Raw genomic sequence first — 40,781 nt, 5'->3', positions numbered from 1 at the left:
CCCCGGACCTCCCTCACCGGGGGCGGCCCCCCACCGCCCCGCACCCCGCCGCGCGGGGCCCACAACCGGGTGGAGCCGGGGTGGAGCAGGTCAGGCCGGGAAGGACTCCCCGTTGGCGACCAGCTTGCGCAGGTACTCCGTCGGGCGGAACCGCTCGCCGTACGCCTCGGCCAGCTCGTCGGCCCGCGCCACGAAGGCACCGAGGCCGAGCGCGCCGTCACGACCCTCGAAGCCGGTCATGTACTGCGCGGCGCCACCCGTGTACGGCGGGAAGCCGATGCCCATGATCGAGCCGATGTTGGCCGCCGCGGCGGACGTCACGACGCCCTCCTCGATGGTCTTCGCCGTCTCGAGCGCCTCCAGCACGAGCACGCGGTCCTGCACGTCCTCGAACGGGATCTGCTGCTCGGCCACGGGGAAGGCCTCGGCCAGCCCGGACCACAGGCCCTGCCGCTTGCCGGACTCGTCGTACTCGTAGAAGCCCGCGCCCTTGAGACGCGACGGGCGACCGAGCTCGATCATCTTGTCGACCACCGCGAGGCCCGGGTGGGGCTCGTAGTCGAGGCCGTCGCGCTCGGCGGCGTCGGCCGTCGCCTTGGCGATCTTCTTCATGAGCTCCATGTTGAGCTCGTCGGTGAGCTGCAGCGTGCCGACGGGGTAGCCCGCCTGCGTGACCGCGCGCTCGAGGGTCTGCGGGTGCACGCCCTCGGCGAGCAGCTGCAGGCCCTCGTTGACCATGAAGCCGATGACGCGCGAGGTGTAGAAGCCGCGGCTGTCGTTGACGACGATCGGGGTCTTCTTGATCTGCTGGACCAGGTCGTAGGCCTTCGCCAGCGCGGCGTCGGTCGTCTCCTTGCCGCGGATGATCTCGACGAGCGGCATCTTGTCGACCGGCGAGAAGAAGTGCAGGCCGATGAAGTCCGCCGGGCGGTCCACGCCCTCGGCGAGCTCGGTGATGGGCAGCGTCGAGGTGTTGGAGCAGAGCAGCGCGTCGGGGTTGACGTGCTCCGCGATCTCCGCGAACACCTTGGCCTTGAGGGCCGGGTCCTCGAAGACGGCCTCGACGACGACGTCGACACCGGCGAAGTCAGCCGGGTCGGCGGTGGCGTGGATGCGCTCGAGGAACGCCGCCTTGCCCTCCTCGGTCTCACGACCGCGGGAGACCGCCTTGTCGAGCAGCTTCTCCGAGTAGGCCTTGCCGCGCTCCGCCGCCTCGACGGAGACGTCCTTCAGCACGACCTGCGCACCGGACTTCGCGAAGACGTAGGCGATGCCCGCGCCCATCATGCCGGCGCCGAGGACGCCGACCTTCTGGCCCGCGAACTTGTCGTGGCCGTCGGGTCGCAGCGAGCCCGCGTTGATCGCCTGCAGGTCGAAGAAGAACGCCTGGATCATGTTCTTGCTCTGCTGGCCGACGATGAGGCCGGTCAGGTAGCGCGACTCGATGCGCGAGGCGGTGTCGAAGTCCACCTGCGCACCCTCGACCGCGGCCGACAGGATCGCACGCGGCGCCTCGTAGGGCGCGCCCTTGATCTGCTGGCGGAGCAGCGCCGGGAAGGCCGGCAGGAACTGCGCCAGCTTCGGGGTGGACGGAGTGCCGCCGGGCATCTTGTAGCCCGGGCGGTCCCACGGCTGCTGCGCCGCCGACGCGTCGTCGGCGACGGAGGCGATCCACGCGCGGGCCGCGGGGAGGAGCTGGTCCAGGTCGTCGACCAGCTCGTCGACCAGGCCCTTCTCCTTCGCCTGCGCCGGCTTCATCCGCGGGCCCTGCAGCAGGATGTCCATGAGCGCGGCCTGCAGGCCGAACATCCGCACGGTGCGGGTGACGCCGCCGCCGCCGGGGAGCAGGCCGAGGGAGACCTCGGGCAGGCCGATCTGCACCTTCGGGCTGTTCCACGCGACGCGGTGGTTGGCCGCGAGCGCGATCTCGAGGCCGCCGCCGAGGGCCGCGCCGTTGACCGCGGCGACGACGGGCGCCGGGTAGAGCTCCAGCTTGCGGAGCGGGGCCTTGACGTCCTCGACCATCGCGAAGATCTCGGCCGAGTCCTCCGGGCGGGCCTGGACCATGCCCTTGAGGTCGCCACCGGCGAAGAAGGTCTTCTTGCCGCTGGCGAGGATGACGCCCTTCACGGAGCCCTCGGGCTCGGCGTACAGCTGCTCCACCGCGGCCGTCATCGACGTGCGGTAGAGGTCGTTCATCGTGTTGGCGCTCTGGTTCGGGTCGTCGAGGGTAAGGGTGACGATCCCGTCGGCGTCCTTCTCGTAACGGACGGCGCTCTGCTCGGTCATCTGCTGTTCTCTCCTGGTCGTTCCGGCGCTCAGACGAGCTCGACGATGGTGGCGATGCCCATGCCGCCGCCGACGCAGAGCGTGGCGAGGCCGCGCTTCAGCTCGCGGCGCTCGAGCTCGTCGATGAGCGTGCCGAGGATCATGGCGCCGGTGGCGCCGAGCGGGTGGCCCATGGCGATGGCGCCGCCGTTGACGTTGGTGATGTCGTGGCTGATGCCCATGTCGCGCATGAAGCGCATCGCGACGGCGGCGAACGCCTCGTTGATCTCGAACAGGTCGATGTCGTCGACCGTCAGGTTCGCCTTGGCCAGCGCCTTGCGGGCGGCCGGGGCGGGGCCGGTGAGCATGATGACCGGGTCGGCGCCGGACACGGCCGCCGAGACGATGCGGGCGCGCGGCGTGAGGCCGGCGCGCTTGCCCGCCTCCTCCGAGCCGATCGCGACGAGCGCGGCACCGTCGACGATGCCCGAGCTGTTGCCGGCGTGGTGGACGTGGTCGATCTTCTCGAGCCAGTGGTACTTCTCGAGCGCCACGTCGTCGAAGCCCGCGCCCTTGCCGATGTCGGCGAAGGAGGGCTTGAGGGTCGACAGGCTCTCGACCGTCGTGCCGGGGCGGATGAACTCGTCGTGGTCGAGCACGACGAGGCCGTTGGCGTCGACCACCGGGATGACGGAGCCCTTGAAGTAGCCCGCCTCGCGCGCCTTGGCGGCGCGGGCGTTCGACTCCGCGGCGTACGCGTCGACGTCCTCGCGGCTCCAGCCCTCGATCGTGGCGATGAGGTCGGCACCGATGCCCTGCGGCACGAAGCTGGTCTGCAGCGCCGTGGCCGGGTCCATCGCCCAGGCACCGCCGTCGGAGGCCATGGGCACGCGGCTCATCGACTCCACGCCGCCGGCGAGGATCAGGTCCTCGAACCCGCCGCGGATCCGCGACGCGGCCTGGTTGACGGCCTCGAGCCCGGAGGCGCAGAAGCGGTTGAGCTGCACGCCGGCGACCGTGTCGGGCAGGCCCGCCTTGAGGGCGGCGGTCTTCGCGATGTCGGCGCCCTGGTCGCCGACCGGGCTCACGACGCCGAGCACGACGTCGTCGACGACCGCGGGGTCGAGGTCGGGGTTGCGCTTGCGGGTCTCGTCGATCAGGCCGACGACGAGGTCGATGGGCTTCACCTCGTGGAGGGAGCCGGTCTTCTTGCCCTTGCCACGCGGCGTACGAACGTGGTCGTACACGAATGCTTCTGCCATGTCGGTCCTTGCCTGCCTCGATGGTTGCAGTGGATCGGCGTCCGGGCAGACCCGTGCCGATCGGTGTCCGTCGCCGATTGTGACACCATTACTGTCAACGTGGAAGGACCGGGTCGCCTTTGGTGACCCGTGAGTAACAACACGGCCGTACGGCGCACCCCCGCGCCCCTCAGCACCGACGCCCTAGGGTTGGCGTGTGACGACGTCCTCCGCCAGCGAGAACCCGGACCAGCGAACCCGACCCCAGCCCGACCGGGCGGACGTGATCGACCGCGGTCTCGGCAAGCTCAACGTGTGGGGCATCCGGCTGATCGTCGGGGCGGTGTCGCTCTACATCCTGGGCTGGATCGTCGGGCACACCTGGGTCGTCTGGTTCCCCGTCGCGCTCGCCCTCGTGCTCGCGACGCTCCTCGCTCCCCCGACCACGTGGCTGCGGCGGCACGGCGTGCCGTCGACCCTCGCCGCGGCCGGCGTCATGATCGGCTTCCTCGGCAGCCTGTTCCTCGTCGGCTACATCCTGGCGCCGCAGGTCGCGGGCCAGTCCAACGACATCGCCGACAGCGCCGTGCGCGGCGTCGGCGAGGTGCGCGACTGGCTGCAGGACGGCCCGCTGCAGATCAGCGACGGCCAGATCACCCAGGCCTTCGAGACCGTGCAGGACTGGCTGACGGACCAGTCGTCCAACATCAGCGCCGGCGTGCTCACCGGCATCTCGGCGATCACGAACGTGCTCATCAACCTCGTGCTGATGCTCATCCTGACGTTCCTCTTCATCAAGGACGGCCACCGCTTCCTGCCGTGGGTCTCCGCGATCGGCGGCCGCCGCGTCGGGGGCCACTTCGTCGAGGTCATCAGCCGGGCGTGGAACACCCTGGGCGGCTTCATCCGCACCCAGGCGCTCGTGTCGTTCATCGACGCGCTCTTCATCGGGCTCGGCCTCGTGATCATCGGCGTCCCGCTCGCCATCCCCCTGGCGATCCTGACGTTCTTCGCCGGCTTCATCCCGATCGTCGGTGCCGTCACCGCCGGCGCGCTCGCCTGCCTCGTCACCCTCGTGACCAACGGACCCGGCGATGCACTCGTCGTGCTCATCATCATCATCGCCGTGCAGCAGCTCGAGGGGAACGTGCTCTCCCCCTGGCTGCAGGGCAAGACGATGAAGCTCCACGCCGGCATCGTGCTCATGTCCGTCACCGCCGGCTCGACCATCTTCGGCATCACGGGCGCGTTCCTCGCGGTGCCCGTCGCGGCGACGGTGGTCGAGGTGCTGCGCTACCTCAACGAGAGCATCGACGAGGCGGTGGCGGCGGACGCGCCGTACCAGGACGCCCACGGTGCCCGCGGGCCCGACGGCCCGGCCGGCGCCCACCCGTCGCTGCCCGAGGACGTGCCGCACACCGAGGACGGCCGCACCCCGGCCGAGCTGCGCGGCGAGCCCGATCCGAACGCGTGAGACGGGGCGCGGCGGGGAAGGGTGCCCCGCCGTGACCCTGGATGCCCCGCTCGTCCCCGCGACCGCGCCCTCCGGTGACGAGATGTGCTCCTACGCGCTCGACGTCTGGACCGACCACCCGACGGTGCTGACGGATGCCGCGACCATGGCGACCGTGCTCCGCGAGGCGGCCGCGGCCGGCGGGGCCGTCGTGCTCGGCGAGGCCGCGCACGTCTTCCCCAACGGCGCGGTGACGATGTCGCTCGTGCTCTCGCAGTCGCACCTCGCCGTGCACACGTGGCCCGAGCACGACCTGGCGAACGTCGACCTGCTCACCTGCGGCGTGCTCGAGGGCGAGGCCATCGTGGCCGCCGTGGCGCGGGGGCTCCACGCGCGGCGTACGCGGGTGACGCGGACGATGCGCCCCGTCACCCCGGGGCGACCGGACTGACCGACCGCTCCCGCCGGAGCGTCAGACGACGTCGACGAGCCGCGAGTGCACGGCGCGGCGGGCGGGCTCGAAGGCCTGCGCGACCTCGCCGAGCCCGACGACGACGCAGTCGCGGTCGTCGGGCCCGAGGAAGACCGACTCCCCGCGGCCCAGCCGCACCTGCTCGCCGGCGCCGTTGCGCACCTCGACCTCGCCGCCGGTGCAGATGAGCAGCGACTGCTTGGCGTTGACGACGGCGACGCCCTCGGGGTCGGCGTGCGACACCTGGGTGACGGCCAGCGCGAACTCGACGTCGGCCGGGCTGAAGACCTCCGTCTCGGCGAGCGCGAACTCCGGGTTCACGCGCGCGATCCGAGCCATGCCGGTGGTGCCGAGGCAGGTCACGAGGCCGGTCGGGTCGACGTGCTTCCTGGTCAGCCCGGCGCGCAGCACGTTGTCGGACGAGGCCATGACCTCGAGGCAGAGACCCTTGAGGTGGGCGTGGATGATGCCGGCGCCCAGGTAGGCCGCCTCGCCCGGCTGGAGCGTCATCCGGTTGAGCATGAGGGAGATGACGACGCCGACGTCGTCGGGGTAGTACTCGGCGATCTCGACCGCCGTCGAGTAGGCGCGCTTGATGTCCATGCCCATCTTGCCGAGCGCACGGCAGGCGCCGACCACCTCGCCGATCTGGGCGGGGCTGACCTCCGAGCTCAGGAGCCACTCGACCCGGCGCACGATGCCCGCGAAGCCGGGGTCGGCGCGCAGGTCCTCCGCCAGCTTCTGGGTCAGCGGCGTCTCCAGCGGGGCGAGCACCCGCAGGATCTCCACCGTCGGGCGGAAACCGATGAGGCTGTCGAAGGTGGTCAACGCGTAGACCATCTCCGGCTTGTGGTTGTCGTCCTTGTAGACCCGGTTCGGTGCGTCGAGCGGGATGCCCGCGCGCTCCTCCTCGGCGTACCCGTCCTCGGCCTGCGACTTGCTGGGGTGCACCTGCAGCGACAGCGGCTGGTCGGCGGCGAGCACCTTGAGCATGAACGGCAGGTCGCCGGTCAGGTCGGACAGCGGCTTGGCGTTGCCGCTCGCGTCGACCGCGGTCGACGGCTGGAGGGCGTGGGTGCCGATCCACACCTCGGCGACCGGCGTGCCGTCGGGGCGCTCGCCCAGGAAGCGTGGGATGGCCTCGGGCGACCCCCACGAGTAGTTCTGCACGCCGTTGCGGAGTCGGTACATGCGGGCCAGCCTAAGCAGCCGGGCGCGTCTGCGCGGCGTACCGGTGGGTCGCGGGGAGCCGCGTGGGTCACACGAAGGCGGACACCCCGGTCTCCGCGCGGCCGATGAGCAGCTTCTGGATCTGGCTGGTGCCCTCGTAGAGGGTCATCACGCGGGCGTCGCGCAGGTACTTCGCGACCGGGTAGTCGTCGACGTAGCCGTAGCCCCCGAACGCCTGGACCGCGTTGTTCGCGGCGCGCACCGCCGCCTCCGAGGCGAACAGCTTCGCCTTCGACGCGGCGAGCGAGAACGGCTCGCCCCGCATCGCGAGGTCGGCGGCCCGCCAGACCAGCAGCCGCGCGGCATCGGCGTCGACCGACATGTCGGCGATGAGGTCCTGCACGAGCTGGTGGGCCGCGATCGGCTTGCCGAACTGGTCGCGCTGGGTCGTGTACTCGACCGTCGCCGCCAGGCAGCCCGCGATGATCCCCGTGCAGCTCGCCGCGATGCCCACGCGGCCGGTGTCGAGCGTCGACATCGCGATCCGGAAGCCCTGGCCCTCCTCGCCGAGGAGCGCGTCCGCGGGCACCCGCACGCCGCTGAACGACAGGGCCGCGGTGGCCTGGCCGCGGAGCCCGAGCTTGCCCGTGACCTCCCGACGCTCGAAGCCGGGCGTGTCCGTCGGGACGATGAAGGCCGAGACCCCCTTCGGGCCCGGCCCGCCGGTGCGTGCGAAGACGAGGCAGGCGTCGGCCCACGTGCCGTTGGTGATGAAGATCTTCTCGCCGTCGATCACCCAGTCCTCGCCGTCGCGCACCGCCTTCGTGCGGAGGTTCGCGGCGTCGGAGCCGTGGCCGGGCTCGGTGAGGCCGAAGCACCCGAGCAGCTCGCCGGCGACGATCCCGGGGAGCCAGCGCTGCTTCTGCGCGTCGGTGCCGTGGGCCAGGATCGGCCCGGCGAAGAGGCCCGCGGACACGGACACGATCCCGCGGATGGCCGAGTCGGCGCGGCCGAGCTCCTCCATCGCCAGGCAGTAGGTGAGGAGGTCGAGGCCGAGGCCGCCGTACTCCTCCGGGATCTTCACGCCGAAGAACCCCTGCTCGCCGAGCTTGGGCACGATGGCGAGGTCGACGGACTCGGCGTGGTCCCACGCCGTGCGGTGCGGCACGACCTCCCGGTCACAGAACTCGCGGGCGGCGGCCCGGAAGGCCTCCTGGTCGGGCGTCAGGGTGAGGTCCACGTCACAGGTGTACCAGGGCGGCGGCCGTCCCGGGGGACCGACGCCACGCACGCGAGCGCCGCGACCGCGCCCGCCAGCACGAACGCCGCGCCCGAACCGACGCGCGCGGTGACATCCCCCGCCGTCGCGGACCCCAGGGCCTGACCGAGCACGAGGAGCACGAAGAAGCCGGCCGTCACCGCGGCGGGCGCCTGCGGGCGCAGCTCCGCCGCCCAGGCGATGAGCGCCGAGGTCGCCGCGACGAACCCCCAGCCGAAGAGCACGCACGCGAGCACGGCGAGCGCCGGGACGCGGCCCGCCCCGCCCACCAGCACGAGGGCGACGGCGACGGTCGCCACCGTCAGCGCCCAACCGACCCGTGGGGAGCGGGTGGCGAGGCGACGGGCGGTCAGGACCGTCGCCGAGGGCAGGGACCAGGAGCTGGTACGTCGCGGCGCGACCCGCGGCGTACCCGTGCGCCTCCCGGGTCGCCGGCCCGGAGGAGCCGCCCCGCGCGAGGAGCAGGACGAGGACGCCGCAGAGCAGGGTCGCGACGGCGCCGGCGGCGAACCCCGCGCGCCAGTCGGGCAGGAGCACGACGCACGCCGATCCCACGCCCCCGCTGGCCGCCGCGCTGGAGCGTGACACCGACGAGCTGCGCACCCGGCTGCGGGCACTGGCCGTGCCCGTCGTCGGCGAGGGCGGTCGTGGCCTCAGCGCGGCGGAAGACAGGGCGCTGAGGCCACGCCTCAGTGCGGGGCGCCCTCACCACCCACCGTGCGTGCCCTTGACAGAAAGACGTAGAAAAAGACTGTTTTCTACGTCTTTCTGCAGGAGGATGAGCGCATGGACAGCAACGTCTACCGACCCGGCGCGGGCAAGATCCCGCCGTTGCTCGTCGGTCGTGACCGGCTCGTGCGGGACTGGACCCTGCAGCTGCACGCGGTCGCGGGAGGCGGGGGTCGTGCAGCTGCCGAGGACCTGCTCCTCACCGGCCCACGTGGGGTCGGCAAGACCTGCACGCTCACCGTGCTGGCAGACCAGGCTCGCAGCCTCGGCTACGAGGTCGTCAATCTCCAAGCAGTACGCGACGAGCCGACGATGGTCGCGTCGCTGATCCGGCAGGCCGACGCCGCCATCGCGGCGGACAAGGGACCGTGGAAGCGCGCGAAGCAGGCGCTCGAGCGATTCGCTGGCCTGCAGCTGGGAGCCGGGGGCTTCTCGGCCGGCGTGAGCCTCCACCCGCCGGCGGGCGGGTCGACCGGAGCCGCGCGCGATCCCGAGTCCCTCGCGGGCGCCCTGGCGGCCCTCTCCGGGGCCGTGCGGGACGAGACGGGCGGTCGCCAGACGGCCGGGACCAGGGGTGGGGTCATGCTGACCATCGACGAGATCCAGGTCGGCGACGCCCGCGAGGTCGCCCTCATCGCCGCCGTCCTCCAGCGCCTCAACGTCGACCACCCCGACGCGGCCGTCGTCTTCGCAGGCACGGGACTGCCCCACACCATGGCCCGGCTGACCGAGGCCGGCGTCACTCACCCCGATCGTCTCTTCGTGGAGACCCGGATCCCGCTGCAGCTCGAGGAGCCCGACGCCCGCCTCGCGCTCCTCGAGCCTGCCCGTGTTGCTGGGGGCGGGTGGGAGCCTGCCGCCGTCGACGCCGTGCTCGAGGCCTCCAACCGCTATCCGGCACACCTGCAGTACTTCGCGCAGGCCGTGTGGCGCCACGCGCCCGGCCCCGTCGTCGACGTCGCCTCCGCCGCAGCCGCGATCCCTCCGGCCGCTGAGACCCTGACCATGCGCTCCCTCGAGCCGCGCTGGGACGCGCTCTCCGAGCGGGAGGCAGAGCTCGTCACAGCGATCGCCGCGAACGGTGGCCGCGCCACGGCCCAAGAGCTCGCCGTCATCCTCGGCCGGGATCAGCGCTCCTGGTCACGCGTTCGACAGAACCTCATCGAGAGCGGAGACATCTATGCCCCCCGCCGGGGGGTCCTCGAGATCACGATGCCGGCACTCGCTCGCTACGCACTGCACGAGTACCCCGACCTCCAGAGCCGGTCCGGTGAGCGCCTCGCCTCCCTGGACGACATGCACCAGCGCAGCTCGGGAACCCTCCCGCCACCGATGGCAGGCGGCTGACGCTCTGGTCCACCGCCCGCGACATCGCCACGACGCGGACCGGGGGCCGGGCTCAGGTCCCGACGAGCGCCGCCGTACCGGCCATCACGGCGGTCGCGACCACCACGAGCACCGGCGTGACGAGCAGGCCGACCGCGTGGAAGCGCCGGCCCACGTCCGCCGGGTGCTCGAGCGCGGGGTTGCGGAGCCAGAGGAGGTTGGCCAGGGAGCCGGCGTACGTCGCGCTCGCCCCTACCCCGACCCCGATCAGCACCGCGAGCACGGCCTCGGGCCCGACGGGTGCCGCCAGCGGCACGAGCAGGAGCGTGGCCGGGAGGTTGTTGAGCAGGTTGGCGGCCAGCATCGCCACGAGCGCCACCACCACGAGACTGCCGACCCCGGTGCCGCCGGGGAGCAGCCGCTCGAGGAGGTCGGCACCCCCGCGGTCGGCCAGCGCCGTCACGGCGACCGCCCAGCAGAGCACGAAGACGGCGAACGGCACCTGCCCGGCGGCCAGGAGCCGCGTCGGCGCGAGCCGCAGCCCGGGGCGGCGGGTGAGCGCCGCGCGCACCCCAAGCACCACGGCCGCGACCAGCGCCGGCCACACGGGCTCCAGGTGGAGCTGGCCGCCGACCACGATGACCACCAGCGTCACGCCGAGCACGACGAGGGTCGGCCGGTCGGGCCGCGGGACCGTCACCGGGGCCTCCGTCGCTACGGGCGTGACGTCGGCGGGGCGCTGCGCGCGGCGTACGACGACGTGCTCGGCCGCGACGACCACGAGCCACGCCGGCGCCATGAGCAGCGTGAAGTGGAGGAACGTCAGCCCCGACGCGTCGAACGCGACGAGGTTGGTGAGGTTGGAGACCGGCAGCAGGATCGACGCCGTGTTGGCCAGCCGCACGGACGCGAGGTCGAGCGGCCACGGATCGCGACCGAGACCCCGGGCCGCGAGCACGAGCACGGGCGCCAGCAGCACGACCGTCGCGTCGAGGGTGAGCAACGCCGTGACCACCGCCGCCGCGAGCACGGCGAGGAGCACGAGCCGCCGCCCGGGGTCGGCCGCGCGGCGCGCTCCGGCCGCGACGACGCCGCCGAGCCACGCGAAGACGCCGCCCCGCTCGACGAGGGTGGCGAGCACGAGGATCGCCACGAGGTAGCCCACCACGGGCAGCAGGTCGAGCACCGCCCGCTCGGCGTGGCCGGGGCTCACCGCCCCGACCCCCAGCACCAGGCCGGCCGCGAGCACGCCGACGCCGAGCTGACGGACGCCGTCGAGCACGAGCGCCGCCACCAGGCAGGCCGCGGCGGCGACCACGGCGGCGGCGAGGAGCATCACCGGGCAAGCGTGCCAGGGCTGAGCCGACGCCGCGGTCCGGGCCCGGTCCCAGGCCCGGTCCCAGGCCCGGTCCCAGGCCCGGTCCCAGGCCCGGTCCCAGGCCCGGTCTCAGGCCTGGACGAACGCCCCCGACGCGATCAGTCCGTCGACGTCCGCCACGCCCCAGGCCTCGAGCGCCTCGCGGGTGTAGCTGCCCGCCCGGTGCGGGCTCAGCGTCAGCGTCGGCTCCGTGCGCGAGAAGCGGGGCGCCGGCGCCGGCTGCACGACGCCGTCGCGCTCGACGAAGATCTCGCGGGCGGCGACGTGCGGGTGCTCCGGCGCCTCGCTCATGCGGAGGATCGGGGCGACGCACGCGTCGGTGCCGTCGAACACCTCGGTCCACTCGGCGCGGGTGCGCGACCGGATGGTGTCGGCGATGAGGGTGCGGAGCTCGTCGTACCGCCCGAGCTCGGCCTGCCCGGGCGCCTGCTCCTTGATGCCGAGGCGGGTCACGAGCTCGTCGAAGAACTGCGGCTCGAGGGCCCCGACCGCGAGGTGCTCGCCGTCGGCGGTCTCGTAGATGTCGTAGTAGGGGATCCCACCGTCGAGCAGGTTGGCCGCGCGCTCCTCCGTGAAGCCGCCGCCGGCCAGCATGGCCGAGGCCATGGCGTTGAGGTGGGCGGTGCCGTCCACGATCGCCGCGTCGACCACCTGCCCCTTGCCGCTGATGCCGCGCTCGACGAGGGCCGCGAGGATGCCGATGACGAGGTAGGTCGAGCCGCCGCCGAAGTCGCCGACGAGGTTGCTGGGGAAGTGCGGGCGCGCCTTGTCCTGGCCGAGCCCGTGGAGGGCGCCCGTGATGGCGATGTAGTCCATGTCGTGCCCGGCCGTGTGGGCGAGCGGGCCCGTCTGGCCCCAGCCCGTCATGCGGCCGTAGACCAGCCGCGGGTTGCGCGCGAGGCAGTCGTCGGGGCCGAGCCCGAGCCGCTCGGTCACGCCGGGACGCAGGCCCTCGACGAGCACGTCCGCCTCCGCGACGAGGTCGAGCACCGTGTCGCGGGCGACGGGGTCCTTGAGGTTGGCGGCCACGCTCGGGCGGCCGCGGGTGAGCAGGTCGTGGCGCGGGTCGGCGACCACCGACAGCGCGCCCCCGCCCGGACGGTCGATGCGGATCACGTCCGCGCCGAGGTCCGCGAGGATCATGCACGCGTGCGGGCCCGGCCCGATCCCCGCGAGCTCGACGACCTTCAGGCCGGCGAGCGGCCCCGTTCCCTGTCCCAGCGTGAGCGCCATGCACGGATCATGACAGATCCACTGTCACAGTGGCGAGGGCATCCTCGGGGGACGCGCCGCGGGGCTCAGTGGGCGAGCTTGAGGCCGATGACGCAGGCGACGATGCCGAGCAGCAGGAGCGCCCGCACGGCGGAGAAGGCCTCGGCGCCGGTGGCCATGGCGTACGACGCGGTGAGCGCCGCGCCGATCCCGACCCACACCGCGTAGGACGTGCCGACGGGCAGCGTCCGCATCGCCCAGGCGAGCCCGATCATGCTGGCGACCACGGAGACGCCGAACACGGCGGTGGGCACCAGACGGGTCAGGCCCTCCGAGCGCGAGAGGGCGGTCGCCCACACCGCTTCGAGGCACCCCGACAGGACGAGCACGATCCAAGCCATGGCGTCATCGTGGCGGACCCGTGTTGCGCGGAGGTGACGCCCGCGCGCGACCGGTCAGCGGGGCACGGTGCCTCCGGCGGTCGTGGTGCCAGACCGCCGGAAAGTGACGGGCTCGCACCACGACCCGGGGGAGGAGGGTCGTGCAACTAGTTGCAGTGCAACGAGTTGCATGGCACCCTCTCCGCCATGGCCCTCGAACACGTGCTCCTCGTGGCGCTGCGCGAGCGCGGCGGCTCCGGCCTCGAGCTCACCCAGCGCTTCGAGCGCACCCTCGGCAACTTCTGGCAGGCCAGCCACCAGCAGATCTACCGGACGCTCGGCCGCATGGCCGACGACGGCTGGGTCGACGTCGAGACGGTCGCCCAGACCGGCCGGCCCGACAAGAAGGTGTACGCCGTGTCCCCCGTCGGCGAGAAGGTGCTCGCCGACTGGCTGGCGACGCCGTCCGACCCCGAGCCGTTGCGCACCGAGGTGGCGGTGAAGATGCGGGGCGCGTCGTACGGCGACCGCGCAGCGGTGCTCGCCCACCTCGCCGTGCGGCGGGAGGAGCACCGGGCGCGGCTCCGGGCCTACGAGGAGATGGCGGCCACGCAGTTCCCCGACCCCGGCGCCCTCGCCGGGTCGACCCTCGACCGCTGGCTCGTGCTGCGCGGCGGGCTGCTCATGGAGCAGTTCTGGATCGCCTGGCTCGACGAGTACCTGACGGCGCACGGAGCGCCGAGCACCCACCCCGCGACCGACCACCCCACCGACCCCGAGGAGTCCCGATGACCGCGCCCACGGCGTACCCCACCTTCCTCAGCCCGCTCACCATCCCCACGGCGCACGGGCGGGGCAGCGTCACCCTGCGCAACCGCAGCGTCATGGGCTCCATGCACACCGGCCTCGAGGACGGGTTCTGGAACATCGGCAAGCTGGCGGCCTACTTCGCCGAGCGCGCCGCCGGTGGCGTGGGGCTGATCGTGACGGGCGGCTACGCGCCCAACAAGCGGGGCTGGCTCAAGCCGCTGGGCTCGGAGATGACGAACCGGCTGCAGGCCGCGCGCCACGTGCAGGTGACCGACGCGGTGCACGAGCACGACGCGAAGATCGTGCTGCAGCTGGTGCACGCGGGGCGCTACGGCTACCACCCGCTCAACGTCGGCGCGTCGCGCCGGAAGAGCCCCATCACGCCGTTCCGACCGACCGCGCTCAGCACGGGGGCCGTCGACCGCACGGCGACCGACTTCGCGCGGGCGGCCCGGCTGGCGCAGCGGGCGGGCTACGACGGGGTCGAGATCATGGGCTCGGAGGGCTACCTCATCAACCAGTTCCTCGCCGCGCGCACCAACGACCGCACGGACCGCTGGGGCGGGTCGGCGACCAAGCGGATGCGGTTCGCGATCGAGGTCGTGCGCCGCACGCGGGAGCTCGTCGGCGACGACTTCCTCCTCGACTACCGCATCTCGCTGCTCGACCTCGTCGAGGACGGACAGACGTGGGAGGAGACCGTCGAGCTCGCGCAGGCGCTCGTCGAGGCCGGCGTCGACGTCTTCAACACGGGCATCGGCTGGCACGAGGCCCGCGTGCCGACGATCATCACGCAGGTGCCGCGCGCCGCGTGGCGCGACTCGACGGCCCGCCTGCGGGCGGCGCTGCGCGAGGCCGGGATCGCGACGCCGGTGTGCGCGTCCAACCGCATCAACTCCCCCGGCGTGGCCGAGGACATCCTCGCCGCCGGCGAGGCCGACCTCGTGTCGCTGGCCCGGCCGTTCCTCGCCGACGCCGAGCTCGTCGCCAAGGCCGCCGCGGGACGGGCCGACGAGATCAACACCTGCATCGCCTGCAACCAGGCGTGCCTCGACCACATCTTCAGCAACCAGAAGTCGTCGTGCCTGGTGAACCCGCGGGCGTGCCGGGAGACGACGCTGGTGCTGAGCCCGACGCGGACGCGCCGCACCGTCGCCGTCGTGGGCGCCGGCCCCGCCGGCCTTTCGGCGGCCGTCTCGGCCGCGGAGCGCGGCTTCGCCGTCACCCTCTTCGAGCGCAACCCCCACCTCGGCGGGCAGTTCCAGCTCGCCATGCAGATCCCCGGCAAGGAGGAGTTCGCGGAGACGCTGCGCTACTACACGCGCCGGCTCGAGGTGCTCGGCGTCGACGTCCGCCTCGGCACCACCGCGACCCCCGACGACCTGGCGGGCTTCGACGAGGTCGTCGTCGCCAGCGGCGTCGAGCCCCGGGTGCCGGCCATCCCGGGCATGGACCACCCCAAGGCCGTCTCGTACGCCGACGTGCTCGCCCGCCGCGTCACCTGCGGCCAGCGGGTGGCCGTCGTCGGCGCCGGCGGCATCGGTGTCGACGTCGCCCACTTCCTCACCCACGACCCCGCCGAGACCATCGACGACGTCGAGGCGTGGAAGTCGCACTGGGGCGTCGGCGACCCCGCCCTCGACCGCGGCGGGCTGACCGAGCCCAAGCCGCGCGCCGTGGTGCGGGAGGTCTACCTGCTGCAGCGCAAGACCACGCCGATCGGCGTCGGCCTCGGCAAGACGTCGGGCTGGGCCCACCGGGCCGTGCTCAAGCAGTCGGGCGTCGTGCAGGTCTCGGGCGTCACCTACGACCGCATCGACGACGACGGCCTGTGGGTGACGGTCGACGGGGAGCAGCGGCTCTACGCCGTGGACCACGTCGTCGTGTGCGCCGGGCAGGAGTCCGTGCGGGACGTGTACGACGCGTTGGACGGCTCCGCGGCGTACCCGGCCGGCAGCGGCGCGGTGCACCTCGTCGGCGGCGCGGACGTCGCGGCGGAGCTCGACGCGAAGCGCGCCATCGAGCAGGCCACCCGCGTCGTGGCGGGGCTCGCCGGCTGAGCCCCCCTCCGGGACGTCATGCGGTGCGGTGGCTCCGGCCGCCGGCGCGCATGACGTCCCGGGAGGGGACGGTGGAGCCGAGCCTCAGCGGCGCAGCGTGGCGAGGAAGTCGGCGATGCGCTCGATGGCCTCGGTGAGCATGTCGACGTCGGGCAGCGTCACGAGGCGGAAGTGGTCGGGCTCGAACCAGTTGAAGCCCGTGCCGTGGGTGACGAGCAGCTTCTTCGCCCGGAGCAGGTCGATGACGAACTCCTGGTCGTCGGTGATCCCGAACATCTCCGTGTCGAGCTTCGGGAAGCAGTAGAGCGCGCCCATCGGCTCCACGCAGCTGACGCCCTCGATCTCGTTGAGCAGCCGCCACGCGGTCTTCGACTGCTCGTAGAAGCGGCCGCCGGGCCCGATGTACTCGCTGATCGACTGGTAGCCGCCCAGCGCCGTCTGGATCGCGTGCTGCGCCGGCACGTTCGCGCACATCCGCATGTTGGAGAGCAGGGTCAGGCCCTCGAGGAAGTCCTCCGCCAGGTGCTTCGGCCCGGAGATCATCACCCAGCCGGCGCGGTAGCCGCAGACCCGGTAGGCCTTCGAGAGGCCGGAGAAGGTGAGGCAGAGGACGTCGTCGCCGGCGTACGTCGCCGTGTGGTGGTGCACCGCGTCGTCGAACAGGATCTTCTCGTAGATCTCGTCGCTCATCAGCACGAGGTCGTGCCGCCGCGCGATGTCGACGAGGCCCTTGACGGTCTCCTCGCTGTAGACCGCGCCCGTCGGGTTGTTCGGGTTGATGATCACCAGGGCCTGGGTGTTCGGGGTGATCTTGGCCTCGATGTCGGCGAGGTCGGGGTTCCACCCGTTCTCCTCGTCGCAGCGGTAGTGCACCGGGGTGCCGCCGCAGAGCGTGACCGCGCCCGTCCAGAGCGGGTAGTCCGGCGCCGGCACGAGTACCTCGTTGCCGTCGTCGAGGAACGCCTGCAGCACCAGCGAGATCATCTCGGAGACGCCGTTGCCGATGAAGACGTCGTCGACGGACGTCTCCGTGAGGCCGCGGGACTGGTAGTACTGCGCCACCGCCGTGCGCGCCGAGTAGATCCCGCGCGAGTCGGAGTAGCCCTGCGCGTCCGGCAGGTGCGTCACCATGTCCGCGACGATCGACTGCGGCGCCTCGAAGCCGAACGGCGCCGGGTTGCCGATGTTGAGCTTGAGGATGCGGTGCCCCTCCGCCTCGAGCCGCTGCGCCTCCACGAGGATCGGACCTCGCACGTCGTAGCGCACGTTCTGAAGCTTCTTGCTCTGCACGATGGGCCGCATGGACGTCAGTGTCCCAGCCGGCTCCGGCGCCGTGCACCCGGGTTTTCCCCGGGGCTCAGACCTGCTGGGCCGCCTGCACCGCCAGCCGGTCGACGAGGTCGTTCATCCGGTTCCCCGAGTGGCCCTTCACCCACCGGAAGGCCACGTCACCGCGGGCGTTGACCTCCTCGACGAACGGCTCCCACAGGTCGCGGTTGGCGACCGGCTGCCGTGCGCTGTTGGTCCACCCGCGCTGCAGCCAGCCCGCCCACCAGCGGTCGCGGAAGCAGTTGACGACGTACGTCGAGTCGCTCACCACCACCAGCGGACCGGGGTTCGCCAGGACCGCCTCGTAGGCCGCCCGCACCTCCATGCGCTGGTTGGTCGACGCGGCCTCGCCGCCCGCGGCGTACCGCTCCTCGTCGATCGCCCACGCCCACCCGCCGGGTCCGGGGTTGCCGGAGCAGGCCCCGTCGGTGAACACCTCGATCGCTCCGGGCGGCGCGACCATGTCGGCGGGCCGGGGTCGGGTGCGGGTGGCGGTACGGCGCGGGCGGGGCGGCATCGGGCTCCTCGTGCTGGGCTGGGTCGTGCCTGGGGTCGGCTGGGGCGAGGGGGAGACGCTAGCCGGAGCGGGGAACACCCGTCCGCCCGGCCTCGTTGGAGGTGGGGACAGGCCCGACGACGAAGGAGCGGCCATGAGCACGGTCAACATCGGATCCACCGACTTCGAGAGCACGGTCACCGACAACGAGCTGGTGATCGTCGACTTCTGGGCGGAGTGGTGCGGCCCGTGCAAGGCCTTCGCGCCCGTCTTCGAGCGGGCGTCGGAGTCGCACGGCGACGTCGTGTTCGCGAAGGTCGACACGGAGGCCGAGCAGCAGCTCGCCGGCGCGGCCCAGATCACGTCGATCCCGACCCTGATGGCGTTCAAGAAGGGCACGCTCGTCTACCGCGAGGCCGGCGCCCTGCCGCCCGCGGCCCTCGAGCAGCTCATCTCCGGCCTGCGCGACCTCGACGTCGACGCGGCGCTGGCCGAGCACGCGAAGGAGCAGGCCGAGGGTGGGGCGTCGCCCAACGGGCAGGAGCCCCCGGCCTGAGCCTCCCCCTCCCGTCCGTCCGGGCCTGCTGAAAGGGTCACGGACGACAGCCGATCCGGCGTCCCGGGTGCCGTTCGTGCCCCTTTCCGGACGGCCCGCTGATCGTCCCCAGGCCCGCGGTGGGCTGCGTCCCTCCCCAGGCGGGGCGATGGCGCCCTGAGCGTCGTCGCGGCGGGGGCATCGTGAGCGCGTGACCTCCGCTGACGGATCCGGGGCTCCCGACCACGTCGACCTGGTCGAGCTCGGCCGGGTGCGGCGCGCCGGGTGGTCCCGCGTGGTGCACGGAGCCCACCGGCAGACCGCGCAACCGCCCGATGGACCCGACCTCGACCTGCTCGCGGTGCAGCAGGTGCTGCCACCGTCGGCGGTGCTGACCGGGTTGACAGCCGCCCGGGCGCGCGGATGGTGGCTGCCGCTGCTCCCGGACGACGTGCCCGTGTTCGCGGGCGTGCCGCGGGGCAGTGGCCGGGTGCGGCGCCCCGAGGTGCGGCTCACCAGGACGGCCGGCCCGGCACCGAGCGAGACGATGTCGGGCCTCCGCCTCGCATCGCCGCCACGGACGCTGCTCGATTGCGGGCGTCTGCTCGGCACGCTCGACCTGGCGATCGTGGTCGCCGGGGCACTCCACTGCGGGGTGACCCGGGCGTCCGTCGAGGAGGCCGCCCACACTCCCGGTGCGCGCGGCGGGCCGCGGTTGCGGGCTGCGCTGGACCTGGTGCTCGACGGCGCGGAGTCGGCGATGGAGACAGTGCTCGGCGGACTCTGCCTCGTGCTCGGCCTGGACGTCCGCGCCCAGCACGAGGTGCGCGACCTCGACGGCCGGCTCGTGGCCCGCGGCGACCTGTGGTTGGTGGGCACCCGGACCCTGGTCGAGTACGACGGAGCCACCCACCGGGAGCCCGCGGCGCAGCGCGACGACCTCCGCCGCGACCGGCGCCTGGGTGCCGTCGACTGGGGTCGCATCGCGGTGACGCGCCCCGACCTCCTCGGTCAGGTCGGCACCCTGGCCCGCGATCTCGATCGTGCAGCGGGACGGGAGCACGACCCGGCACGCCTGCGACCGTGGCGGGCACTGCTGCGGGAGAGCACGCAGACCCCTGCCGGCATGACCTGGCTGTGCCGACGCTGGGCCCCGCGTCGCCTGCCACCGCGAGCGGCGTGATCCGCGCCGTACGAATGGGGGCACGAACGCCACCCCGATCGCCGCCAGGGCTGTCGTCCGTGACCCTTTTCCGGTCCGGAGTCGGGGCCCGGGAGTCAGTCCGCCAGCAGCTCCCGCACGCGGGGCGCGACCTGGGTGCCGTACAGCTCGATGCACCGCAGGAGCTCGGCGTGCGGCTGCGGGCCGTTGGAGTACTTGAGGTCGAACCGGTCGATCCCCAGCGTGCGCACCGTGGCGGCGATCTTCTGCGCGACGGTCTCGGGCGACCCGACGTAGAGCGAGCCCGCGTCGGCCTCCGCGTCGAACTGCGCCCGCGTCGCCGGACCCCAGCCGCGCTCGCGACCGATGCGGTCGCGGTTGGCCTTGAAGTGGGGGAACAGCAGCTCGCGCGCCTCATCGTCGGTGTCGGCGACGAAGCCCGGCGAGTGCACGCCCACCGGCAGCCGCTCGTCGGCCCGCTCGGGGTGCAGCTCGCGGAGGGCGCGGTGGTAGAGGTCGACGTACGGCGCGAAGCGACCCGGCTCGCCGCCGATGATCGCCAGCATCATCGGGAACCGGTAGCTGGCGGCGCGCACCACCGACTCCGGCGAGCCGCCGACGCCGATCCACGTCGGGATCCGGCCGGCGGCGGTCGTCGGGAAGACCCGCGCACCCTGGAGCGGCCCCCGCACGGAGCCCTCCCACGAGACCTCGCCCTCGCCCTGCAGCGCCGCCCAGAGGTCGAGCTTCTCCTCGAAGAGCCGCTCGTAGTCGCCCAGGTCGAGCCCGAACAGCGGGAACGACTCGGTGAACGACCCCCGACCCATCGTGACCTCCGCCCGCCCGGGGGCGAGCGCGTCGAGCGTGGCGAAGCGCTCGTAGACCCGCACGGGGTCGTCGCTGCTCAGCACCGTGACGGCCGTGCCGAGGAGGATCCGCTCCGTGCGGGACGCGATCGCCGCGAGCACGATGTCGGGCGCCGAGACCGCGTAGTCGTCGCGGTGGTGCTCGCCGATGCCGATGGCGTCGACGCCGATCCCGTCGGCCAGCACCGCCTGCTCGACGAGGTCGCGGATCACCTGGGCGTGGGGCACCGGAGCACCGGTGGCGTCGGAGCTGACGTCGCCGAACGTGTCGAGGCCGAGCTGGACGGTCATGGGTCCTCCGTGGGGTCGTTGATCGCTCAACCAGCGTACGTCGGCGCGGCGCCGGCGACCGCAACCGCGCTCGCCGGGGCCACCGCCCTCACCCCTGCGTCACCTGCCGTTCACGTCGCCGCCGGAGGGCGATCCCCAGCCTGCGGCGACGACCCTGAATTCGTCGCGGAACTGTGGCACCATCGTCGCGTCGGAGCGCGTGGGCGCTCCGGTTTTTCTTTCTTCTGGAGCAGAGAGCGAGGGGAGCAGATGCACACCGCCGAGGAGCGCACGCAGGACGGGACCGACGCCGTGCGGGAGTACGTCGCGCTCGACCGCGCCCTGCGCCGGCTGGAGGCCAAGGACCCGGGCCAGTCGGCCGTGCTGCGGCTCCAGCTCAACCGTGCCCGCGCGACCTACCTCAAGGCCGGACCGCAGGGCGAGCAGACCTACACGGAGCTCCTCGTCGTGCTCCACGCCGCCTGCGCCTCCGCGCTCGTCGAGGTGGAGGGTGGGTCCGGCCCGACGGCCACCGACGCCCGCCCCGTCAACCGCTGAGCCCGCGGGGCGAGGCGTCAGGGCGACGCGATCGTCACCGTCACCGTGACGACGTCGCCGAGCTCGACCTCCTCGGCCCGCCGCAGCGCCACCTTGAGCGGCACCATGTAGCCCCCGTCCCGCGGGAAGACGGCGGTCGTCATGCTCGTGCCGCCGACGGTCACGGTCGCCGGGATCATCCCCCAGCCGTAGGTCACCGCCCCCGCCACGGCGTGGATGTCCTCGGCCTCGTCGGGCGGCACCTCGACGAAGTGGAACGGCGCGGGGCCGCGCCAGTGGACGACCTCGCCGGAGAAGGTCAGCTCGAGCACCCGGTCACCGTACGACGCGGGCGACGCCCCCGGCAGCCCCCGATGACTTCCGGCGCCGCGGGGGGTCGGACTCGCCGTACCCACCGACCCGCCGCCGGCGGGCGAGCCCAGGAGGAAGCCATGCGCCCCATCGTCGTCACCGAGTTCGTCAGCCTCGACGGCGTCGTCGACTCCCCCGGCGGCGGTGACCACCCCCACGCGGGCTGGACCTTCGAGGACGTCCCGTTCGTCGAGGAGGCCTACGCGATCAAGGGGCGTGAGATGGAGACGGCGACGGCGCTGCTGCTGGGCCGGCGCAGCTACGACGAGTTCGCACCGGTGTGGCCCTCCATGGAGGAGTTCGCGACCTACAACGCGATGCCGAAGTACGTCGTGTCCTCCACCCTGCGCGACCCGGAGTGGACGAACACCCAGGTGCTGCGGGGCCTCGACGAGGTGGCCGCGCTCAAGGAGACCGAGGGCGGCGAGATCCACGTGCACGGCAGTGCCACCCTCGCGCAGGGCCTGCTGGCCGCCGGTCTCGTCGACCGGCTCCACCTGCTGACGTTCCCGCTGGTGCTCGGCAGCGGCAAGCGGCTGTTCGCCGACGACGCGGACAAGGTCGCCCTGACGCTGGTCGAGCACGCGGCCTACGCCAACGGCATCCAGCTCTCCGTCTTCGACGTGGCGCGCCCGACCACCTGAGGCGCCTGACCGGGTCGTGGTGTCAGACCCCCGCTTTCCGCAGGGCTGGCACCACGACCGAGAGCCGGGCGACGGCGCGGCCGCTCAGCGACCGAGGTCGGCGACGACCTCGGCGCCGGGGACCGCGACGAGCGAGGAGCCGGGCAGCAGCAGCTTCGAGCGGCGCAGCCCCGAACCGATGACGGCGACGGGAGCCGTGCGGGCCCGCTCGTCGACGAGCACCCGCCAGGCGCCGGGCAGGCCGACGGGGGTGATGCCGCCGTGCTCCATGCCGGACTCCGCGGTCGCCCGCTCCCTGGGCAGGAACGAGCACTTCCGCACGTCGAGGGACCGCTTGACCAGGCCGTTCACGTCGGCGCGGGTGTCGGCGCGCACGACGCACGCGGCCACCCGCTCCTCGCCGTCACGACGCCCGGCGACGAGCACGCAGTTGAAGGACATCTCCGGCAGCAGGTCCGGGTAGGCCTCCATGAGCGTCGCCGTGTCGGCCAGCGCGGGGTCGATCTCGACGACGCCGACGGCGCCGGCGGTGACCGGGTCGGCCGCTGCCCATGCCTGGAGCGCCGCCGCGACGGGGGCCGCGACGAGGTCGAGGTGCTCGAGCGCCGGTCGGCTCCGCAGTTCTCCGATGCTGGGGGGCGTCATGGGTCCATCATGCGTGCATGACGCGCCCTGGCTCGGCCCCGGTGGTGGCCGCGGCGTTCGCCGCACAGGGGTTCGGCTACGCCGCGGTCGTCACCGCACTGCCCGCCGTGAAGGAGCGGTTCTCGTTCGGGGACGCGTTCGTCTCGGGACTGCTGCTCGGCGTGTGCGTCGCCGCCGCGGTCGGGTCGGTGCTCGCCGACCTCGTCGCCGTCCGCTGGGGCAGCCGGCAGGCGCTCGCCGGGGGCCTCCTCGTGCAGGCCGTCGCGCTCACCGTCGCGGCGACCGCCGGATCGCTGGGGCTCTTCGTCGCGGCGACGGCGGCGTACGGCGCGGGCCTGGGCGCCGTCGACGCCGCCAGCAACATGCAGGGCGTGCTGGCCGAGCGGCGGCGGGGCCGACCGCTGCTGGGGCGCTGCTACGCGGCGTACACGGCCGCGGCGGCGCTCGGCGCCCTCACGACGGCCGGGCTCGCGACGACGGAGCTGTCCGGCACGACCGGCATGGTGGTGGCGGCGGTCCTGCTCGCCGGCGTCGCCCTCGTCGGCGTGCGGCTGTTCGACCGCAGCCGCGCCGCCCGGGAGCCCGGGGGCGAGGGCCGGGGACCGCTGCCCGGGCGGGGCATCCGGGTCGTCGGCGCCCTCGTGCTCGTCGCGTTCGCCGTGGACGCGGCGGTCTCGACGTGGAGCACGGTCTACCTCGACGGGCTCGTCGCGGACGCGGCGCTGGCACCGCTGGGGTACGCCGCCTACCAGGCCACCGTGCTCACCACGCGCCTCGTGACCGACGCGCTCGTGCGCCGGTCGGGCCGGGCGCCCGTAGCGCTCGCGGGCATCATGGTCGGCGCCGTCGGCTGCGGGCTCGTCGCGATCGTCCCCGGGGTGCCGGGCGCGGTGGCCGGCTTCGCCCTGGCCGGCGTCGCGACGGGCACGCTGGTGCCGCTCGCCTTCGGCGCGGCGGGCGAGCTCGCGCCGGGGCGCAGCGACGAGGTCGTGGCCCGGGTGAACCTCTTCAACTACGCCGGGGTCGTGCTCGGCGCCGCCTCGCTCGGCGTCGTCGGCGAGGGGCGGGGCCTCGGGATCGCGTTCGCGCTGCCGGCCGTGCTGCTGCTCGTGGCGCTGCCGCTGGTGCGGCGCGCGTTCGGCGGCGCCGCGGTCGCGCGCCCCGCCTGAGCCGGACGCCGACGCCGCGTCAGTCCTGCGGCGTCCACCGCACGCAGAGGCAGACGTGGGGCCAGGCGATCATCCCGTCGCCGCGGTCCTGCTCCTCGACCGCACGCTCGACGATGCCGCGGGCGCGGTCGAGCAGCGCCTCCCGCTCGTCGTCGGGCAGGGTCGCGATCCCCGAGTGGGTGGCGAGGTTGCCGACGACCTGGTCGACGGAGACCCACCAGGTCCACCGGATCGCGGCGAGCTGCGACTCCCCCTCGGGCAGGCCGACGTCGTCGGGGCTCCAGTCCGCCGTGCGCGGCGGCGCCGGGTCGAGCGACTCGATCTCGGCGACCCAGCCGCCCGCCTCGTCCTCGACGGTGTTCCAGAGCAGCGCGAGGCTGCCGCCGGGGCGGAGCACGCGGCGTACCTCCGCCACGGCGGGCTCCAGCTCCACCCAGTGCCAGGCCTGGCCCAGGACCACCATGTCGACGGAGGCGTCGGCGAGCGGCAGCTCCTCGGCCCGCCCGACGTGCCGCTCGGCGTCCGGGACCCGCTCGGCGAGCTGCGCGAGCATGGCCTCGTCCGGGTCGATCGCGACCACGTCGAGACGGCGCGCGACGAGCGCCGCGGTGAGCTTCCCCGTGCCGGCGCCGACGTCGGCGACCCGACGGGGCTCCTGGTGGGAGCCCGCGTCGACCCCCTCGCCCAGCACCCAGTCGAGGGCCTCGGCCGGGTAGTCGGGCCGGTAGCGGTCGTAGTCCTCGGCGAAGGAGCCGAAGACGCGGGCGCGGGTGGGATCCGGGGTCACCCTCTCGACCTTAGGCCGTCCGGCCCGCGCGTGGCAGGCTCGAACGGGTGACCGACCCCGCTCCCGATCCTCCCCGGGCCACCGCCGGGGACGCCGGCGCGCTCCGCGCCGAGCGCACGGCCGTGCTCGCGCGCCTCGCCCGCCTGCGGGAGGAGCACGCCGCGTTCGTCGCCGCCAGCCGCGACAGCAACGCCGACGACGAGCACGACCCCGAGGGGGCGACCATCGCGTTCGAGCGGGCGCAGGTCGAGACGCTGCTCCGCGAGGGCGAGGAGCGGCTGCGCGACATCGACGCCGCGCTGGCCCGGGTGACCCGGGGCGAGTACGGCGCGTGCGCGGTCTGCGGGCGCCCCATCGACCCCGCGCGGCTCGCGGTCCGCCCCTCGGCCACCACCTGCGTGCCGTGCGCGAGCCCGTCCCGTCGCCGCTGACGTGAGGGTCCGCACGGTTCACACCGGCCGCCGGAGCACGTAGCGTGCGGGTCCTCACACCGGCTCGGCGCGCATCGGGGTGCGCCGCGCGGACGAACGAGGGCACTCGGGGTGCTCGATCGGGAGGTACACGTGAGGACGAGCTCGATGCTGTCCGGACGCACCAGGCGTCCGGTGATGGGGACCGTGACGGCCGTCGTCACCGGTCTCGCGGTGGCCGCGGCCACCGGCCCGGCTGCCGCCGGACCCGGGGACGACGACCGGGGCCCCGGCCCCGGCCACGGACACGGGCCTGGGCACGGGCCTGGGCACGGGAACGGCCCTGGCCACGGACACGGTCCTGGCCACGGGCACGACGCGCCCGACCTGTCCGAGACGGTCACGGGCGCCGCGGTCCACGACCACCTGGAGCAGCTGCAGGCGATCGCCGAGGCGAACGGCGGCAACCGCGCCGTGGGCACGCCGGGCTACGAGGCCGGCGCGGCCTACGTCGAGGAGGTGCTGACGGAGGCCGGCTACGCGCCGGAGCGCCAGTACTTCGACGTGGAGACCTACGAGGTCGAGACCCTCGTGCTCGAGGTGCCGGGCACCGCGCTCGAGCCGGTCGCCATGTCGTACTCCTCCTCGACGCCCGCCGGTGGCGTCACCGCGCCGCTGACGACGCCGGCGACGGACCCGCTGGGCTGCGACGCGGCGGCGTACGCGGGTGGGGACGTCACGGGCGACGTCGTCCTCGTCGACCGCGGCACCTGCTCCTTCGGCCAGAAGGCGACGGCGGCCGGCGAGGCGGGAGCGGCCGGCGTGGTCGTCGCGAACAACACCGACGGTGTCCTCAACGGCACGCTCGGCGAGACCCTCGACGGATCGGCCCCCGCGGTCGGCGTCACCCAGGCCGAGGGCGCGGCGCTGCGGGAGGCGCTCACCGCCGGCCCGCTCACGGCCACGTTCGACCTGCAGGCGTCGGTCGAGTCGGTCGAGACCTTCAACGTGCTCGCCGAGACGCCGACCGGCCGCGACTCCAACGTCGTCATGGTCGGGGCGCACCTCGACGGCGTGCCGGACGGCCCGGGGATCAACGACAACGGCTCCGGCTCGGCGGCGATCCTCGAGACGGCCGTGCAGCTGGCCGAGGCCGGTCCGCTCAACAACAAGGTCCGCTTCGCCTGGTGGGGCGCCGAGGAGATCGGCCTGCTCGGCTCCGCGCACTACGTCGACGACCTGGCGACGAACGACCCGGCCGGGCTGGAGTCGATCGCGACCTACCTCAACTTCGACATGGTGGGCTCGCCGAACTACACGATCGGGGTGTACGACGCGGACGAGTCGACCTACGAGGCCCCGGTCGAGGTGCCCGAGGGCTCCATCGCGACCGAGAGCGTGTTCACCGACTACTTCGACTCCGTCGACCAGCCCTGGGTCGACTCGGAGTTCTCGGGCCGCAGCGACTACCAGGCCTTCATCACCAACGGCATCCCCGCCTCGGGCCTGTTCACCGGCGCCGACGGCGTGAAGACCGAGGAGGAGGCGGCGACCTTCGGCGGGACGGCGGGCGAGCTGCTCGACCCGAACTACCACACCCCCGCGGACGACATCACGAACGTGTCGCAGGAGGCGCTCGACATCATGGCGCCGGCCATCGGCCACGCCACGCAGGCCCTGGCGGAGAGCACCGAGACCGTCAACGGCGTGCCCGGGGCGCCCGACTGGAGCAGCGAGCAGCGCTACCGCAAGGGCGACCGGGTGGTGCACGACGACCAGCTCTGGGAGGCCACGCGCCCCTCGCGCGACAAGGAGCCGAGCACCCGCCGCAGCTCCCCGTGGCGGGTGGCGGACGCCGGCTGACCCTGCGCGCCGGCGCGCAGGACCCTGATCCGTGCCGCGGGTCGACGTCGGGGGGCGTCGGCCCGCGGCACGTCCGTCTCCCCCCGGCACCTGCGCGGCCCGGGCCGGAGGAGGTCTCCCGCGATGGCCTCCAGGTTCGACGCACCTCTGAGGGCTTGGACACAACCGGCACCCGGGCCGCCCTCACCACCGGCCCCTGCCCCGCCCGAACGGCGCTTTGATCTCGAGGATCGAGACCCAGCAGCCCCTACGACCCCGTGAGGGAGCGCATCAGGCGGATCGAGCTGCTGACGGATGCGGCGCGGGTGCCGGTTGTGTCCAAGCCCTCCGAGCACCTCCGGGAGGGGACGCGTGCCCGCGACTTGACCTCAACCGCGGTCGAGGTTGTCCCATCGTCGCCATGCCCCGCCGCGCTCCGACCGACGCCGAGCTCCGCGTCCTGTCCCGCCCCACCGGCCTGGCCCGGATGGCCACCGTGGACGCCGACGGCCTGCCCCACGTCGTACCCACCGTCTGGAAGCACGACCCCGCCACCGGCGACCTGCTGCTGACGGGGCGGTCCCTGGCCGGTACCGCGCGGGCGCGCAACGTCGCCGCCCACCCGTGGGCGGCCGCCGTCATCGACGGGGTGGGCGACGGCCCGGGCTGGCACCCGTGGGGGGTGACGCTGCGCGGCCCGGCACGGTACGACGCGGACGCCGCCGCCATCCGCCTGACGCCGACCCACGTCTCCTCCTGGGGGCTCGACTAAGCCCGTGGCCGTCCGCCGTGGCATCCTCACCCGGTCACGACACGGCTGGGAGGACTGCGATGAGCGACGTCGCCGACGAGCTCGCGCGCATGCGCGAGGCGTTCGAGCAGCCGACGCTCCGCCTCCTGCACCAGCAGCACGCGCCGCTGGTGCTGACGATCTTCCGGCTGGCGTTCGGCCGCGACAACCAGCCCGTGCCGACGAGCCGCCTGCACCACCAGGTGGAGACCTACCTGGGCGAGCTGCGCATGGCCGGTGTCGAGGGCCTGCCCACCGGCACCGGACGCGAGCTGTGCCTCACCTGGATGCGCCGCAAGTGGCTGATCCGGGCCAACGCGGCGGACGGGGACGGGGAGGTCTACGTGCTGACCTCGTCCGCGCAGGAGTCGCTCGAGCAGGCGCGCTCCCTCGCCCGCGAGCGCGCGACCCTGTCGGAGCACCGGGTGGCGACGATCGTGTCGGCGTTCCGGCGCTTCAACTCCGAGGCGAACCCCGACCGCACCACCCGCGTCACCCTGCTCAACGACGAGATCAACCGGCTCCGCGTCGAGCGCGACCGGCTGATCGACGGCGGGGAGATGCCGCCCGCGAGCGAGGACTACATGGCGGAGGGCTTCGGCGAGCTCCGCTCCCTCGTCAGCGCGCTCCCCAGCGACTTCGCGCGGGTCGAGGAGGCGTTCGCGCGGATCCGCAACGACATCCACGACGCCTTCCGGGCCGACGAGCGGCCTGCGGGCGAGCTCGTCGACGACTACCTGGCGCGCATCGACCAGCTCACCACGGCGACCCCCGAGGGGCGGGCGTTCGAGGGCGCTTTCCCCCTCCTGCGCGACGAGGACCTGCTCGGCCAGCTGCGCGCCGACATCGCGGCCCTGCTGGAGCACCCGAGCACCGACGCGATCCTGTCCGAGGCCGACCGCCGCGAGCTGCGCGACACCGTCAAGCTCATCCGCGCGGGCCTCGACCGGGTGCTCGTGCAGCGCAACCGCGCGACCGCGACGCTCCGCAGCAACATCGAGTCCCGCGACGTCAACCGCGACCGCGAGCTCGAGCGCGTGCTGCGGCACCTCGAGGGGCGCCTCGGCACCTGGTACGCCGCGACCGGCCCCCGCGCGACCGCCGGCGTACCGCTGCTCGCGGAGCGGGCGGGCGTCGACCACCTCCGCGAGCGCTTCTTCGACCCCAGCGAGGAGCGGGTGCCGCCGCCGCTGGAGCCGGTCGACGACACCGACGGCGGCGACGTCTCCTGGGACGAGCTGCGCGCGGCCGGCGGTCCGTCCCTCACCGACCTCGGCGACGCCCTCGACACGGTCCTCGACCCGATGCTGCTGCCGGGTCCGGCGACGATCGCCGAGCTCTTCGACTCCCTGCCGGTGCACCTGCGGCGGCCCGTCGAGGTCATCGGCCTCCTGCACCTCGCGGAGCGACGCGGGCTGGTGGACGGCGACGGGTCGACCGACGTGGTCACAGTGCGCCCCGACGGCTCGACCCGCACGCTGCGCCTGCCGACGGTGCTGACCCGCACGACGCACCCCGACGACCCCGACCTCCCGGAGGACGCCCGATGACCGACACCGACACCGGGGTCGACCTCAACCCCGAGCTGGAGTCGACGAGCTCGCTGTCGCTGTTCGACGGCGACGAGGGCGGGCTCCTGCTCGAGCAGCGCCGCGCCCTCCTCGCGCTGGTGAAGCTCCGGTTCATCACGGCCCGCACCCACCCCCGCGAGTGGGCGGCCCTCATGGAGAACCCGCGCGCGATCGTGTCGCGCCTCAACGACCTCTTCCTCGAACTCGTCGTGGACACCGAGCGCGAGGTGGCCTTCAAGCGTCAGGCCGTCCCCGAGGCCGGCGGCCGCTTCCCCACGCTGCTGCACGACACGGCCTGGAACCGCGAGGAGACGATCACGCTGGTCTTCCTCCGCAACCGTCACTTCACCGACACCGCGCGGGGCGAGGAGCGCTCCTGGGTGGACGTCGCCGAGATCGTCGAGCACCTGCTGTCGATGCGCCCGGCCGACGCCACCGACGACGCCGGCGACGAGGCCCGGGCGCGCAACGCGGTGGCCTCGGTCTACAAGGCCGGCCTGCTCCTGGGCCCGGCGACGGCCGAGCGCTTCGAGATCAGCCCGGCCGTCGAGACCCTGCTCCCCCTGGAGCGGCTCGTCGACCTGCTGTCCTGGCTGGAGGAGCAGGCCACCGACCAGGCCACCGACCAGGCCACCGGCGGCGGGGCCCCCGCGACCGACGAGACCCCCGAGGACGAGGCGTGACCGAGGAGACGACGGAGACCACCGGGCCGGCCACCGAGCCCGAGCTCGAGGCGGACCCGACGCTCGACGCGGCCGATCTCGCGGCGTACACGGCCCCCGAGGTGCCCGACGAGGGCCTCATGGAGGCCGCCGACGAGGCGCTCTTCGGCATGCACGGCGCCACCGAGGGCAGCACGCAGTGGCGGATCACCTCGCTGCAGCTCGTCAACTGGGGCGGTTTCAACGGTCACCACGTCGTGCCGCTGCACAGCGAGACCACGCTGCTGACCGGCGCGTCCGGCGTCGGCAAGTCCTCGCTGCTCGACGCGTGGACGACGCTGATGATGCCGTCCGACACCCGCCTCAACGGCGCCTCCAACGACGTCGCCCCCGGGCGGGCGCGCTCGGCGGGGCAGCGCAGCCCGTTGTCCTACCTGCGCGGTGTCGTCGACCAGGCCGAGGACCGCGCCGGTGGCGGGTCGCGGCAGGTCACCCTCCGCGGCTCCGACGAGGACACCTGGGGCGCGGTCGCCGCGACGTTCGTCGACGACCGGCAGCGGCGGTTCACGGTGCTGCGCATCTTCTACGTCCCGCGCCGCGCCACCCGCACGAGCGACGTGCTCACCCGCCTCGCGACGGTGGAGGGCGAGCTCGACCTCTCCGAGCTGCAGCAGGCCGTCGGCTCCCGCTTCGCGCCGCGCGAGCTGCGGGCACTGTTCCCGCGGTTGCAGTGCCACGAGACCTATGCCGTCTTCGCGGCCCGCCTCCACGCGCGGCTCGGCATCGGCGCGAACGGCGACGGCGACAAGGCGCTGCGGCTGCTCGCGCGCATCCAGGCCTCGCAGCCGGTGCGCTCGGTCGACGAGCTCTACAAGGAGATGGTGCTCGAGCGACCCGCGACGTACGCCGCCGCCGACCGCGCCGTCGAGCACTTCGACGACCTCGAGGCGTCCTACGAGACGATGGTGACCGAGCAGCAGAAGTCCGACCTGCTGGCCCCGATCGAGGACCACCACCGCGTGCTCGTCGCGGCGCAGGACCGGATCGGCGAGCTCGACGCCTACGGCGCCACCTCCCCCGGGCCCTCGCCCCTGCGGCTCTGGGAGCTGCGCCGCCACGCCGGCCTGCTGGCCGAGGCCGTGCGCGCCAACCAGGCGGCCCGCGAGACCAACCGCGACCGGCGGGCGAGCAACGCCCGCACGCTCGCCGACCTCCAGGTCGAGCTGTCGACCGCCCGCGAGGCCCACCGCGGCGCGGGCGGCGAGACGCTCGAGCTGCTCGGCGCGGAGCTGAAGAAGGAGCAGGCCCGGGCCGAGGAGCTCGCCGAGCGCCGCGACCGGCTCGCCCCGCGGGCGGCCGTGCTCGGCGTCGACCTCACCTCGGCGGAGTCCTACGCCGCGGCCCAGGCCGAGGGGCGCGTCTTCCTGGCGGGGTACGACGCGGAGCTCGCCCGCCTCGAGGACGGCGTCGTCGACGTGGCCCGGCGCCAGGGCCCCCTGCTCGAGCGCCGCGCGGAGCTGCGCAAGGACCGGGCGTCGCTGGCCGGTCGCCGCGGTCGCGTGCCGCGCGAGCTCGACGAGATCCGCCGGCTGCTCACGGAGGCCGCGGGCCTGACCACCGCCGAGCTGCCGTTCCTGGCCGAGCTCATCGAGGTGCGGCCCGACGAGGAGCGGTGGCGCACCGCGATCGAGACGGTGCTGGGCGGCGCGGCCCGCCAGCTGCTGGTGCCGGCCGAGAGGCTGCGCGACTTCTCCGCCGCGATCGACCACCTCGACCTGCCGCGGCGGATCACGTTCGTCGGCGCCGACCTCGACGTCGACCCGCCGGCCCCGGGCTCCTCCGACCGCATCTCGGGGAAGCTCGACCACCAGGACGGGCCGTTCGCGGGCTGGGTGCGCTGGTACCTCGCCGACCCCTCCCGCGACGCCCTCTGCGTCGAGTCCGCCGCGGACCTCGACGGCGGGGGCTTCCGGGTCACCCTGGCGGGCCAGACGCGCTCGGGCCGCCGCGGCTCCCACGGCCGCAGCGGCGGCGCGGACATCATCGGCTTCTCCAACACCGAGGCCCTCGCGGCCGTCGACGCGGCCCTGGGCCGGATCGAGGACCAGCTCGACGGGCTCGACCGCGAGCGCACGGAGGTCGCCGGCCGGAAGCGGGCCACCGAGGCGCGGGTCGCGGCGTACCAGGCCATCGCTGACATCCCGTTCGCCGACCTCGACGTGGCGAGCAGCCAGGAGCGCTGCGACGAGCTGAGCGCGCAGCGGGAGCGGGTGCTGGGCTCCGACGCCCACCTGCGCACGCTGGCCGGGCAGGTCGACGAGATCGAGGCCGCCATGCGTGCGGCCGAGGTCGAACGGACGCTGGCCGCCGACGAGCGCGCCGAGCTCGAGCAGGAGCACGCCCGCCTGGTCGACGCCGAGGACGCCTGCCACGACGAGCTCGACCGCGTCGAGCAGGCAGCGGAGCTCACCGACGACCAGGCGGCCCGTCTCGACGCCGAGTTCGCCGCCGCCGTCGGGCCGGGCGTCGAGGGCTCGCTGGAGCGCTTCGCCGAGAACTGCTCGCGCCTGCGCGACCGCCTCGGCGAGGCCGCGCGCACCGCGTCGGAGCAGATCGCGGCCGCGTCGCGGGAGCTGGTGCGCATCTTCACGCTGTACGCCGAGCGCTGGCCCGACCCGAACCGCGGCACGGCGCTGACGAGCTATCGCGACTACGCCGACATCCTCGCCGAGATCCGCCGCACGGGGCTCGCCGACCGTCGCGAGGAGTGGCGTCGCCGGCTGGCCGACTGGTCGGGGCAGGACCTCGTGCCGCTCGCCGGCGCCATGGCCGCGGCGATCGAGGACATCGAGGACCGGCTCGCGCCCATCAACGACATCCTGCGGCGCCTGCCGTTCGGTGCGGGCTCCGACCGGCTGCGCATCCGGATCCGGCGCCTGACCCCGACCGAGGTGACGCTGTTCCTCGGCGACCTGCGCGAGCTGTCGCAGGGCACGGGCGAGCGCCTCGCCGGGGACGCGCTCGAGGCGCGGTTCGTGCGGCTCCAGAGGTTCATGGCGCAGCTGCGCACCGCCGACGACCCGCGCGCCGGGGCGGCCGAGGCGCGCCTGCGGGACGCGCTCCTCGACGTGCGGCGGCACGTGGAGGTCTCCGCCGAGCGCTACGACCCGCGCACGGGGGCGCACCAGGCCTGGTACCGCACGCTCGGGGAGAAGTCGGGCGGCGAGTCGCAGGAGCTCATCGCGTTCGTCATCGGCGCGGCGCTGCGCTTCCGGCTCGGCGACGAGCTGCGGTCGCGGCCGCGGTTCGCGCCGGTCTTCCTCGACGAGGGGTTCGTGAAGGCGGACGCCGAGTTCGCCGGGCGTGCCGTCGCCGCCTGGAAGGGCCTCGGGTTCCAGCTCGTCGTGGGCGCCCCCTTCGACAAGTTCACGGGCCTCGAGCGGCACATGGACGAGTTCCTCGAGGTCGTGAAGAACCCCGTGACCAACGCGGCCCGCGTGCGGCGTGTGGTGGACGCCACGTCCGTCTGAGCCAGGTCGTCGCGTCATCCGCGTGACGATCGTGCGTCTTCCGACAACCACCCTGGGTTGGAACGAGTTCGGGAGGAACCTCATGACGACGCCGGAGAAGGTGCGCCGCGGACCGCGGGCCGCGCGCGTGGTCGAGCCGCGGTCGGCCGGGCGGAGGCGTCGCGCTGCTGCGGCCCGCCGTCCCGTCGCGCTGGCGGAGCAGGTCGCGGAGGCCGTGCTCGGCGTTCCCGGCGTCGTCGGCCTGCACCCCGGGCACGACGGCCTGGCCGTCACCTACTTCCCGGACCGCCTCGTCACCGGCGTGCGACTGCACCTGAGCGGGTGCGACGTGCACGTGGTCACGGCGTGGGAGGCCTCGGTCGGCACGACCACGGCAGCGGTACGCCGCGCCGTCGCCCCGCTCGTCGGTGGACGCATCGACGTGACGGTCGACGAGATCGCGCCCCCGGCCCCTCAGTCCACCTCGTCGGAGCGCTCCACTGCCGCCGCCGACCGCGGGGGATCCTCCGCGAGGGCCTCGATCGCCGCCGGGAGCACGCAACCCTCGACGGCGTAGTCCATCCGGAACGTCACGGTGTAGCCGTCGTCGGTGGCCGGCATGCGGAACACGGCCGTCGCCGGGTCCTCGTCGAGGGCCCGCCGGTAGCCGGACACGGCGTCGATGACGCGGCCCCAGTCCTCGGCCCACGACCGGGCCGGCTGGTCGCCGTCGAGCACGTCGTCGTCGAGGTCCAGCACCGCCGCCGGGATCGGCCGGGCGGCCGCCAGCACCGCGTCGAGCTGCACCTTCCGCCGGTCGAGGTCCCCCGCCGGCCGCTCGATCTGCTCGCCGAGGCGCCGGATGTCGGCGCAGGCCGGTCGGACCGTCGCGAGGACGGTGTCGTCCTCGATGAACTCCAGACGGTCGTGGTTCGCGTACGCGTAGAAGGCGACCCCGAGGAACCCGATGCCGCCCGCGACGAGCACGGCGACGGCCACCATCGCCCCCACGGCCACCCTCGACGCCCGCGGCGGCGGGGACGGAGCCGTCGGCGGGTACGGGGTCCCGTGGACCCACAGGCCGGAGGGCTCGCGTCGCGTCACCCGACCGAGTCTCGGTCAGGAGGGGGCGCCGTGTCCGCCGTACTCCTCGTGTAACGCGGTGTTCGTGCTACTCGTGCGGTGGTCGACCGCGTGTGGAGTAGCCCGGACACCGCGTTACACCGGCGTGGGGAGGCTTCCGTCGGAGCACGCCCACCCGGGAGACTGCCCGCATGAGCCCCCACGCCGCCGACACCCACGACCTCATCCGCGTCGTGGGCGCGCGGGAGAACAACCTGAAGGACGTGAGCGTCGAGCTGCCCAAGCGGCGCCTGACGGTCTTCACCGGCGTCTCCGGATCCGGCAAGAGCTCGCTGGTGTTCGCGACCATCGCCGCCGAGTCGCAGCGGATGATCAACGAGACCTACAGCTCGTTCGTCCAGGGCTTCATGCCCTCCCAGGCCCGGCCGGACGTCGACGTGCTCGAGGGTCTGACGACCGCGATCATCGTCGACCAGGAGCGCATGGGCTCCGACCCGCGCTCGACGGTGGGCACGGCGACCGACGCCAACGCGATGCTCCGCATCCTCTTCAGCCGGCTCGGCGATCCCCACGTCGGCCCGCCGCAGGCCTTCTCCTTCAACGTCGCCTCGATCAGCGGCGCCGGCGCGGTGACCACGACCAAGGGCGGCCGCGAGGTCAAGGAGCGCCGCTCCTTCTCCGTGCTCGGTGGCATGTGCCCCCGGTGCGAGGGCCGCGGCGCCGTCAACGACATCGACCTGACGGCGCTGTACGACGCGTCCAAGTCCCTCAACGAGGGCGCCCTGACCATCCCGGGCTACAGCATGGAGGGGTGGTACGGGCGGATCTACCGCGGCTGCGGCTGGTTCGACCCCGACAAGCCGATCGCCGACTACTCGAAGCGCGAGCTCGACGCCCTCCTCCACCAGGAGGCGACGAAGATCAAGGTCGACGGCGTCAACCTGACCTACCTCGGCCTCATCCCGCAGATCCAGAAGTCGTTCCTCTCGAAGGACCGCGAGGCGATGCAGCCCCACGTGCGGGCGTTCGTCGACCGGGCGGTCACGTTCACCACCTGTCCCGAGTGCGCGGGCACGCGCCTCACCGAGGCGGCACGGTCGTCGAAGGTCGGCGGCATCTCCATCGCCGACGCCTGCGCGATGCAGATCAGCGACCTCGCCGCCTGGGCGCACGGTCTCGACGAGCCCTCGGTGGCGCCGCTGCTGCGCAACCTGCGCGACCTGCTCGACTCCTTCGTGGGCATCGGGCTGGGCTACCTCTCGCTCGACCGCCCCTCCGGCACCCTCTCGGGCGGCGAGGCGCAACGCACGAAGATGATCCGGCACCTCGGATCGTCGCTGACCGACGTGACCTACGTCTTCGACGAGCCCACGATCGGGCTGCACCCCCACGACATCCAGCGCATGAACGAGCTGCTGCTGCGGCTGCGCGACAAGGGCAACACGGTGCTCGTGGTCGAGCACAAGCCCGAGGCCATCGCGATCGCCGACCACGTCGTCGACCTCGGCCCCCGGGCCGGTTCCGCGGGCGGCGAGATCGTCTTCGAGGGCACCGTCGAGGGGCTGCGCGCCAGCGACACCCTCACCGGTCGCCACCTCGACGACCGCGTCGCGCTCAAGCCGCAGGTGCGCACGGCCACCGAGCACCTGGAGATCCGCGGCGCCGACACCCACAACCTGCAGGACGTCGACGTCGACGTGCCGCTCGGCGTGCTGACGGTCGTCACCGGCGTCGCCGGATCCGGCAAGAGCTCCCTCATCCACGGGGCCATGGCGAAGCGCGAGGGCGTCGTCGTGGTCGACCAGGGGGCGATCAAGGGCTCGCGGCGGAGCAACCCGGCGACGTACACGGGTCTGCTCGAGCCCATCCGCAAGGCCTTCGCGAAGGCCAACGGCGTGAAGCCGGCGCTGTTCAGCGCCAACTCCGAGGGCGCGTGCCCGCACTGCAACGGCGCGGGCACCATCGTCACCGACCTGGGGCCGATGGCGACGGTGACCTCGACGTGCGAGGTCTGCGAGGGGCGGCGGTTCTCGGCCGACGTGCTCGACTACACGTTCGGCGGGCGGAGCATCGCCGACGTGCTCGACCTGCCCGTCTCCGAGGCCGTCGCGTTCTTCTCCGACGGCGACGCGAGGCTCCCCGCGGCCCACAAGATCCTCACGCACCTGGCGGACGTGAGGCTGGGGTACGTCACGCTCGGCCAGCCGCTCAGCACCCTCTCGGGCGGCGAGCGGCAGCGCATCAAGCTGGCGACGCGCATGGGCGAGAAGGGCGGCACCTACGTGCTCGACGAGCCCACCACCGGCCTCCACCTCGCCGACGTCGAGCAGCTCCTGGCCCTGCTCGACCGGCTCGTCGACGCCGGCAAGTCCGTCGTCGTCATCGAGCACCACCAGGCGGTCATGGCGCACGCCGACTGGATCATCGACCTCGGTCCCGGCGCCGGCCACGACGGCGGTCGCGTCGTCTTCGAGGGCACGCCCGCCGACCTCGTCGCCGACCGCTCGACGCTCACCGGGCAGCACCTCGCGGCGTACGTCGCCGGGGCGTAGGCCCCGCGCTCAGCTCGGCCGGTCGCGGGTGACGACCTCGCCGGGCAGGCCCCACTCGGTGCCGCCGAGGCGGGCCAGCGGGGCCAGGAGGTCGAAGCGGGGGTGCGTCCCGTCGAGCACCGCGGGGTCGATGGTGACGGCGACGACGTCGGCGAGCAGCAGCGTGGCGCCCCCGACGGGGACGGTGGTGCGGAGCCGGCACTCGAGCGACGCCGGCGAGTCCGCGACGCGCGGCGGCGCCACCACCTGGCTCGGCGCCATCGCGAGCCCCACGCGGTCGGCCTCGTCGACCTCCGGGTCGACGCCGGCGCTCGTGGCGTTGACGGCGTCGATCAGCGGCTCGCTGGCGAGGCTGATGGTGAGCTCGCCGGTCGCGCGGGCGTTGCGCAGGGTGTCCTTCTCGCCGACGGACGTCACCTGCACGACCGGGGGGTCGGCGCTGGCGACGGTGAAGAACGAGTACGGCGCGAGGTTGCCCACCCCGTCCGCCGAGATCGTCGAGACCCAGGCGATGGGCCGGGGCACGACGAGTGCGGTCAGCAGCCGGTAGGCGTCGACGTCCTCGTCGTCGGGACGGAGCACCACGTGGTCGGAGGCCATGCCCCGATGATGCCGGGCGCCCCCACCCCCGCCCGGGCTCCGGACGTCATGCGGTGCGGTCGCCGGCGCCACCGGGGCGCATGACGTCGTCCGACGAGGTCGGGGACCGGCGGCGGGCGCGGGGGACCAGCACGAACAGGACCAGCGCGCCGACGAGCGTGATGCAGTCGATGGCGGCCGCCAGGACGAAGGGGTCGGGCGAGAGGTCGAGGCCGCTCGCTCCGGGGGTGTATCCCCACACGCCGGGCACCTCCGGCGCCCACGGCCCCGAGGACGAGACGGCGCCCACCGGGACGAGGAGCGCTGCGGTCGCGACGACGTACCGGGCCCGGACGGTCCACGCGGCAACCACCACCGCGGTGGCCGCGAGGCCCAGCGCCCCGCTCGCGAGGCCCGAGGCCACGGGAGCCCACTGCTGGTGCACACCGTCGGCGGCGGACGTGATCCAGCGCAGGAACTGCCACCGCCACACGAGCGTCAGCCCGCCGTGCGCCAGGGCCGCCACCGCGACGAGGACGTACAACACGCGCAGCAACCGCACGCGTTCGTCGGGCTCCATCTCCCCCATGGGTTTCCGCCTGCTGCAACGCCCGAACTTCCGGTCCATCGTCCTGCCACCCCTCAGCGCGGTGGCCGCGCGTAACGATGCACGACGACGTCCTGCCACTCGACCCTGCCGGGGTGGACCGAGACGTCCCCGTCGAGGCCGAGCACGGTGGCGAGGGCGGCGTTGGAGAGATCGAGCCACCGGTCGACGGAGGCCGGGGCACTGCCCTCGAAGCCCTCCGGCGCCCCGCGGTCGCGGTAGACGTGCAACGCGTTGACCGACAGGCACCGCACCTGCTCCCCCCGCAGCCAGTGCCCGTACGCGACCATGTCGCGCGTCGAGTCCGAGGTGAGGAGCCGCAGATCGGGCCAGTCCTCGAGCTCGAGGTAGCGGCGGTGGAGGATCCCCGGGTCGTAGAGGTGCGCGTCCCGCGTCGCCATCAGCACCCCGTCGACGAACACCCCGACCGACGGCTCCTCCCGCGGCGGGATCCGCGCGTCGAGGAGGGGGTGCGTCGCCACCCGTGCGTACGGCGTGCGCGGGAAGAGGCGCCGCACGACCGCGTCGGCCTGCTCCGGGGCGACGGGCCGGGAGAGGTCGACCGTGCCGGTGCGCGACCAGACCAGGAAGGCGTAGCTGAGACCCATGCGGGCAGCCCTTCCCCCGCGCGTCCGGGGACAATCGCCGCATGCAGACGTGGCGTACCGGCACCCGCCTCCCGCTCGCGGTCGACGCGCTGGCCAGGGACGCCTCCGATCCCGCGGTGGAGCGCCTCCGGACCGCGTTCGGGGGCGACCCCGTCGCGGTCGAGGAGCGGCTCGTGGGGGAGCCGCCGCGGCGGGCACGGCGGCTCCGGTTCGCCTCCGGCGGCGAGCTCCTCCTCCAGGACGGCGTGGTCGCCGCGGTGACCTTCCACGTCGTGCCCGCCCCGGGCGTGTCCCGGGGGCTCGACGTCACCGCGTGGCTGGGCGCGACCGACGACACCCTCGACGCCCTGCACGCGGCCGTCGGCACCCGCCGTGGCTTCGGGGGCCTCGGCACGCCGTACTTCGTGCTCGACGAGGCCTACGCCCGCTGCGACTACCAGGACCGCCGCGGCTGGAAGGAGCCGGGCAACCTGCGTGCGATCGTCGTCAGCCTCGAGCAGCCCGGCCGGGACAGCCAGCCCGACGCCGACTTCTGCACCGTGTGCGTCGACCTGCTCGTGCGTGGACCGGGTGACGTCATGGACGTCGACGCCACGGTCGCCGCCCTCGCGACGGCGGTCGCCGACGGACGCCTGCGCGCGGACCCGTCCCGGGTGCCGCTGGCCGACCTGCTCCCCCTCGCCGCGTCGGGGCTCGTGGATCGGGTCGAGGCGCAGCAGACCTGCGCGACCTGCGGCACCGTGCTCTGCCTGACGCTGCCCCGCGGCGCCGACCCGACCCTCGTCCGCACCTCGCTCGACGGGGCCCGGCGCCGACCGATGGAGCCGCTGCCGCCGGTCGAGGCGTGGGGCGACGCGGACCGGATCGCCGCGGCGCGCGACGCGATGCGCTACGTCGACCACGAGCCCGGCGCGTGGTTCCTGGTCGAGGAGCGGGGCGCCCTGTTCCTCGACGCGCGCTACGTCGTCAGCACCATGGCTGACGACTCGGCGCTCGTGCGGCTCGACGAGGACGAGCTCGCGGCGTACCGGGACGAGGGGCACGACTACCTCTCCACCCTCGCGCGGCGCATCCACGACCGCGGGCCCCACCGGGAGGGCTCGGAGTTCCGCGACCGGGACCTCTACCGGGGTCCGGAGGCGCGGCGCCTGCGGGACGAGGTGAGCGCAGCGATCCGCGACCACACGTGGATCGCGTCGCAGCGACGGCGGTGACGCCGTCGGATCACCCCAGGAGCTGGCGCGCGAGGAGGCCGAGCCCGATGGCGATCATGGCGACCGCCGAGGCGCGGGTGACGACGCGGGCGAGACCCGGTCGGTCGGCCAGCAGCGTGCGGGCGCCCAGGCCGACGCTCGTGTAGACGAGCGCGCAGCTCACGACGTGCACCAGCCCAAGCAGCGTGATCTGGACCGCGACGGGCCATCCCGTGCTCGCGTCGGTGAACTGCGGCAGCAGCGCCAGGAACAGCAGGAGCGCCTTCGGGTTCAGCCCGCTCGTGCCGGCGCCCGTCGCGGCCTGGCGCCACCAGCCGCTCCGCGGCGTCGGTACGGCGAGGGCGACGGCGACATCGGCAGCGGGGAGCCCCACGGGCTCGGAGGTCGAGGCGGAGCGCCACGCACTCACCCCGAGCCCGACGAGGTAGGTGGCCCCCACGAGCGTCAGCGCCGTCAGCACCTGGGGTGAGCGCGCCACCAGCGCGGCGACGCCGGCGGCGACGAGGACGGTCAGCGCGACGTACCCGACGAGGAGACCGCCCACGGCCGCGGCGACCGAGCGACGGCGGAGGCCGGCGTTGATCATGTAGGCCCAGTCGGCGCCCGGGGTGAGCACGAGCAGGAACGACGTGCCCCAGAACGCCAGCACCGCCGCGACGTGGGTCGGGTGGATGACGGTCTTGCCGAGCAGGCCGTTCGCGTGGTCGAGGGCGATCTCGCGGATGAGGCCGTCGAGACCGCGGCGGATCAGCCTGCGGCGGAGC

38 protein-coding genes are annotated in these 40,781 nt (G+C 73.8%); 19 read left to right on the top strand and 19 right to left on the bottom strand.

Features of this window, described 5'->3' with window-relative positions; translation table 11 throughout:
- Positions 1-90 precede the first annotated feature (90 nt).
- The gene (locus tag G3T38_RS07730; RefSeq protein ID WP_163771599.1) at positions 91-2,289 is read right to left on the bottom strand and encodes a 3-hydroxyacyl-CoA dehydrogenase NAD-binding domain-containing protein; all 2,199 of its coding nucleotides are present in this window, start codon (positions 2,287-2,289) and stop codon (positions 91-93) included.
- Between the two features lie 29 nt (positions 2,290-2,318).
- Positions 2,319-3,530 (bottom strand): acetyl-CoA C-acetyltransferase, encoded by a 1,212-nt coding sequence (locus G3T38_RS07725; RefSeq protein ID WP_163771596.1) that lies wholly within the window; start codon positions 3,528-3,530, stop codon positions 2,319-2,321.
- 196 nt (positions 3,531-3,726) lie between these two features.
- Between G3T38_RS07725 and G3T38_RS07720 the strand changes: the two genes are divergently transcribed.
- Both G3T38_RS07720 and speD read left to right on the top strand, forming a co-directional pair.
- A complete protein-coding gene (locus G3T38_RS07720; protein WP_163771594.1) occupies positions 3,727-4,983 on the top strand; it encodes an AI-2E family transporter in 1,257 nt (418 codons plus the stop codon).
- A gap of 31 nt (positions 4,984-5,014) precedes the next feature.
- Positions 5,015-5,413 carry an S-adenosylmethionine decarboxylase gene (speD, locus tag G3T38_RS07715; protein WP_206675822.1) on the top strand — a complete coding sequence of 133 codons (399 nt, stop codon included), beginning with the start codon at positions 5,015-5,017 and terminating at the stop codon, positions 5,411-5,413.
- A 21-nt stretch (positions 5,414-5,434) separates the two neighbouring features.
- Here speD and manA read toward each other — a convergent pair whose 3' ends face one another.
- From manA to G3T38_RS07700, 3 genes are all read right to left on the bottom strand, one after another.
- Entirely contained in the window at positions 5,435-6,625 is a 1,191-nt protein-coding gene (manA, locus tag G3T38_RS07710; RefSeq protein ID WP_163771592.1) for a mannose-6-phosphate isomerase, class I, read from the bottom strand.
- A 67-nt stretch (positions 6,626-6,692) separates the two neighbouring features.
- A complete protein-coding gene (locus G3T38_RS07705; protein WP_163771590.1) occupies positions 6,693-7,844 on the bottom strand; it encodes an acyl-CoA dehydrogenase family protein in 1,152 nt (383 codons plus the stop codon).
- Entirely contained in the window at positions 7,829-8,182 is a 354-nt protein-coding gene (locus G3T38_RS07700) for an MFS transporter (protein WP_163771589.1), read from the bottom strand. Before G3T38_RS07700 ends, G3T38_RS07705 begins: the two co-directional genes overlap by 16 nt.
- Before the next feature lie 487 nt (positions 8,183-8,669).
- On the opposite strand from G3T38_RS07700, the gene G3T38_RS07695 reads away from it, so the two are divergent.
- On the top strand, positions 8,670-9,959 hold the full coding sequence (locus G3T38_RS07695) for an AAA family ATPase (protein ID WP_163771587.1): 1,290 nt from the start codon (positions 8,670-8,672) through the stop codon (positions 9,957-9,959).
- Between the two features lie 52 nt (positions 9,960-10,011).
- Here the strand turns inward: G3T38_RS07695 and G3T38_RS07690 are convergent, their stop codons facing one another.
- The 3 genes from G3T38_RS07690 to G3T38_RS07680 all read right to left on the bottom strand — a co-directional run bounded on the left by G3T38_RS07690 (position 10,012) and on the right by G3T38_RS07680 (position 12,929).
- Positions 10,012-11,274, bottom strand: coding sequence for an SLC13 family permease (locus G3T38_RS07690; protein WP_241728647.1), 1,263 nt, complete (start codon positions 11,272-11,274; stop codon positions 10,012-10,014).
- 111 nt (positions 11,275-11,385) lie between these two features.
- On the bottom strand, positions 11,386-12,549 hold the full coding sequence (locus G3T38_RS07685; RefSeq protein ID WP_163771584.1) for a CaiB/BaiF CoA transferase family protein: 1,164 nt from the start codon (positions 12,547-12,549) through the stop codon (positions 11,386-11,388).
- A 65-nt stretch (positions 12,550-12,614) separates the two neighbouring features.
- The gene (locus G3T38_RS07680) at positions 12,615-12,929 is read right to left on the bottom strand and encodes a DMT family transporter (protein WP_163771582.1); all 315 of its coding nucleotides are present in this window, start codon (positions 12,927-12,929) and stop codon (positions 12,615-12,617) included.
- Between the two features lie 186 nt (positions 12,930-13,115).
- On the opposite strand from G3T38_RS07680, the gene G3T38_RS07675 reads away from it, so the two are divergent.
- Positions 13,116-13,700 carry a PadR family transcriptional regulator gene (locus G3T38_RS07675; protein WP_163771580.1) on the top strand — a complete coding sequence of 195 codons (585 nt, stop codon included), beginning with the start codon at positions 13,116-13,118 and terminating at the stop codon, positions 13,698-13,700.
- Positions 13,697-15,778, top strand: coding sequence for an NADPH-dependent 2,4-dienoyl-CoA reductase (locus G3T38_RS07670; RefSeq protein ID WP_163771578.1), 2,082 nt, complete (start codon positions 13,697-13,699; stop codon positions 15,776-15,778). The genes G3T38_RS07675 and G3T38_RS07670 overlap by 4 nt, the downstream gene beginning before the upstream one ends.
- A gap of 84 nt (positions 15,779-15,862) precedes the next feature.
- On the opposite strand, the gene G3T38_RS07665 is transcribed toward G3T38_RS07670, so the two are convergent.
- Entirely contained in the window at positions 15,863-17,080 is a 1,218-nt protein-coding gene (locus G3T38_RS07665; protein WP_163771576.1) for a pyridoxal phosphate-dependent aminotransferase, read from the bottom strand.
- 55 nt (positions 17,081-17,135) lie between these two features.
- Positions 17,136-17,624, bottom strand: coding sequence for a ribonuclease H family protein (locus G3T38_RS07660; RefSeq protein WP_241728599.1), 489 nt, complete (start codon positions 17,622-17,624; stop codon positions 17,136-17,138).
- A 133-nt stretch (positions 17,625-17,757) separates the two neighbouring features.
- Between G3T38_RS07660 and trxA the strand changes: the two genes are divergently transcribed.
- Together trxA and G3T38_RS22170 are read left to right on the top strand one after the other, a co-directional pair.
- Positions 17,758-18,159, top strand: coding sequence for a thioredoxin (gene trxA, locus G3T38_RS07655; RefSeq protein ID WP_163771575.1), 402 nt, complete (start codon positions 17,758-17,760; stop codon positions 18,157-18,159).
- 190 nt (positions 18,160-18,349) lie between these two features.
- Complete coding sequence (locus G3T38_RS22170; RefSeq protein WP_163771573.1) at positions 18,350-19,321, top strand: hypothetical protein; 972 nt, start codon at positions 18,350-18,352, stop codon at positions 19,319-19,321.
- 95 nt (positions 19,322-19,416) lie between these two features.
- Here G3T38_RS22170 and G3T38_RS07645 read toward each other — a convergent pair whose 3' ends face one another.
- Positions 19,417-20,457 carry an LLM class flavin-dependent oxidoreductase gene (locus G3T38_RS07645; RefSeq protein WP_163771571.1) on the bottom strand — a complete coding sequence of 347 codons (1,041 nt, stop codon included), beginning with the start codon at positions 20,455-20,457 and terminating at the stop codon, positions 19,417-19,419.
- A 249-nt stretch (positions 20,458-20,706) separates the two neighbouring features.
- Between G3T38_RS07645 and G3T38_RS22165 the strand changes: the two genes are divergently transcribed.
- Positions 20,707-20,994, top strand: a complete 288-nt coding sequence (locus G3T38_RS22165) for a hypothetical protein (RefSeq protein ID WP_163771569.1) — start codon at positions 20,707-20,709, stop codon at positions 20,992-20,994.
- A gap of 17 nt (positions 20,995-21,011) precedes the next feature.
- Here G3T38_RS22165 and G3T38_RS07635 read toward each other — a convergent pair whose 3' ends face one another.
- A complete protein-coding gene (locus G3T38_RS07635; RefSeq protein WP_163771567.1) occupies positions 21,012-21,305 on the bottom strand; it encodes a DUF1905 domain-containing protein in 294 nt (97 codons plus the stop codon).
- Between the two features lie 120 nt (positions 21,306-21,425).
- Here G3T38_RS07635 and G3T38_RS07630 point away from each other — a divergent pair, with 120 nt between their 5' ends.
- Positions 21,426-21,989, top strand: coding sequence for a dihydrofolate reductase family protein (locus G3T38_RS07630; RefSeq protein ID WP_163771565.1), 564 nt, complete (start codon positions 21,426-21,428; stop codon positions 21,987-21,989).
- Positions 21,990-22,073: 84 nt separating this feature from the next.
- Here G3T38_RS07630 and G3T38_RS07625 read toward each other — a convergent pair whose 3' ends face one another.
- Positions 22,074-22,634 (bottom strand): YbaK/EbsC family protein, encoded by a 561-nt coding sequence (locus tag G3T38_RS07625; protein WP_163771563.1) that lies wholly within the window; start codon positions 22,632-22,634, stop codon positions 22,074-22,076.
- 17 nt (positions 22,635-22,651) lie between these two features.
- Here G3T38_RS07625 and G3T38_RS07620 point away from each other — a divergent pair, with 17 nt between their 5' ends.
- Positions 22,652-23,803, top strand: coding sequence for an MFS transporter (locus G3T38_RS07620; RefSeq protein WP_163771562.1), 1,152 nt, complete (start codon positions 22,652-22,654; stop codon positions 23,801-23,803).
- A gap of 19 nt (positions 23,804-23,822) precedes the next feature.
- Here G3T38_RS07620 and G3T38_RS07615 read toward each other — a convergent pair whose 3' ends face one another.
- Positions 23,823-24,590 carry a methyltransferase domain-containing protein gene (locus G3T38_RS07615; RefSeq protein WP_163771560.1) on the bottom strand — a complete coding sequence of 256 codons (768 nt, stop codon included), beginning with the start codon at positions 24,588-24,590 and terminating at the stop codon, positions 23,823-23,825.
- Between the two features lie 47 nt (positions 24,591-24,637).
- On the opposite strand from G3T38_RS07615, the gene G3T38_RS22560 reads away from it, so the two are divergent.
- The 7 genes from G3T38_RS22560 (at position 24,638) to G3T38_RS21000 (ending at position 33,951) form a co-directional block, all read left to right on the top strand.
- The gene (locus G3T38_RS22560) at positions 24,638-25,021 is read left to right on the top strand and encodes a TraR/DksA C4-type zinc finger protein (RefSeq protein ID WP_163771558.1); all 384 of its coding nucleotides are present in this window, start codon (positions 24,638-24,640) and stop codon (positions 25,019-25,021) included.
- Positions 25,022-25,198: 177 nt separating this feature from the next.
- On the top strand, positions 25,199-26,863 hold the full coding sequence (locus G3T38_RS07605; protein WP_163771556.1) for a M20/M25/M40 family metallo-hydrolase: 1,665 nt from the start codon (positions 25,199-25,201) through the stop codon (positions 26,861-26,863).
- Positions 26,864-27,263: 400 nt separating this feature from the next.
- Positions 27,264-27,614, top strand: coding sequence for a pyridoxamine 5'-phosphate oxidase family protein (locus G3T38_RS07600; RefSeq protein ID WP_163771554.1), 351 nt, complete (start codon positions 27,264-27,266; stop codon positions 27,612-27,614).
- 59 nt (positions 27,615-27,673) lie between these two features.
- On the top strand, positions 27,674-29,182 hold the full coding sequence (locus tag G3T38_RS07595; protein ID WP_163771552.1) for a DUF3375 domain-containing protein: 1,509 nt from the start codon (positions 27,674-27,676) through the stop codon (positions 29,180-29,182).
- Entirely contained in the window at positions 29,179-29,886 is a 708-nt protein-coding gene (locus tag G3T38_RS07590) for a DUF4194 domain-containing protein (RefSeq protein WP_163771550.1), read from the top strand. Before G3T38_RS07595 ends, G3T38_RS07590 begins: the two co-directional genes overlap by 4 nt.
- Positions 29,883-33,395, top strand: a complete 3,513-nt coding sequence (locus G3T38_RS07585; RefSeq protein WP_163771549.1) for an SbcC/MukB-like Walker B domain-containing protein — start codon at positions 29,883-29,885, stop codon at positions 33,393-33,395. The genes G3T38_RS07590 and G3T38_RS07585 overlap by 4 nt, the downstream gene beginning before the upstream one ends.
- Positions 33,396-33,477: 82 nt before the next feature.
- On the top strand, positions 33,478-33,951 hold the full coding sequence (locus tag G3T38_RS21000; RefSeq protein ID WP_194247568.1) for a hypothetical protein: 474 nt from the start codon (positions 33,478-33,480) through the stop codon (positions 33,949-33,951).
- Here G3T38_RS21000 and G3T38_RS07575 read toward each other — a convergent pair.
- Entirely contained in the window at positions 33,849-34,385 is a 537-nt protein-coding gene (locus G3T38_RS07575) for a hypothetical protein (protein WP_163771546.1), read from the bottom strand. The genes G3T38_RS21000 and G3T38_RS07575 overlap by 103 nt on opposite strands.
- A gap of 263 nt (positions 34,386-34,648) precedes the next feature.
- Between G3T38_RS07575 and G3T38_RS07570 the strand changes: the two genes are divergently transcribed.
- Positions 34,649-37,009: an ATP-binding cassette domain-containing protein gene (locus tag G3T38_RS07570; RefSeq protein WP_163771545.1), complete on the top strand. Its 2,361-nt coding sequence runs from the start codon at positions 34,649-34,651 to the stop codon at positions 37,007-37,009.
- A gap of 9 nt (positions 37,010-37,018) precedes the next feature.
- Here the strand turns inward: G3T38_RS07570 and G3T38_RS07565 are convergent, their stop codons facing one another.
- Genes G3T38_RS07565 through G3T38_RS07555 form a run of 3 tightly spaced genes read right to left on the bottom strand, consistent with a single transcriptional unit; the run spans position 37,019 to position 38,803 of the window.
- Complete coding sequence (locus G3T38_RS07565; RefSeq protein ID WP_163771543.1) at positions 37,019-37,609, bottom strand: flavin reductase family protein; 591 nt, start codon at positions 37,607-37,609, stop codon at positions 37,019-37,021.
- 46 nt (positions 37,610-37,655) lie between these two features.
- The gene (locus tag G3T38_RS07560) at positions 37,656-38,177 is read right to left on the bottom strand and encodes a hypothetical protein (RefSeq protein ID WP_163771541.1); all 522 of its coding nucleotides are present in this window, start codon (positions 38,175-38,177) and stop codon (positions 37,656-37,658) included.
- A gap of 53 nt (positions 38,178-38,230) precedes the next feature.
- Entirely contained in the window at positions 38,231-38,803 is a 573-nt protein-coding gene (locus G3T38_RS07555; protein WP_163771539.1) for a DUF6928 family protein, read from the bottom strand.
- A 41-nt stretch (positions 38,804-38,844) separates the two neighbouring features.
- Between G3T38_RS07555 and G3T38_RS07550 the strand changes: the two genes are divergently transcribed.
- On the top strand, positions 38,845-40,017 hold the full coding sequence (locus tag G3T38_RS07550) for a hypothetical protein (protein WP_163771537.1): 1,173 nt from the start codon (positions 38,845-38,847) through the stop codon (positions 40,015-40,017).
- A gap of 10 nt (positions 40,018-40,027) precedes the next feature.
- On the opposite strand, the gene G3T38_RS07545 is transcribed toward G3T38_RS07550, so the two are convergent.
- Positions 40,028-40,781: LysE family translocator (locus tag G3T38_RS07545; RefSeq protein WP_163771784.1), on the bottom strand; the 754-nt coding region annotated here is incomplete at its 5' end.

This window comes from Nocardioides zeae (genome assembly GCF_010686755.1).
Taxonomy (GTDB): Bacteria; Actinomycetota; Actinomycetes; order Propionibacteriales; family Nocardioidaceae; genus Nocardioides; species Nocardioides zeae.
The sequence above is the reverse complement of the archived record's forward strand: the minus strand, read 5'-3'. Positions and strand labels throughout refer to the sequence as shown.

What these genes read in the sequence shown, in the direction of transcription:
- G3T38_RS07695 (WP_163771587.1), top strand. Translation starts at nt 8,670, where the DNA reads ATGGACAGCAACGTCTACCGACCCGGCGCGGGCAAGATCCCGCCGTTG.
- G3T38_RS07560 (WP_163771541.1), bottom strand. Translation starts at nt 38,177, where the DNA reads ATGGGGGAGATGGAGCCCGACGAACGCGTGCGGTTGCTGCGCGTGTTG.
- G3T38_RS07685 (WP_163771584.1), bottom strand. Translation starts at nt 12,549, where the DNA reads ATGGCGCTCACGCTGGGACAGGGAACGGGGCCGCTCGCCGGCCTGAAG.
- G3T38_RS22165 (WP_163771569.1), top strand. Translation starts at nt 20,707, where the DNA reads ATGCACACCGCCGAGGAGCGCACGCAGGACGGGACCGACGCCGTGCGG.
- G3T38_RS07675 (WP_163771580.1), top strand. Translation starts at nt 13,116, where the DNA reads ATGGCCCTCGAACACGTGCTCCTCGTGGCGCTGCGCGAGCGCGGCGGC.
- G3T38_RS07590 (WP_163771550.1), top strand. Translation starts at nt 29,179, where the DNA reads ATGACCGACACCGACACCGGGGTCGACCTCAACCCCGAGCTGGAGTCG.
- G3T38_RS07555 (WP_163771539.1), bottom strand. Translation starts at nt 38,803, where the DNA reads ATGGGTCTCAGCTACGCCTTCCTGGTCTGGTCGCGCACCGGCACGGTC.
- G3T38_RS07670 (WP_163771578.1), top strand. Translation starts at nt 13,697, where the DNA reads ATGACCGCGCCCACGGCGTACCCCACCTTCCTCAGCCCGCTCACCATC.
- G3T38_RS07730 (WP_163771599.1), bottom strand. Translation starts at nt 2,289, where the DNA reads ATGACCGAGCAGAGCGCCGTCCGTTACGAGAAGGACGCCGACGGGATC.
- G3T38_RS07625 (WP_163771563.1), bottom strand. Translation starts at nt 22,634, where the DNA reads ATGACGCCCCCCAGCATCGGAGAACTGCGGAGCCGACCGGCGCTCGAG.
- G3T38_RS21000 (WP_194247568.1), top strand. Translation starts at nt 33,478, where the DNA reads ATGACGACGCCGGAGAAGGTGCGCCGCGGACCGCGGGCCGCGCGCGTG.
- G3T38_RS07595 (WP_163771552.1), top strand. Translation starts at nt 27,674, where the DNA reads ATGAGCGACGTCGCCGACGAGCTCGCGCGCATGCGCGAGGCGTTCGAG.
- G3T38_RS07605 (WP_163771556.1), top strand. Translation starts at nt 25,199, where the DNA reads ATGGGGACCGTGACGGCCGTCGTCACCGGTCTCGCGGTGGCCGCGGCC.
- manA (WP_163771592.1), bottom strand. Translation starts at nt 6,625, where the DNA reads ATGTACCGACTCCGCAACGGCGTGCAGAACTACTCGTGGGGGTCGCCC.
- G3T38_RS07565 (WP_163771543.1), bottom strand. Translation starts at nt 37,609, where the DNA reads ATGGCCTCCGACCACGTGGTGCTCCGTCCCGACGACGAGGACGTCGAC.
- G3T38_RS07690 (WP_241728647.1), bottom strand. Translation starts at nt 11,274, where the DNA reads ATGCTCCTCGCCGCCGCCGTGGTCGCCGCCGCGGCCTGCCTGGTGGCG.
- G3T38_RS07665 (WP_163771576.1), bottom strand. Translation starts at nt 17,080, where the DNA reads ATGCGGCCCATCGTGCAGAGCAAGAAGCTTCAGAACGTGCGCTACGAC.
- G3T38_RS07660 (WP_241728599.1), bottom strand. Translation starts at nt 17,624, where the DNA reads ATGCCGCCCCGCCCGCGCCGTACCGCCACCCGCACCCGACCCCGGCCC.
- G3T38_RS07630 (WP_163771565.1), top strand. Translation starts at nt 21,426, where the DNA reads ATGCGCCCCATCGTCGTCACCGAGTTCGTCAGCCTCGACGGCGTCGTC.
- G3T38_RS07645 (WP_163771571.1), bottom strand. Translation starts at nt 20,457, where the DNA reads ATGACCGTCCAGCTCGGCCTCGACACGTTCGGCGACGTCAGCTCCGAC.
- G3T38_RS07725 (WP_163771596.1), bottom strand. Translation starts at nt 3,530, where the DNA reads ATGGCAGAAGCATTCGTGTACGACCACGTTCGTACGCCGCGTGGCAAG.
- G3T38_RS07550 (WP_163771537.1), top strand. Translation starts at nt 38,845, where the DNA reads ATGCAGACGTGGCGTACCGGCACCCGCCTCCCGCTCGCGGTCGACGCG.
- trxA (WP_163771575.1), top strand. Translation starts at nt 17,758, where the DNA reads ATGAGCACGGTCAACATCGGATCCACCGACTTCGAGAGCACGGTCACC.
- G3T38_RS07600 (WP_163771554.1), top strand. Translation starts at nt 27,264, where the DNA reads ATGCCCCGCCGCGCTCCGACCGACGCCGAGCTCCGCGTCCTGTCCCGC.
- G3T38_RS07570 (WP_163771545.1), top strand. Translation starts at nt 34,649, where the DNA reads ATGAGCCCCCACGCCGCCGACACCCACGACCTCATCCGCGTCGTGGGC.
- G3T38_RS07680 (WP_163771582.1), bottom strand. Translation starts at nt 12,929, where the DNA reads ATGGCTTGGATCGTGCTCGTCCTGTCGGGGTGCCTCGAAGCGGTGTGG.
- G3T38_RS07620 (WP_163771562.1), top strand. Translation starts at nt 22,652, where the DNA reads ATGACGCGCCCTGGCTCGGCCCCGGTGGTGGCCGCGGCGTTCGCCGCA.